At 40.9% G+C, this 57,671-nt stretch carries 49 protein-coding genes and 1 pseudogene (2 of these 50 running past the window's edge); 36 read left to right on the top strand and 14 right to left on the bottom strand.

Annotation, left to right across the window (positions count from 1 at the left end):
* Positions 1-670: the 3' portion of a PKD domain-containing protein gene (locus tag ABJH64_RS00530; protein ID WP_348275873.1), read on the top strand. It extends 29 nt beyond the left edge of the window; only the last 670 of its 699 coding nucleotides appear in the window; the start codon falls outside the window, past its left edge; its stop codon occupies positions 668-670.
* A 75-nt stretch (positions 671-745) separates the two neighbouring features.
* On the opposite strand, the gene ABJH64_RS00535 is transcribed toward ABJH64_RS00530, so the two are convergent.
* From ABJH64_RS00535 to ABJH64_RS00545, 3 genes are all read right to left on the bottom strand, one after another.
* Positions 746-1,309: a hypothetical protein gene (locus ABJH64_RS00535; protein ID WP_348275872.1), complete on the bottom strand. Its 564-nt coding sequence runs from the start codon at positions 1,307-1,309 to the stop codon at positions 746-748.
* Positions 1,310-1,400: 91 nt separating this feature from the next.
* Positions 1,401-4,223 carry a prolyl oligopeptidase family serine peptidase gene (locus ABJH64_RS00540; RefSeq protein WP_348275871.1) on the bottom strand — a complete coding sequence of 941 codons (2,823 nt, stop codon included), beginning with the start codon at positions 4,221-4,223 and terminating at the stop codon, positions 1,401-1,403.
* Between the two features lie 135 nt (positions 4,224-4,358).
* Positions 4,359-4,886, bottom strand: coding sequence for a hypothetical protein (locus tag ABJH64_RS00545; protein ID WP_348275870.1), 528 nt, complete (start codon positions 4,884-4,886; stop codon positions 4,359-4,361).
* A 384-nt stretch (positions 4,887-5,270) separates the two neighbouring features.
* Here ABJH64_RS00545 and ABJH64_RS00550 point away from each other — a divergent pair, with 384 nt between their 5' ends.
* From ABJH64_RS00550 to ABJH64_RS00600, 11 genes and pseudogenes are all read left to right on the top strand, one after another.
* The gene (locus ABJH64_RS00550; protein ID WP_348275869.1) at positions 5,271-5,744 is read left to right on the top strand and encodes an Lrp/AsnC ligand binding domain-containing protein; all 474 of its coding nucleotides are present in this window, start codon (positions 5,271-5,273) and stop codon (positions 5,742-5,744) included.
* Between the two features lie 230 nt (positions 5,745-5,974).
* Entirely contained in the window at positions 5,975-7,420 is a 1,446-nt protein-coding gene (sufB, locus tag ABJH64_RS00555; RefSeq protein ID WP_348275868.1) for a Fe-S cluster assembly protein SufB, read from the top strand.
* Between the two features lie 35 nt (positions 7,421-7,455).
* Positions 7,456-7,806 (top strand): annotated as a pseudogene (locus ABJH64_RS00560) (four helix bundle protein).
* Positions 7,807-7,895: 89 nt separating this feature from the next.
* Positions 7,896-8,660 (top strand): Fe-S cluster assembly ATPase SufC, encoded by a 765-nt coding sequence (sufC, locus tag ABJH64_RS00565; RefSeq protein ID WP_348275867.1) that lies wholly within the window; start codon positions 7,896-7,898, stop codon positions 8,658-8,660.
* Between the two features lie 22 nt (positions 8,661-8,682).
* Complete coding sequence (gene sufD, locus ABJH64_RS00570; protein ID WP_348275866.1) at positions 8,683-9,951, top strand: Fe-S cluster assembly protein SufD; 1,269 nt, start codon at positions 8,683-8,685, stop codon at positions 9,949-9,951.
* Between the two features lie 3 nt (positions 9,952-9,954).
* On the top strand, positions 9,955-11,178 hold the full coding sequence (locus ABJH64_RS00575) for a cysteine desulfurase (protein WP_348275865.1): 1,224 nt from the start codon (positions 9,955-9,957) through the stop codon (positions 11,176-11,178).
* Entirely contained in the window at positions 11,175-11,609 is a 435-nt protein-coding gene (locus ABJH64_RS00580) for a SufE family protein (RefSeq protein ID WP_348275864.1), read from the top strand. Before ABJH64_RS00575 ends, ABJH64_RS00580 begins: the two co-directional genes overlap by 4 nt.
* A gap of 1 nt (position 11,610) precedes the next feature.
* Positions 11,611-11,955: an iron-sulfur cluster assembly protein gene (locus ABJH64_RS00585; RefSeq protein ID WP_348275863.1), complete on the top strand. Its 345-nt coding sequence runs from the start codon at positions 11,611-11,613 to the stop codon at positions 11,953-11,955.
* A gap of 27 nt (positions 11,956-11,982) precedes the next feature.
* Positions 11,983-12,405, top strand: a complete 423-nt coding sequence (locus tag ABJH64_RS00590; RefSeq protein ID WP_348299314.1) for a BrxA/BrxB family bacilliredoxin — start codon at positions 11,983-11,985, stop codon at positions 12,403-12,405.
* Between the two features lie 239 nt (positions 12,406-12,644).
* On the top strand, positions 12,645-13,931 hold the full coding sequence (locus ABJH64_RS00595) for a citrate synthase (RefSeq protein ID WP_348275426.1): 1,287 nt from the start codon (positions 12,645-12,647) through the stop codon (positions 13,929-13,931).
* A gap of 116 nt (positions 13,932-14,047) precedes the next feature.
* Positions 14,048-14,308: an acyl-CoA-binding protein gene (locus tag ABJH64_RS00600; RefSeq protein ID WP_348275427.1), complete on the top strand. Its 261-nt coding sequence runs from the start codon at positions 14,048-14,050 to the stop codon at positions 14,306-14,308.
* Positions 14,309-14,581: 273 nt separating this feature from the next.
* Here ABJH64_RS00600 and ABJH64_RS00605 read toward each other — a convergent pair whose 3' ends face one another.
* The gene (locus ABJH64_RS00605; RefSeq protein ID WP_348275428.1) at positions 14,582-15,571 is read right to left on the bottom strand and encodes a bile acid:sodium symporter family protein; all 990 of its coding nucleotides are present in this window, start codon (positions 15,569-15,571) and stop codon (positions 14,582-14,584) included.
* A complete protein-coding gene (locus ABJH64_RS00610) occupies positions 15,568-16,317 on the bottom strand; it encodes an RNA methyltransferase (protein WP_348275448.1) in 750 nt (249 codons plus the stop codon). Before ABJH64_RS00610 ends, ABJH64_RS00605 begins: the two co-directional genes overlap by 4 nt.
* A 79-nt stretch (positions 16,318-16,396) precedes the next feature.
* On the opposite strand from ABJH64_RS00610, the gene ABJH64_RS00615 reads away from it, so the two are divergent.
* The 15 genes from ABJH64_RS00615 to ABJH64_RS00685 all read left to right on the top strand — a co-directional run bounded on the left by ABJH64_RS00615 (position 16,397) and on the right by ABJH64_RS00685 (position 32,671).
* Positions 16,397-18,760 carry a BamA/TamA family outer membrane protein gene (locus ABJH64_RS00615; RefSeq protein ID WP_348299316.1) on the top strand — a complete coding sequence of 788 codons (2,364 nt, stop codon included), beginning with the start codon at positions 16,397-16,399 and terminating at the stop codon, positions 18,758-18,760.
* Positions 18,761-18,770: 10 nt separating this feature from the next.
* Complete coding sequence (gene hemF, locus ABJH64_RS00620; RefSeq protein ID WP_348275430.1) at positions 18,771-19,679, top strand: oxygen-dependent coproporphyrinogen oxidase; 909 nt, start codon at positions 18,771-18,773, stop codon at positions 19,677-19,679.
* The gene (locus tag ABJH64_RS00625) at positions 19,679-20,254 is read left to right on the top strand and encodes a phosphatase PAP2 family protein (RefSeq protein ID WP_348275431.1); all 576 of its coding nucleotides are present in this window, start codon (positions 19,679-19,681) and stop codon (positions 20,252-20,254) included. The genes hemF and ABJH64_RS00625 overlap by 1 nt, the downstream gene beginning before the upstream one ends.
* 22 nt (positions 20,255-20,276) lie before the next feature.
* The gene (locus tag ABJH64_RS00630; protein WP_348275432.1) at positions 20,277-21,035 is read left to right on the top strand and encodes a DUF2490 domain-containing protein; all 759 of its coding nucleotides are present in this window, start codon (positions 20,277-20,279) and stop codon (positions 21,033-21,035) included.
* Positions 21,036-21,091: 56 nt separating this feature from the next.
* Positions 21,092-22,573 (top strand): hypothetical protein, encoded by a 1,482-nt coding sequence (locus ABJH64_RS00635; protein WP_348275433.1) that lies wholly within the window; start codon positions 21,092-21,094, stop codon positions 22,571-22,573.
* A gap of 6 nt (positions 22,574-22,579) precedes the next feature.
* Positions 22,580-23,746 (top strand): hypothetical protein, encoded by a 1,167-nt coding sequence (locus tag ABJH64_RS00640; RefSeq protein WP_348275434.1) that lies wholly within the window; start codon positions 22,580-22,582, stop codon positions 23,744-23,746.
* 4 nt (positions 23,747-23,750) lie between these two features.
* Entirely contained in the window at positions 23,751-26,129 is a 2,379-nt protein-coding gene (locus tag ABJH64_RS00645) for an OmpA family protein (protein WP_348275435.1), read from the top strand.
* A gap of 37 nt (positions 26,130-26,166) precedes the next feature.
* Positions 26,167-26,832 carry an outer membrane beta-barrel protein gene (locus ABJH64_RS00650; RefSeq protein ID WP_348275436.1) on the top strand — a complete coding sequence of 222 codons (666 nt, stop codon included), beginning with the start codon at positions 26,167-26,169 and terminating at the stop codon, positions 26,830-26,832.
* A 113-nt stretch (positions 26,833-26,945) separates the two neighbouring features.
* Positions 26,946-28,169: a porin gene (locus ABJH64_RS00655; protein ID WP_348275437.1), complete on the top strand. Its 1,224-nt coding sequence runs from the start codon at positions 26,946-26,948 to the stop codon at positions 28,167-28,169.
* Complete coding sequence (locus ABJH64_RS00660) at positions 28,169-29,365, top strand: BamA/TamA family outer membrane protein (RefSeq protein WP_348275438.1); 1,197 nt, start codon at positions 28,169-28,171, stop codon at positions 29,363-29,365. Before ABJH64_RS00655 ends, ABJH64_RS00660 begins: the two co-directional genes overlap by 1 nt.
* 118 nt (positions 29,366-29,483) lie before the next feature.
* Entirely contained in the window at positions 29,484-29,957 is a 474-nt protein-coding gene (locus ABJH64_RS00665; RefSeq protein ID WP_348275439.1) for a hypothetical protein, read from the top strand.
* 20 nt (positions 29,958-29,977) lie between these two features.
* Positions 29,978-30,628 carry a DUF4136 domain-containing protein gene (locus ABJH64_RS00670; RefSeq protein ID WP_348275440.1) on the top strand — a complete coding sequence of 217 codons (651 nt, stop codon included), beginning with the start codon at positions 29,978-29,980 and terminating at the stop codon, positions 30,626-30,628.
* Between the two features lie 2 nt (positions 30,629-30,630).
* Complete coding sequence (locus ABJH64_RS00675; protein WP_348275441.1) at positions 30,631-31,224, top strand: outer membrane beta-barrel protein; 594 nt, start codon at positions 30,631-30,633, stop codon at positions 31,222-31,224.
* A gap of 255 nt (positions 31,225-31,479) precedes the next feature.
* Entirely contained in the window at positions 31,480-32,025 is a 546-nt protein-coding gene (locus tag ABJH64_RS00680) for a DUF4136 domain-containing protein (protein ID WP_348275442.1), read from the top strand.
* Between the two features lie 4 nt (positions 32,026-32,029).
* Complete coding sequence (locus tag ABJH64_RS00685) at positions 32,030-32,671, top strand: hypothetical protein (protein WP_348275443.1); 642 nt, start codon at positions 32,030-32,032, stop codon at positions 32,669-32,671.
* Between the two features lie 79 nt (positions 32,672-32,750).
* On the opposite strand, the gene ABJH64_RS00690 is transcribed toward ABJH64_RS00685, so the two are convergent.
* Together ABJH64_RS00690 and ABJH64_RS00695 are read right to left on the bottom strand one after the other, a co-directional pair.
* A complete protein-coding gene (locus ABJH64_RS00690; protein ID WP_348275444.1) occupies positions 32,751-32,930 on the bottom strand; it encodes a histone H1 in 180 nt (59 codons plus the stop codon).
* Between the two features lie 246 nt (positions 32,931-33,176).
* Positions 33,177-34,277: a Gfo/Idh/MocA family oxidoreductase gene (locus ABJH64_RS00695; RefSeq protein WP_348275445.1), complete on the bottom strand. Its 1,101-nt coding sequence runs from the start codon at positions 34,275-34,277 to the stop codon at positions 33,177-33,179.
* 108 nt (positions 34,278-34,385) lie between these two features.
* On the opposite strand from ABJH64_RS00695, the gene ABJH64_RS00700 reads away from it, so the two are divergent.
* Positions 34,386-34,844 carry a heme-binding protein gene (locus ABJH64_RS00700; protein WP_348275446.1) on the top strand — a complete coding sequence of 153 codons (459 nt, stop codon included), beginning with the start codon at positions 34,386-34,388 and terminating at the stop codon, positions 34,842-34,844.
* A gap of 149 nt (positions 34,845-34,993) precedes the next feature.
* Here ABJH64_RS00700 and ABJH64_RS00705 read toward each other — a convergent pair whose 3' ends face one another.
* The 3 genes from ABJH64_RS00705 to ABJH64_RS00715 form a co-directional block, all read right to left on the bottom strand.
* Positions 34,994-35,236: a hypothetical protein gene (locus tag ABJH64_RS00705; protein WP_348275447.1), complete on the bottom strand. Its 243-nt coding sequence runs from the start codon at positions 35,234-35,236 to the stop codon at positions 34,994-34,996.
* A 117-nt stretch (positions 35,237-35,353) separates the two neighbouring features.
* A complete protein-coding gene (locus ABJH64_RS00710; protein ID WP_348299222.1) occupies positions 35,354-35,749 on the bottom strand; it encodes a DUF4174 domain-containing protein in 396 nt (131 codons plus the stop codon).
* Positions 35,750-35,794: 45 nt separating this feature from the next.
* Positions 35,795-36,088 (bottom strand): hypothetical protein, encoded by a 294-nt coding sequence (locus tag ABJH64_RS00715; protein ID WP_348276277.1) that lies wholly within the window; start codon positions 36,086-36,088, stop codon positions 35,795-35,797.
* A 135-nt stretch (positions 36,089-36,223) separates the two neighbouring features.
* Between ABJH64_RS00715 and ABJH64_RS00720 the strand changes: the two genes are divergently transcribed.
* Entirely contained in the window at positions 36,224-37,144 is a 921-nt protein-coding gene (locus ABJH64_RS00720) for a serine hydrolase (protein WP_348276276.1), read from the top strand.
* 21 nt (positions 37,145-37,165) lie between these two features.
* Here the strand turns inward: ABJH64_RS00720 and ABJH64_RS00725 are convergent, their stop codons facing one another.
* Positions 37,166-37,777, bottom strand: coding sequence for an HD domain-containing protein (locus ABJH64_RS00725; RefSeq protein ID WP_348276275.1), 612 nt, complete (start codon positions 37,775-37,777; stop codon positions 37,166-37,168).
* 383 nt (positions 37,778-38,160) lie between these two features.
* Between ABJH64_RS00725 and ABJH64_RS00730 the strand changes: the two genes are divergently transcribed.
* The 5 genes from ABJH64_RS00730 (at position 38,161) to ABJH64_RS00750 (ending at position 48,837) form a co-directional block, all read left to right on the top strand.
* The gene (locus ABJH64_RS00730; protein ID WP_348299224.1) at positions 38,161-40,401 is read left to right on the top strand and encodes a sodium-translocating pyrophosphatase; all 2,241 of its coding nucleotides are present in this window, start codon (positions 38,161-38,163) and stop codon (positions 40,399-40,401) included.
* Positions 40,402-40,851: 450 nt separating this feature from the next.
* Positions 40,852-43,938: a SusC/RagA family TonB-linked outer membrane protein gene (locus ABJH64_RS00735; RefSeq protein WP_348275180.1), complete on the top strand. Its 3,087-nt coding sequence runs from the start codon at positions 40,852-40,854 to the stop codon at positions 43,936-43,938.
* Between the two features lie 19 nt (positions 43,939-43,957).
* Complete coding sequence (locus tag ABJH64_RS00740) at positions 43,958-45,370, top strand: SusD/RagB family nutrient-binding outer membrane lipoprotein (RefSeq protein WP_348275179.1); 1,413 nt, start codon at positions 43,958-43,960, stop codon at positions 45,368-45,370.
* Between the two features lie 76 nt (positions 45,371-45,446).
* Positions 45,447-46,751, top strand: coding sequence for a D-alanyl-D-alanine carboxypeptidase (locus ABJH64_RS00745; protein ID WP_348275178.1), 1,305 nt, complete (start codon positions 45,447-45,449; stop codon positions 46,749-46,751).
* A 4-nt stretch (positions 46,752-46,755) separates the two neighbouring features.
* Positions 46,756-48,837, top strand: coding sequence for a prolyl oligopeptidase family serine peptidase (locus ABJH64_RS00750; RefSeq protein ID WP_348275177.1), 2,082 nt, complete (start codon positions 46,756-46,758; stop codon positions 48,835-48,837).
* Positions 48,838-49,034: 197 nt separating this feature from the next.
* Here the strand turns inward: ABJH64_RS00750 and ABJH64_RS00755 are convergent, their stop codons facing one another.
* The 3 genes from ABJH64_RS00755 to ABJH64_RS00765 all read right to left on the bottom strand — a co-directional run bounded on the left by ABJH64_RS00755 (position 49,035) and on the right by ABJH64_RS00765 (position 56,564).
* Positions 49,035-50,528 (bottom strand): RagB/SusD family nutrient uptake outer membrane protein, encoded by a 1,494-nt coding sequence (locus ABJH64_RS00755; protein ID WP_348275176.1) that lies wholly within the window; start codon positions 50,526-50,528, stop codon positions 49,035-49,037.
* 13 nt (positions 50,529-50,541) lie between these two features.
* Positions 50,542-53,676, bottom strand: coding sequence for a TonB-dependent receptor (locus ABJH64_RS00760; protein ID WP_348275175.1), 3,135 nt, complete (start codon positions 53,674-53,676; stop codon positions 50,542-50,544).
* A gap of 452 nt (positions 53,677-54,128) precedes the next feature.
* Positions 54,129-56,564, bottom strand: a complete 2,436-nt coding sequence (locus tag ABJH64_RS00765; RefSeq protein WP_348275174.1) for a prolyl oligopeptidase family serine peptidase — start codon at positions 56,562-56,564, stop codon at positions 54,129-54,131.
* Between the two features lie 384 nt (positions 56,565-56,948).
* On the opposite strand from ABJH64_RS00765, the gene ABJH64_RS00770 reads away from it, so the two are divergent.
* Both ABJH64_RS00770 and ABJH64_RS00775 read left to right on the top strand, forming a co-directional pair.
* The gene (locus ABJH64_RS00770; protein ID WP_348275173.1) at positions 56,949-57,365 is read left to right on the top strand and encodes a DUF1801 domain-containing protein; all 417 of its coding nucleotides are present in this window, start codon (positions 56,949-56,951) and stop codon (positions 57,363-57,365) included.
* A 1-nt stretch (position 57,366) separates the two neighbouring features.
* Positions 57,367-57,671, top strand: partial view of a DUF1835 domain-containing protein gene (locus ABJH64_RS00775; RefSeq protein WP_348275172.1) — the beginning only. The gene runs 445 nt beyond the window's last position; the window shows 305 of its 750 coding nt (coding positions 1-305); it begins with the start codon at positions 57,367-57,369; its stop codon lies off the right edge, out of view.

Consider the following 57,671-nt stretch of genomic DNA (forward strand, 5'->3'; position numbering starts at 1 on the left):
AATTTTTTTGGCAATCTTCAGTTGTTCCTCTGAAGATGAATACCCAGTAATTGAAGCAGATTTTGAAGTACAATCCGAAAAAACTTTAGCCTTGGTACCTGTGCAATTTGAATCGGTTGTAGATGGTGCTTATGCTTATTTCTGGGATTTCGGCAATGGCACCACCTCCAATGAGAAAATTGTATCTCCAATTTATGAAGAGCCAGGAACCTACACAGTAAGCTTAACTACTACCTCGCTCAATAAAGTAAAAAACACGGTACGCAAGGAGGTGAAAATCGGAGCTTATTTCATTAATAAAATAACTGCAATTCCAAGAGATGGGTATTCTAATGGAGATTTGTATTTTGGAATCCAACAAGACAAACCATCTGGCTGGATCAGTGTCTATGAGAATAAAATCCCTTATGAGCTTAGTTCCTCAGGGGAGCCTTTTCAGATCTCCACTCCAAAAATTGCATTTGGAGGAAATAGCTTTGATTATGGCCTTCCTATAATTGTCCTAGTTGACAACACTAGTAATACAGAACCTGCCAACTCATTCATACAGAGTGGTTCAGCAAAAATGGAGTTCTATGAAGAAGGGACTACAGGTAAGGTATTCCTCAACTTAAGATCTGCAGCTAAATATGATTTTGAACTAGAATTCAGCTATGAATTCGTAGATTAACAGCTACTACAACGTATAGAAAAGCCCTGAATCGACGCGATTCAGGGCTTTTTCTGTTACTTCTATCCCAAGTAATCAAATAGCTGCAAGACAAGTTTCAAACTCTTCCTGATGATTCCAGATAAAACATTGGGAATGCCCAAACATATCTACAACTGCTGAATAATTTCCATCGGTGATATGATGCAAACTCGTTTCTGCCGAAGGTTTTACCAAATTATATTTAGAAAAAAGTTCGGCTTCAATTTTTCGGAAATCACTCCCATAATCATACAGCCTAGAAAAAAGTCCAAAAATCTTATCGTCTGCACTCAAGGTATAAAGGCTCAAAGGTGACTTATTCTGTTTGGTCACGAACCTCGAAATTTTAAACTGTTTGCCAGAAATATTAAATTTTGAAATAGAGGAAGCACGAATACCTTTCAGTACTTCTAATCTACCATTCCAACATCCTTCAAATCCCACCGTCATTGGAACTGCCGTGGGATGGTGTCTTAGTTTGACTTTCAGTTCTTCCAGTATAGCTACTGGACTAGAAGAAGGCGCTTTGCCTTTGTATTGAGTCTCCACTTTTACGCCGTGGATGAGCACTTTTTTAATCTTGTACCCGGTGATGGTACTTTTAAATTTACTAAACATAACTAAGTTGTTGAAAAATCACGAAACAATTAGTGAATATATAAAAAAAAGGCCTCAACTTAACAATTGAGGCCTTTTTAGTAAAAATTAATTATTGCTCTAACTCATACTTAAGTGTCTTTCCTTTCTGTACAGCAGGCAAACCCTCTGACATCCATAGTGGTGCAGGAGCCCCTTTGAGGTAATGATCGAAAAATTGACTTAAACGGACGGACAAATCTTTTCTGTTTTTACGCTGTACCAAATTGTGATCTTCACCATTATATTGAAGCAACCAAGCTGGCTGATTCAGTCGCTTCAATGCCATAAACATCTCAATCCCTTGATACCACGGAACTGATCCATCTTCGTCATTGTGCATGATGAGTACTGGTGTTTTGACACGATCCATGAAAAACAACGGTGAATTCTCTATGTAATAAACTGGCTTTTCCCAAAGAGTCCCTCCAATTCTAGATTGCGTTTGCTCATATTGGAACATTCTGCTCATGCCAGTTCCCCATCTGATTCCACCATAAGCTGAAGTCATATTCACAACCGGCGCACCAGCTCCTGCGGCTTTGAACATATTCGTCTGGGTGATCAAATACGCCACTTGGTATCCACCCCAACTTTGGCCTTGGATCGCCATATTATCAGCATCCACATATCCTCGGGCAATCAAAGACTGGACTCCTGGAATGATGCAATTGTAAGCACTCGGACCTGGAAGCCCTAGATCATACTTGATATCTGGTACAAAAACTAGGTAATCGTTACTCACAAAGTAGGGTATATTGATGGTAGAAGCACTCGGTGCAGGTGATCTATAGTTGTGCAAGCCATCGCTATTCCGCTCATAGAAATACACCATCATCGGGTATTTTTTGGAAGCGTCAAAATTCTCCGGCTTGAAGAGTAAGCCTTGAAGAGGCTCACCATCATTGGTCAAATAATCCACTAATTCCACTGATCCCCAATTCACCCCGGCTTGCTGTGGGTTTAGATTGGATACTTTCTTGAGGTTTTTGAAAGTCAGGTCTGCCAAATACAAGTCTGGACTCTCCGCATAAGTTGACTTATTGAGAATAACTTCAGTGCTCTCCTCAGCTTTGGTCAGTCCAAAATATCTATGAGCTGACATAATTAGTTGCTTAGGTGTTGACTTTCCGTCAAATGACCCCATGAAATAACCTGCATCTTTGGTTTGCTCGTTAAAGGCGGTGAGCAGTAATTGACTTTTTGGGTCTATACTTCTTTCTTCTCTGTCTAGGTCTTGTCTTCTGAATACTGTATTAGTCTTTCTTCCAGCACCTTGGGTCAGATTCACTGCTGCAGCAGGACTTTTGGGATCTATTTTCCAAATATCAAATCGGTCATATACCAAAAATGCTTCATCGCCAGCTAGCCAACCCGCACTACCATAGCTTCCTGGTAAAGAAGGTGAGTCGTGAAGTTCTTCATAGAAAGCAAACGGTAAGTCTTTAGTCAGATTGATTTTGGACTTCTGAGCTAAATTATAAGCTACCCAACTGCTATCTCGCGAATCATACCAATACAGGTATTTTCCTTCAGGGGAAATGGAAGGAAATCCAGAAACATCTTTCTCAATGAGGGTTTTTGAGCCAGTTTTGAAATCCACCAAATACAAATCACGTCCAATCTGTACATCCCAGCTGTAGTTAATTCTATAAGGAGCATCCGTCCAGGCAATCCCGAACTCACGCTCAATTTTCGATTCTAAACTCACATTCTTCACCTCTAGATCAGCAAGTTGAGTGATTTTATCAGTAGCCAAATCTATAGTAGCCAAATAGGAAAACTTCTCCTCTCTACTCTTATTTTTCAGCTGCATAGGCTGAATCTCCGAATCTTGCCATCCCCAGATATCTAGACTAACTCGATCTTCATCCAAAATGGTCGTGTCGTTCTCGTATCCATAGTCAACATAGTCAGGCGACACGCCAAAAAACAAGCGAGTTTCATCTTCTGAGAACCGGATGTTTCCATCAGCACTAACTATTCCATTTGCCATGAGTCCTTCTGACCCTTTAGTTACCAACTCTTCTACTTCTCCCCCTTTACTCTCAGTTATAAAAAGCGAGTAATATGGCTTTTTGGCTTTGGTGGAATCGTCTGTAGAAACGTAGGCTAGGTATTTAGCTTGCGGAGAAAAAGTGACATCTGAATAAGAAGTCATTCCTTCAGATATCAACCTGCTTTCGCCGCTGGCCAGGTTTAGGATATAAATAGCTGCGTTGTCAAGCGTGTCTTCCTCCGCTAATTGGTACTGCAAAAATTCACCGTTTTTAGAGAAACCATAGGATTTGACCCGTTCGAAATCATAGCTCACCGAGCCATCCAATTTTCTAACCCGAAGTAGGGTTCCATCCGTTTTCTTCTGCTTTTCCACTTTTTTTGTGGAGTCAGTTTCGGTCTCTTTAGATGTTTTTTCCTTTTTTTCCTTTTCAAAATGAATCGCCACCCAACTTCCAGCTTCTTCAGGTGTTGCAAAGGACTTCACTCTTGGAAGTTTCTCTAGCTTATTTTCTGCCAAATTATAAATGAAAAGACTATCCGCAGGCAAATCGTCCTTCTTGGTTTTCTTTAGCTTCAATGCATAAAGTGTGTCTTTTTCAACTCCGATTTTGCCAACAGCAAACTTATCATCTGGGGTAAACAGATAGGATTGACCTCTAGGTATTAGTTGACGCTGATTTGGATTCTTGAAGGAAAATATTTCAATCCTCCCATCTCCATCCTGAGGATTCACCTGAAAACCAACCCATTGGCCGTTTTTAGAGATTTTTTGTGATCCCAAACTTTCCCATTGATCGTAATCTTGATGGGTAAGGGGACGCTTTTGCTGTGCAAAAAGGGTCTGAGAAAATAAGAGCAGTACTAACAGAGAGACTGCAAACCTTTCGATTTTCATTAGAATATGGATTTTAATTTTAACTCATCTGCGCTTGATAGAATCAAATACTATGAAGTATTCGATAAAGCACTACAGAAAAGTTAAAAATAAAAGCCTAAGCTCAGCAATCCCCAACCGCTTAAAAAAAATGACTTATTGTTTTTTAATAACTAATTCAAAAGTTTGCGTACCATAAGTTGAGTGACCAGGAATAGGTTTACAATCCGGCAACTTTCTTAAAACGTAGTCCAAACGCTCCTGAAGACCTTTGTCCACCTTTCCCAATACCTTGACTCCATTAAGTCGTCCACTGGAATTAACCTGCAATAGCACTTTCACTTCTTCATTTTTTGCGGATTTCTTGGTTCGGAAGATGAAAGGCGAATAGCTATTAATTTGTTCCAGAGTAGTTTCAGACCAAATCCAATGAGAATTAAGCTCCTTAGCTAAATTATCTTCTAGGGGAGTTAGCGGAAAAAAAATCAAATCAGAAGGCGTAGAAACTTTAGAAGTAGCAGACACATTTTCGACGGTCCTAAGTCGGAGATTATTGTACACCACGAAATTTTCATCCGCCACAGTGACTCCATTCGGAACCTGAGCAACAACATTCTCCCTTACTAAGGGTGTCAAAAAAAGAAGTGCGACAACAAAATAATTTAGGAATTTGGGTGAAATCATGGAATTAAAGAATTGGAAGATGATTAAGCAAAAATACACTAATTAAATTTTCAAATACAATTTTTTGCATTATAAGTTCAAAAAAGAGAAATAAAAAAGTCTCGCCATAAGCAAGACCCTTTTCAGAATATAAACCCAAATATAACTTTAGAGATTAAAAGTTTCTGTTGAGAATGAATTAAAATTTGGTGATGGAAATCATCGCAAATTAAAATTCGACTTTTTACTCCATGAACAAAATATTCAATTGAACATTTTTATCAAGTCCAAAGTAAGCAGATTTTGGTTTTAATTACAAATTGAAAAAAATATTTTGGTATATTTTGAACTATCTGTAATTTACAGGCAGATTCATTAACAATCATCCAAAATCACGCGATAAAAATGGACAAAATTTTAGATATCGATAACATTGACTTGAAGATTATTTCGCTTCTGAACGAGGACGCGAAGACACCTTACACCGAAATCGCCAAAAAAGTCTTTGTTTCTTCAGGTACTGTTCATGTAAGAATGAAAAAGTTGGAGGATATGGGGATTGTAAAAAGTGCCACCTTAAATATAGATTTCTCCAAACTCGGCTATGATATTTCTGCCTTCCTGGGGATTTATCTAGAAAAGAGCTCTCTTTATGACACTGTTATCGAGAAGTTGAAAACGATTTCTGAAGTAGTTAGCGCCTATTACACTACTGGAAACTATTCGATATTCGCAAAAATTATTTGCAGAGACACCAACCATCTAAGGCATGTACTGGATAATATCCAGAAAGTAGATGGGATCGATAGAACAGAAACGTTAATCGTGCTAGAAGAATCAATCAACCGTCCAATTCAGTTTTTCGACAAAGAAAAATAACATAATTAAGATCAAATCTAAACAAAGGATATATTCTGTCAGTTAATTAATCAAAGTATTGAACCTTCAATACTTTTTTTTTGTAAAGACGGTATAGAATAGGTAAAAAGGGCATTTCTGAAGGATTTTTGTATGAGCAATAGAATTATCCAATAGATCCAAATGCAATGTTTTCATTATATCTTATACCTTTGCAGTTAAAATGTAATTAGTCTAAATAACTCACAACCATGAGCAAAGACAACCAAATTTTAGAAGAACTAACGTCGAAAGAATACGAGCACGGATGGTCGGTCAATTATGAGGCCGATGAGGCTCCAGTAGGTTTGACTGAAGATACTATTCGCTGGATTTCTGCCAAAAAAGACGAGCCTAAATGGCTGTTAGACTGGAGATTAAAGGCTTTCAAAACATGGGAAACCATGTCGGAACCAAAGTGGGCCAATGTCCACTATCCTAAAATAGACTTGCAGTCCCTAAAATATTACTCTGCTCCAAAGCAGGCTAATAAACCGAAGAATCTCGATGAAGTAGATCCAGAGCTGCTCGATATATATAAGCGTCTGGGGATAAATCTGAACGAGCAAAAAAGACTTCAGGGAATTGCTGTTGATGCAGTGCTTGATTCTGTTTCAGTAGCGACCACTTTCAAAGGCACGCTTTCTAAGCTTGGGATAATCTTCTGTTCCTTCAGCGAAGCGGTCAAAGAGCATCCAGAGTTGGTGAAGAAATATCTTGGATCGGTGGTACCCATGACAGACAATTATTATGCGGCTTTGAACTCGGCAGTTTTCTCTGACGGCTCCTTTTGCTTTATTCCAAAAGGCGTTCGTTGTCCTATGGAGCTTTCTACCTACTTCCGAATCAATGCTGCTAACACCGGACAATTTGAAAGAACTCTCATTGTAGCAGAAGATGAATCATATTGTAGCTATCTGGAAGGGTGTACAGCTCCTCAGCGAGATGAGAATCAACTTCACGCTGCTGTAGTAGAGATTTACGCTGGTGCTCATGCAGAAGTAAAATATTCAACTGTACAGAACTGGTTTCCAGGCGATAAAGAAGGAAAAGGCGGGATTTATAACTTTGTGACAAAAAGAGGAATTTGTGCTGGAGACTTCTCCAAAATCTCTTGGACTCAAGTAGAAACAGGATCTGCGGTGACCTGGAAATATCCTTCTTGTATTCTTAAAGGAGACAATTCCATTGGTGAGTTTTACTCAGTAGCCGTCACTAATAATTATCAGCAGGCTGATACCGGAACAAAAATGATTCACATTGGTAAAAACACCAAATCAAGAATCGTATCCAAGGGTATTTCCGCAGGTAAATCTCAGAATTCCTATCGAGGTCAGGTTCAAGTGATGAAGCGTGCCACAAACGCGCGTAACTTCTCCCAATGTGACTCTTTATTAATGGGTGATCGCTGCGGAGCACATACCTTCCCATACATTGATATCAATAATTCTACTGCAAAGGTGGAGCATGAAGCTACTACTTCGAAAATCGGAGAAGATCAGCTTTTCTATTGCAACCAACGAGGAATATCCACTGAGGACGCAGTAGCCTTGATCGTTAATGGCTATGCAAAAGAGGTATTGAACCAGCTTCCTATGGAATTTGCGGTCGAAGCCCAGAAGCTTTTGGCTTTGACACTAGAGGGATCGGTGGGTTAAAAGAATTTGAGATTTGAAATTTCTGATTTGAAATTATGGCAACCATCACTCACTTTGAAGATTTAGAAATCTGGAAAAAGGCGAGAGAATATTGCAGAATCATCTCAAACCTAACTCAACAAGAAGGTTTTAGGAATGATTTCAGTCTGAAAAATCAAATTAATTCTTCTTCAGGATCAATTATGGATAATATAGCTGAATGTTTTGAGCGATAAGGAAAAAAAGAATTTATTCAATTCTTAAGTATTCCTAAAGCTTCAGCAGGCGAGTCAAGGTCTCAGTTATATAGAGCTTTTGACAGAAATTACATAACTGAAGAAACACTTCATGTGACTAGTGAAAAGAGTCTAGAAATTAGTCAGTCAATTTCCGGATTTATAAAATAATTAAAAGATAGTGAGATTAAAGGAAACAAGTTTAAAAGCTTAGAATAAGGTTTCCTGAATTTCAAATATCAAATGTCAAATTTAAGATTATGTTAACAATAAAGAATTTGCACGCTTCTATCGAAGGAACTCCAATCCTCAGAGGCATCAACCTAGAAGTGAAAGCTGGAGAAGTTCATGCGATCATGGGACCTAACGGCTCTGGTAAATCTACCCTTGCCTCGGTTTTAGCTGGCAGAGAGGAATATGAGGTCACAGAAGGTGAGGTGATATTCCAGAACAAAGATTTATTGGAACTGTCTCCTGAAGATAGAGCCAGAGAGGGTGTTTTTCTTGCCTTCCAATATCCTGTAGAAATTCCAGGAGTAAGCTCAACAAACTTCTTGAGAACTGCGGTGAATCAAGTAAGAGAGTATCGTGGGGAAGAAGCTTTGGACGCTGTGAAATTCCTGACCATGATGAAGGAGAAAATGAAATTGGTTGAGATGGATCAGAAACTTTTGAGTCGCTCCTTAAATGAAGGTTTCTCAGGTGGAGAAAAGAAAAGAAACGAGATCTTCCAAATGGCGATGCTCGCTCCTACCCTTTCTATCCTAGATGAAACGGATTCTGGCTTGGATATCGATGCACTTAGAATTGTATCTAATGGTGTCAATCAGCTGAAATCAAAAGACAATGCTACCATTGTAGTCACTCACTACCAGCGATTGTTGGATTATATTGTTCCTGACTACGTTCATGTTTTGTACAACGGACGAATCGTAAAATCAGGCACTAAAGAGCTTGCACTAGAGCTAGAAGAAAAAGGATACGATTGGATCAAAGAAGAAGTTGATTCCAAAGCTACCGTTTGATTTTCATCCTAAAACATCACTCATGAGTACGCTTATCAAACAAGACTTACTTGGAGAATTACTGGCAACTACTGGTACTGGCTTCACAACTGTACGAGCAGCTGGAAAGGAAGCTTTCCAAGCCCAAGGATTCCCTACCAATAAATCGGAAGAGTACAAGTTCACAGCTATCACTAAAAAGATTGAGCAAAGCATCCAAAACTTTGCGCCAGCCGCAGCTTTTGAGCTTACCGCTGAGCAAGTGAAGGATAATGTATTTGAAGGTTTTGAGGGAGACGTATTGGTTTTTGCCAACGGACATTTCCAACCAGCTCTTTCTTCCAAGATCAATGAGGTAGAAGTTTCTATCCTTACAGAAAAAACTGACTTAGCCGTTGGGAGTATAGCAAAACCTGAAAAGGATCCATTTTGTGCATTGAATCAAAATTCTTTTGAAGGAGGAATCTTCATTTCCGTCCCTAAAAAAGCACAGGTTCAAAAGCCGATTTTGTTTCTGAATTTCTACAAAGCTAATGCAGGACAAGTGATCCAACCAAGAGTTTGGATCGAAGCTGGTGATTTTGCAGAAGTGACTTTCATCAATCACAGTGTCAACTTGAGTGACTCTCCATATTTTGTCAACAAAGTAGTGGAAGTGAAAGGTGGCCTAAATTCTCAGATTCGCTTTTACAAGCTTCAAAATGAAGGTAAAAATGCTATCGAAGTAAGTAACATCGAAACAGACATACAGAAAGACGGGAGATTCACTTCGGTGAATATTTCACTTTCAGGAGAAATGGTCAGAAATAACCTGAGTCTAAATATCCTTGGGAGCAATTCTGAAGGAAATATGTACGGACTATACCTGTTGAATGGAAAGTCCCACGTCGATAATCACACCAATGTAGATCACACCGTTCCTCATTGTGAATCAAATGAACTGTATAAAGGAATACTTACAGACAGTTCTAGAGGGGTTTTCAACGGAAAGATTTTCGTAAGACAAGACGCTCAAAAAACTAACGCCTTCCAGCAAAACAACAATATTCTTCTTTCCGAAGATGCTGTAGTAAACACCAAGCCTCAATTAGAAATCTGGGCAGACGACGTGAAATGTTCCCATGGCTGCACTACTGGTCAGCTAGACGAGGAGGCCCTATTCTATCTACAGGCTAGAGGAATTGGCAAGCTTCAGGCGAAGGGTTTGTTACTTTATGCAGTGGCAGGTGAGGTATTAGAACATATTACTGACGAAAGCTTCCGCGAATATTGCATCGCTAAAGTTCAAGAGCGCTTAGGATCTAACTTCTAAGGCATGGCACTAGACATATCAAAAATCAGAAGTTTGTTTCCGGTACTTCATCAAGAAGTTCACGGCAAGCCTTTGGTGTATTTTGACAATGCTGCTACCACACAAAAGCCTCAGTCTGTTCTAGATTCGTTGACCAACTATTACGAAAAGGACAATTCCAATATCCACCGAGGAGCTCATGCCTTGGCAGATCGGGCCACGCGCTATTTCGAAGAAACGCGTGAAGCAGTTCAGCATTTCATCAACGCGCGTGAAGCTGCAGAGGTGATTTTCACCAAAGGTACTACCGAAGGAATTAACTTAGTTTCTTCTACTTTTGGAAGAAAAAATATTGGAAAAAATGACGAGATCATCATTTCCACACTTGAGCACCATTCGAATATAGTGCCTTGGCAAATGCTCTGTGAAGAAAAAGGTGCTAGTTTAAAAATAATCCCTATCAACGATGCTGGTGAGATTCTTTTCGAAGAATTTGAAAAGCTCTTGTCCTCAAAAACCAAATTAGTAAGCATAGTTCATGCTTCTAATGCGCTTGGCACTATAAATCCCGTCAAGAAACTAATTGACGCGGCACATGCAGTTGGTGCGAAGGTAATCCTAGATGGAGCTCAAAGCGCTAGCCACCTGCCTATTGATGTGCAAGAGTTAGACTGTGACTTCTTCGTGTTTTCTGCACATAAACTCTACGGCCCAACTGGTCTAGGTTGCTTATATGGAAAAAGGGAAGTTTTTGAATCTATGCCTCCATACCAAGGTGGCGGAGAGATGATCAAAGAGGTGACGTTTGAAAAGACCACCTATAATGACATTCCTTTCAAATTCGAGGCTGGAACACCAAATATAGGGGACGTAATCGCATTCAAAGCAGCACTTGACTTCATAAATGAACAGGGTAAGAATTCTATCCGAGCGCATGAAGATCAATTGCTAACTTATGCCAACGAACAGTTGCATCAAATCAAGGGTTTTGTTCCGGTAGGAATCGCCCAGGAAAAAGTATCCGTACTCTCTTTCAATATTCAAGCAATGCATCCGTACGATGTCGGCATGATGCTGGATGCAAATGGAATTGCGGTACGCACTGGTCATCATTGCACGCAACCTTTAATGAAAAGATTGGGATTAGAAGGAACCGTTAGAGCCTCCTTTGCAGTTTATAATACCAAATCAGAAATAGACAAACTGGTGGAAGGCGTAAGCCGAATCGCCCGAATTAAAAACAAATGAGTAGTATTCAGGAAGTTCAAGATGAGATTGTTTCGGATTTTGAAATCCTCGGGGATGATAAAGAATCCACCATATATTACATCATGGAAATAGGTGGAAGCCTGGAAGAATTTCCTGATTCAGAAAGAATTGAGGAGAACACAATCAAGGGCTGTCAATCCAAAGTTTGGCTAATCGCCAAGGAAAAAGATGGCAAAATTCACTTTCAAGCGGATTCCAATACAGATATTACCAAAGGTTTGATTACCCTTTTGCTGAGAGTATTGAACTATCGCAGCCCAGAAGAGATTATTAACGCAGAGCTTGATTTCGTAGAAAGAATAGGGATGGGCTCTATCATTGGTAGCCAACGATCCAATGGTTTTGCCTCGATGATCAAGCAAATCAAACTTTACGCTTTAGCTATTCAAAGCCAGCAAAACGTCTCATAGAATGTCAACAGAAAGCAAAACAGAAACATCAGTAGGACAAGTAGAAAACCTCAAGGAGAAGGTAATTTCAGCGATTAAGTTGGTTTACGACCCTGAGATTCCTGTGGATGTGTACGATTTGGGTTTGATCTACGAGATCACTGTTTATCCTGTAAATAATGTCTATGTCCTCATGACCTTGACATCTCCTAATTGTCCTTCGGCGGAATTCATTCCCTCAGAGATTAAGGACAAAATCCAGCAGATTCAGGGCATCAATAATGTGGAGATTGAATTGACTTTTGACCCACCCTATTCACAGGACATGATGTCAGAAGCCGCCAAGCTTGAGTTGGGTTTCCTATAATAAAGAACTATATAAACTAGTATCACTATGTATCCAGAAGAATTGATCGCTCCGATGAGAGCGGAACTTTCCAATGTAGGGTTTGAAGAATTCAGAACAGCAGAACAAGTTGCATCGCATTTAGGATCCGAGCACAAAGGAACCACGCTAATCGTGGTAAATTCCGTCTGTGGCTGTGCAGCAGGTGCAGCTAGACCAGGAGTGGCCTTTGCAGTAGAAAATGCAAAAATAAAACCTACTACACTAGCCACTGTCTTTGCCGGCAATGATAGAGAAGCTGTAGAAAAAGTAAGAGAACTATGCCTTCCTTATCCCCCATCTTCTCCAGCTATGGCGCTTTTCAAGGATGGAGAATTGGTGCATTTTATCGAGCGTCACCATATTGAAGGAAGAAATGCTAAAATGATCGGCGACCACTTAGTGGAAGTATTCGAGCATTTCTGTGCCTAAAACTAGCCCCTCGGGGCTTTTTTTATTAGTTAAGTCAAACTTTCAAAGGCAATGAGCTAGACTTATTTTGCATATCGAATAAAATTTCAAAATGATATGCTTTAATTCGTCAAACAATTTACGCTCTATACGATTATTATTCCATTAGACACATTCTAAAGCCGAAAAACAGCCTGATTTTATTATCTTAAGGCCTTCTTATTAGGTTTTTTCAAATACGCAATCCAAACAAAAATTATATGTCTGAATCAGCTAAGCTTTCTTTCAAAGGACAAGACTATGAATTTCCAGTAATCACTGGAACAGAAAATGAATCAGCGATAGATATCGCAAAACTAAGAGCAGCCTCGGGATTGATCACCCTTGACCCGGGATACAAAAACACTGGCGCTACTACTAGTGCAATTACATTTTTAGATGGAGAAGAAGGCATTCTTCGCTACAGAGGATACAGAATTGAAGACTTGGCTGAGAAGTCCACCTTCCTGGAAGTATCTTATTTATTGATTTACGGTGAACTTCCTACTCAGGCGGAGTATGAAAATTTCTCCAAAGAGATCACGCATCACACCTTAGTTCATGAGGATATCAAAAAGATATTGGAAGGCTTCCCTTCAAATGCGCACCCTATGGGCGTTCTTTCTTCTTTGATCTGTGCATTGACAGCTTTCTATCCAGATTCTTTGAATCCGAATAGAAACAAGGACGAGGTGAACCTGAGCATAGTACGTTTGATCGCTAAAATGCCAACTTTCGCTGCTTGGGCATACAAAAATGAAATGGGCCACCCGGTCAACTATCCAGACAATTCTCTGGATTACTGCTCAAACTTCTTGAAAATGATGTTTGCCCTGCCAGCAGAAAAATATGACGTAGATCCAGTAGTCTCTTCTGCCCTCGACAAGCTATTGATTCTTCATGCAGATCACGAGCAAAACTGCTCTACCTCTACTGTAAGAATTGTTGGTTCATCACAAGCAAGTATCTATGCTTCCATCTCTGCGGGGATAAACGCCCTTTGGGGACCACTTCATGGAGGAGCCAATCAGTCAGTGATAGAAATGCTCGAAGCAATCAAAGCTGATGGTGGAGACGCTAAAAAGTATTTGGATAAAGCAAAAGACAAAAACGATCCATTCAGACTGATGGGCTTTGGACATAGAGTTTATAAAAACTTCGATCCTAGAGCAAAAATCATCAAAAAAGCAGCAGACGATGTGCTAGAGAAATTAGGCGTAAACGATCCTGTACTGGAAATCGCCAAAGAACTAGAGCATGCTGCGCTCAACGACCAATACTTCATCGATCGTCAATTATATCCAAACGTAGATTTCTACTCTGGAATCATCTACAGAGCACTAGGAATCCCTACTGATATGTTCACAGTGATGTTTGCGCTTGGAAGACTTCCAGGCTGGATTGCACAGTGGAAAGAAATGCGTGAAAACGGAGAGCCAATCGGCAGACCAAGACAAGTATATACTGGTGCGAATGAACGCGACTATGTATCTATGAATAAAAGATAGGTAATACAAATACCCGATTAGAAAATAACCAGCTCATTCGGCTGGTTATTTTTTATGGAAAAAATCACCCCAAGAAAACAATTTACCGTTATCACCCCTAAACCAACCTAAACCAAATGTCACCCCAAACATTAGAAGAAGCAGTAACGCTTACCAAAAAATTCACTGAGAAACCGACCAACGAGGAATTACTCAAACTTTATGGATTGTATAAGCAAGCCACAGAAGGTGATAATGAAACAGAACGTCCTGGAGGTTTTGACTTCAAAGCCGCAGCCAAATACAATGCCTGGTTAAACATCAAAGGAACATCCAAAGAAGACGCCGAAACTCAATATGTCAACTTAGTGAAAGAACTGGCTGTCAAGTACATTTAATTAAATGATTATCCGCTTTTGTACCAGTATGCAGTCAAAAAAGAATATGTTAAACTTAAGAATTGAGGCCGCCTCGGTGATCGGTATTCCAACTAGATAAGCAAAGAAGCTGGGGTGACTGGCGTCTTTGCGGATAATTAGATTTAATAGTCAAAAATAGTTGGCAAACCACCTTATAACAACCTGATATTTAGATTATTAGAAAACCTTTATTGAACGTGGTTTCAATAAAGGTTTTTTTGATTCCAAAAACTTCAGAAAACAATAGTCACCTCACTCTCCCTTTTTGGCCATGCTCGATGCAATGATGCTTCCAGCGATCAACTGCTGAATGTGGTAAAGCATCACTGGTAACAGCACGATCCCAAATAACGCCGGGTCAGGAAATATCACCTTTCCAATGACTACACCTTGCACGAGAGACTTTTTCGATCCACAAAACAGCGCAGTGATCCTATCTTCCCAAGAAAAGCCCAATGCCTTGCAGGTAATAGAAATAAGCAACCACACCAAAAAGAATAATGCTAACATCGTCGCTCCTACTTCCAGCAGCACTGATCCTTCGTAAGGAGAAAATACATTTTGCGAAAAAGACTGAGCAAACGTGGTAAAAACGATGATCATGATGACCGTTTGATCTATGTATTTCAAATAAGAAATATGCTTGGCTATTCTGGGATACAACCAATTATGAGACATAACCCCAAGAATAACAGGCAGTAAAACTTTAAGAGAAAGCTCACCCAGGGTAGGCAGATAATCCATTTGAATATCTGCAGAACCTGCCAAAAATCCCATCCAGGCAGGAGTAATCACAATCCCTATCAGGCTAGAAATACTGGCATTGAATATTGCACCGGGAATATTTCCTCCTGCTATTGAGACCATCACCACTGATGCACTTACTGTAGAAGGAAGGACCGACAAATAGGTAATTCCAATTTTAAAATCCTTATCTATCCACGGCATGTACGACGAGATAAGCATCACGAGCAGCGGAAACAGCAAAAAAGTAGAAACCTGAATGAGGACGTGAAGTCGCCAGTTGGACAAGCCGGATTTAAGTTCTTTGGGGTTGAGTTTGACACCATAGAAAAAGAAAACCAATCCAATTCCTACATTAATGATGGGTTTCCATGGTACTGGAGATTCACTCGAGCCTGCGAATGGAAAAAGCCAGGCAAAGAAAATCGCCGCAAGCAACCCCACTAAAAACCCATTGATCCCGACTTTGCTGAGCGTCCTGGCTAATTTCTCAATCATCCTAAAGTCAGGCGTTTGAAATTATCACATAAAATAGCAGTAGCGATGGCGACGTTCAGTGATTCTGCCTCGCCAAAACCTGGAATAGTGACTTTGTTTGTCACAGATTTTTCTAATGCCTGAGAAATCCCATTTGACTCATTGCCCATCAAAATCACTCCAGGAGAAATATGATTGAGTTCGTGTACGTTTTTCCCATCTAAAAATGCTCCATACACGGGTACATTCCAATTTTTGAAAACTGAGTCAAGATCCGCATAAAAAAAACTCACCCGAGTGAAAGAGCCCATGCTTGACTGAATTACTTTTGGATTATAGAAATCAGCTGTTTGAGCAGAGAAAACCAAGTTTTTGATCCCGTACCAATCCGCAATTCTAATGATAGTCCCTAGATTCCCAGGATCTCGGACATCATCCAATGCGATCACGAAGCCGTCTGCGGGAAATTCAAAAGGATGATTAGCCTTCATGTCCACTACAGCCAAGGCACTATCATTGCTTTGATATTGACCTAGCGATTCCAGTTGGTGTTGAGTGGCAAGAATCAGTTGGGCATTGGAGCGGGAAATTAATGTAGTATTCTTTTCAGCAAAAGCTTCAGTAGCCACTACTAAAGATATCCTAAAGTCAGCGTTCAAAACTTCTAAAACACTCTTTTCACCTTCTACAAAGAACTTCTGCTCCTGATTTCGGAATTTCTTTTGATGTAAGGATTTAATAAACTTAACTGTATTTTTGCTAAGCATTCGGATCGACTCTGCCATTTTGAAATTCACCAAATATATACTTTTTATCTGTGTCCTCTGGGCTATACATGCGTGCTCATTGAGTAAAAATCTGCCTGACGGAAAATATGTACTCAATGCCAATGAACTCGAAGGAGTAGAAAAGTCGGACCGCCTGGAAATAGAGAGCTTGTATTTTCAGGAGCCAAACACCAAAATCCCCCTTACCAATTCCTCGCTAGGAGTCAGTATTTACCGCTTTGGCCAAGCTTTTTATGATAGCGCCAAAGTCAATGATAAACTGGAAGCAAAGACCTCTGAGCTCTTGGCAATACGCGAACAGCTAGAACAAACTCCAGACGATAGGAAACTTGTGAAAAAGCGAGATAAGATTCAAACTAAAATCCAGGACTTAGAAAAACTGCAGGAATATGGAAATTTCCTCATGCGTACCGGCAATCCAGTGACTATTCTAGATAGTACTCAGACTGAAAAAACTGTCGCTGAAATTGGCAATTACCTGTACAATAAGGGATTTTTGGATTCGGAGGTATCTTTTGCTGTTGAGACTAAAAAGAAAAAAGCGAACGTCACTTACCTCATCGACGAGCGAGAACCTTACCTACTCGATTCTATCTACACGAATTCTGTTAATGAGGGATTGCTCCAACTAATTCAAGCTACTCAAAAAGAGTCGTTTATAGAAAAAGGTGACAATTACGATCAAAGTAACTTCACCAAAGAAAGGGAACGATTGGAGGAGCTCTTCAGAAACAACGGATACTTCATGTTTACCAAGAGCTTTATAGACTATAACCTCTACTATGATACTGCATCAAAAAAAATCAATGTAGAACAACGAATTCTTAAGCCTTCATTTGCCCAGAAGCACGAAGTTTACAGCATAGATTCTATCACATTCAAAGTCAGTCCACCCAGTGATGAATTCATTGATCAAAAGAAACAAGCTGAGTATAGAGACATCAATTTCACTTATTATATCGATCGATTTTCCGCCAAGCTTCTTAGCTCCAGAATACTATTTGATGAGGGTCAAAAGTATAAAAGAATCGATATCGTGGAAACTCAAAAACAGCTCAGTAACCTAGACCTTTTTCGTTATATCAACATTTCTTTTGACACGGTAGGCACAAGTCTTACTGCAAAGATTATCACTCAGCCAAATCAAAAATACCAATTGACTAATCAGCTCGGACTGACTATTACCGAGCAATTGCCTGGACCTTTCTTTAGCATGGTGTTGAGGAATAGAAATTTCTTTAGAGCCGGAGAAATCCTGGAATTCAACACTAGAATCGGCTATGAAGGGGTAGCTTCTGCCACCGATCAAGGGGTTTACCAAAGTAGTGAGTTTGGTGTGTCTGCTTCTGTAATTTTCCCAAGATTCCTTATCCCATTTTACAGTGGTAGTCTTCAGAAATATGGGCGATACAATCCCAATACGCGTACACAAATAGGATATAATTATACGAATCGACCTGAATACACGAGGTCTGGTCTGAATGCTAAACTTGCCTATACCTGGGCTACTAGAGAAAATAGAACCCAATTCACGATTAATGCGGCAGATATTAATTATGTGCGAACCCCCCAAATTTCTGATGATTTTGCTCAGGTATTAATCGATCTTGAAAATCAAGGAAACAACCTTATCTGGTCCTTCCTGCCTTCTTTTATCAGCAGTATTTCAGGGCAATCAATTATCAATTTTAATAATTATGGCAACTATAGCTCATCAAACAAAGCCAGTTTACTCAAACTTTTTGCTGAAAGTGGTGGTACCACGTTGAATTTTCTCACGACCTCCACGAATAATGAAGCCACTGATTTTGCCAGATTTCAGTGGCTTAAACTCCAAGCTGACTACAGAAGGTATCACCCACTCAATCAAAAATCCACCCTGGCCTATCGTGCAAACTTTGGAATAGCTCATCCCTATGGGGTAAGTAATGGTATTTTGCCTTACGAAAAATACTTCTTTGCAGGAGGTGGTACCAGCATCAGAGCCTGGCAAGCAAGACGACTTGGCCCTGGAAGCTATACGCCGCAAATAGGTGAAGGCGGTCGGTATGATTATGCTTTTGAGCAACCGGCCGAGATGATCGTAGAAACGATGCTCGAATACCGAAGAAACCTAGTGGGCTATTTTGACATGGCCGTATTCGTAGATGCAGGAAATGCCTGGGTGATAGGAGTTGATAATTCCCGCCCTGGTGCTGACTTTAGATTTGATAGATTTTACAAAGAAATAGCGATAGGCACCGGTTTGGGATTGAGAATGGACTTCAACTTCTTAGTCGTTCGGCTGGATTTAGCTACCAAAGCCGTTGATCCTTCTATGCCAGAAGGTCAGAGATGGGTACTAGACAATATCTCATTCAACAATATTTTTGGCCTAAAAGGCCAGACAGTCCTTAACTTTGGAATTGGATATCCATTCTAACCAAGAAAAAATGTCACGTAAGAGTAAAGAAGAAATAGCCGAAATCTATAAGAAAATGCAGGATCACATCTGCAGAGAGTTAGAGATAGCCGATGGCACAGGATTATTTACAGAAGATCAGTGGGAAAGGCCGGCTGGCGGAGGTGGAAGAACGAGAATTTTCAAGGGAGGAAATATCCTTGAAAAAGGTGGTGTAGCTTTCTCTGCCGTACATGGACCTACTCCAGACAAAATCCTCAACAAACTTAAACTTGAAAAGGCTGATTTTTTCGCTACAGGAGTATCCATCGTCCTGCACCCGAAAAGCCCTATGGTGCCTATCATTCACATGAATATCCGATATTTTGAAATGGATAATGGTGTTCATTGGTTTGGTGGAGGAATAGATCTCACGCCACATTATATCGATGGTGCTGACGCAAAACACTTTCACCAAGAAGTGAAAAAAGTCTGCGATCAATACGACTCCACTTACTATTCAAAATTCAAAGATTGGGCTGATGAGTACTTTTACATCAAACACAGAAACGAAACGCGAGGTGTAGGAGGTATCTTCTATGACCAGCTTACAGCAAAGGACGATGCAGAATTTGGAAAAATACTAGAATTCAGCCTTTCCTTAGCACGCTTATTCCCAAAGGTTTATGGCTTTTTCATGAATAAAAACTCTCAAATTCCTTATGGAGAAAACGAAAAATCCTGGCAACGTCTAAGAAGGGGGCGGTATGTGGAATTTAACCTGGTTTGGGATGCTGGGACCAAGTTTGGGCTAGACACTAATGGCCGTACGGAAAGCATCTTGATGAGTATGCCACCGCAGGCTGATTGGGAATACATGCATGAGGTAGCACCAGGGTCTGCAGAAGAATTCACCCAAAACCACCTGAAAAAAGGGATTGACTGGTTATCTTTTGACTAATGATCGAAAAAATAAAGCTTTGGGATGAGGAATTATTCCTCCGGCTAAACTCCTTTCATACCGATTGGCTGGATGTTGTTTTTTTCCAACTAACAGAAACCGTCACTTGGATACCATTCTATATCCTGCTATTTTATTTCATCTATAAAGTGAATCCAGCCAATAGCTGGTGGGTTCTAGGCGGAATAGCAATGACTATATTGATCGCAGACCAAACGACCTCAGCATGGATGAAGCCTTTTTTTGAAAGACTCCGACCCTGCCACGAGGAGCGATGGGAAGGAATAATTCATAACTATGGAAGATGTGGGGGGCTATTTGGGTTTGCATCCTCTCATGCTGCCAACACCTTCGGTTTAGCAGTTTTTCTTAATTTGAAAATGAAGGGAAAACTTCGATTTTTACCTTTACTATTTTTGTGGGCTGCTGTGATTTCCTATACGCGAATTTATCTGGGAGTACATTATCCCATGGATATTATTGTAGGTGCTTTCGTAGGTGGATTGGCTGGTCTTATTTCATGGATTGTAGTCGTCTTCATTAGAAGAGAGGTATTGAAATTATTTCTTAAATAGAACTTTAAGTAGTGGATCAGTGATGAAAAGAATAAGTCTAGCACTAATTATCCTACTAGTCATTGCAAAATCCCAACTTGCTTTGGCACAAGGTGATTCTACTCAACTTACCCCGCAGCAAGAAGTGTGGCCAGAGCTAGATATATACTATCATTTCAATGACAACTTCCGCCTCTACTCAGTAGTATCAGGAACCAAATATGATCAGTCCAGCTACAGTGAAGGTGCCTTTTCTTTATTTCTAGATTATTTCGGATTCAAAGCTCCCATCTCAAGATTATACTTTGTCAATAGGGAAGAGCGATTTAGGTTTAGGCTGAGAATAGGATACTTGTATTCGACTACCCCTCCTACCGATGAAGACCAAATCAAGTCAAGTACTTTTCGTATTCAAACTTCCAATACCTTCTCCCTAAGTGCCAAAATGAGAGCTTATTATATTGGCAGATTAGATGTAGTATTTTCTGACGACGGCGTCAATGCCAGGTATGTACCTAGGCTTAGACTAGAAAGAGATTTTAAAACAGAATACCTTACTTTTTCGGGTTATACGTTTGCAGAACGTTATTTAGACTTTCAGGGAAAAGATTTGGATAGGACAAGAATTACACTGGGAGCTATTTTGAAAGTGAGTAAGAATGTCGATTTCGAGACCTATTATTTATACCAATTCAGCAATCCAGACAATGTTCCCGCTGTGAAGGCTATCGGTGCAAAGCTTAAGCTTTATTTTTACTCACATGAAAAAAAGACCACTGAAACAAGTTCAGCACCGCATTAAACTGTTATATTCAGTTTAATTCCACGGATAATAAATTTAAATAACTGATTTTTACCATGAGTTTTTTATATCAGAACTGGAGCCAGAATAAGTTTATATCAAATCTTTACCTAGGATTTGGAGTTATACTCCTACTTGTATGTAATGCCATTCAGGTTAAGGCGCAAGACACACATCATTGGGGAAATCAATTCGGAACAAGAGCAGCATTGTTAGGTGGGGCAGTTCTTACAGACACAGTGGATAATGCCGGAGTTTTTTACAACCCAGGAAACCTGGGCTATTTAGACACCACTTCCCTCACGATCAACGCCAATCTTTATGGCTTAGAAAATATCAAAATAGAAAATGCGCTCGGACAACGAGCTGATTTCAAAGGGCTTCGATTCAACACCGTACCACTCCTGATCAGTGGTTCAATACAGACCAAATCAAGCTGGAATCTGAGTTATGGATTATTGACTCCGGTGAGTTTTAATTTTAATGGTGTAGCAAGAATCGAGGGCAACTTCGAAATAGCACCAGAAAATATCAGCCCTGGAAAGGAAGAAGTAGTGTCTGAATCTGGAATAAACACCAAACTTCAAGAGACTACACTTGCAGTAGGATTTGGTAAAAAGCTGAGCCCCAACCTTGGATTTGGCCTAAGCCTACTCAATACTATCCGAACGGTAGATTATTCTTACCGTTTTTCTGCCAAAACATTAACCAATAGCCAAGATTACTATCTAATCTCCCGTACCCAAAATGAATTCATCAATTACTTCGCCCTCCGTACAGCATTGAAGGTGGGCTTAAATTTCCAAAAGGAAAGCTATGGATTGGGAATTGCAGTGACTACGCCGAGTTTAGACTGGTTGGGTAATGGCACGGTGGCAGAAGATCTTACGTTGACAAATCTTCCTGTTCAAGGAATAGCTAGACCGGTAAATGCTTATGCCTCAGATCGCCAGGAAAAATTAAAAACAACCTATAAGTCACCTTTTGAAATCGCCTTTGGAGCGCACAAGGCTTTTAATAGATCTATTTTGAGTTTGAATGTGACACATTTTGGAGGATTTGATAAATATAGAATCATCGATGCAGAACCTGGGGTGCTGGTTCGACCTGAAGAGGTAGATCAGGCTTTTGACAATGAAGATTTTTTAAATGTAGAAACAGCCATGAAGCCAGTCACGAATGTGGCTATAGGATATGAAAATCAGTTGAAGGAAACCCTCACACTACTCGCTAGTTTTCGAACAGATTTTTCGTATTTTGATGATAAAGCATTGGAAACATCCCAAATGGAAACGGAGATTACTCAATGGGATATATTTCACCTATCCTTAGGCACAGAAATAAAAAAATCAAGGAGTAGCTTAACACTTGGCTTGATCTATAGTTTTGGATCTACCCAAGACTATTTACAACGAGGTAGTTTTAATAATGTGGAAGCAGATCAAATTTTAGAGGGAGCATTGGTGATAACTAAAGCTTCCTATTCTAATTTTGGTTTGCTAATAGGGTATTCATTCAATTTCAAGAAATTCAATTAACAAGCTATGAAGAAAATTTTACTCTTAGTATTAGCTTTTACAGTGATGACTCCCTTGCTAAAGGCTCAGGTGACCACTATAAATCTAGACTTGATCACCAGCAAGATTAACGGAGGATTGCCTTTGCCAGCTGAGCAAGAATTCTATATCAGAGGAGCTATTCCTGAGAAAATAGAAATGGTAAAATTACTCATCTATCCATCCAACAAGTCAGACAAAGCTGCTTCAACTTACTTCTGGAAGGCTCCGTTTGGCTATCAAGATCTCTCCTACCAAATCCTCATGGCTGAACCTCTTCGTTCCAATACCGATTACCATTTGGAATTTGGATACTATCAAAAAGCAGGACCAGAGCAGGTAGATGAAGTCAGAGAACTCATTCATCAAAACATCAAAACTTACTTGAGTACGGTCACCACCATCAAAAGAAGTGGAATCAAGTTTTCAGAATCTGACGAGGTCTTGATGAGTAACCTTTCTAAAATTGTAGAACAAGGAGCGCTATATTTTGAGTTGCCAAATGGTGAGAAATTCCCAGGATTCAGTGACATCACCAGAGCCAAACTCGAGCAGCGAGGCAAATTGAACATGGGAAAAGCAAAATACAATGCTACCGGGCTGACAGAGGCTGATAATGCTCGCGCCGTGTACGCTAACAACTACCTTGCTGAATTAGAGAATATTTTATTTTCGGAAGTCAGTCAGTACCTCAGCCCAAACATGCTAGTCAGAGTAAATGAGACAGTTTTTGAAAATTACGCTACTGAAAAAACTGCCAATTCCTTACCGATCAACATCGGGTACGGAGCTATTTCTCTCAGTCAAGGTCTGCCAGACCAAGAGTTCGTGATGAGTCCTTATGCAGGAATTTCTTTCCCACTTGGCAACAGAACTTTCGCGAAATTCATGAATAACATGTCCATCTCTACTGGTTTCTTTTTGTCCTCAAAGATGGAGAATCAACAAGGAGAAAATATTTCAGGTCCAGTGTTAGACCGTCCTATTTATGTAGGATTAGGATATAACTTCTTTCGCTTCATCAGATTGAACGCTGGAGGTACATTTATCACTACCGAGCAACTGAGCGGTACAAATAAAAACAGCTTTCAACCCTTCGTGGGAGTGAGTGCTGAGTTCAATATTTGGTTAGGTATCGGAAGCAAAAAAAGATAAGGATATGAAAAAGCTAAGTTTATTATTTCTCGCTTTTGCCTTCGCTTTTACTGCTCAGGCACAGCTTCACGGCTACAAATGGAGATTCGGAGCCAGCACGGGTATCACTAATTACTTTGGTGATATTCGACCTATTCGAGTGGATAATTTTCAGAATTTCACGAAGTATTACAAACGCTATGACACCTATTCTGACCAATTATCCTATCAACTTTCAATTGAGTACGCATTAGGCAATTCCGTAGGCTTGATGCTCACGGGCGGGAGTTACCAGTTCGGCTCTAGTGATCGATTGATTCAGAATGACGGCACTTTATTGACCGATAGCCCTAATTTTGATCGTGCGCTGAATTTTCAGACTGACGCCTATGATGTAGGTTTGTCCTTCGTTTTCAAACCGGATAATAATTGGTTGCTTTCTGGCAAATCGTTCTTTGCCCCCTACTTTACCCTGGGAGTAGGCGCGGTAACCTATAAAGTTTTTGGAGACCTACTGGATGCCAATGGAAATCAATACAATTACAGCAATGTAAATCTTATTCCCGACGGCACCTTTGAAACAGAGCTTACCAACCTGGGGACTGAGCGAACTGATGATTATAACACAACTGCCTTTTATGCAAATTTGGGACTTGGAGTTCGGTTTAGAATTACCAAAACCCTGGAGATTTTTGCACAGTCAGATTTCAAAAGAACAAATACAGATTACCTGGACGACGTATCGGGAGAGTACCGAAACTCTTACGATAACGCTTTCCAACGCTACGCGGCAAAACCTGGAACCAATATAGTCACAGCGGAAGATCCCTATAGAGGCATGGAAAATGGAAGACCTGATTGGTACATCTACCATGGTGTTGGAATCAAGTTCAGTTTGGGAGCAAACAAGAAATCCTTCAACCCTCCAGTGATTACCCAACGCTATACCTATGTACCAACGGAACTTTCACAGGCTCAAATGGCGAAAAAGGATACTATTAATAGAAAACAAGTACCGCTAGCCCCTACTACGACTAACTATTTTACTGTCATCCAGTTGCCTGCTAATGGAGTTTCTCAAGTAACCGACAAAAACAAACCAACACTTGATTCTGCGTCTAGGGCAAACATAACTACAATGCTTGACTCATTAAAAGCAAGCCAAAGTGATATTTCGAATGAAATAGCTGCTACTGAGGCCGATTTGGCTGCGGTCAATCAAACGATAGCCTTGGCTGAGCAGGATACCAGTGTTTCTTCTGAGATCACGCAGGTACGACTTCAAAACCTTGAAGGTGAAAAGTCTATAGCGCAAGGAAAACTGACCAGCCTAAATGTTGCTTCCTTAGAAACTAGATTTAAAATTGACTCGCTGAATAGCTACACTTCAGATAGTGTGACCACCACGTCAACTCCTGTGGATGCTATGGGAACGATGAATGAATTGATCATCTATCCGGGACAGGTGAGTAGAATATTGTACTCTACCAGTCCTGCAGTCCTCTCTCTAGATCCGGCTACACAATCTTTCACTGCTGCAGCGCAGGCCGCACCTGTGGCTAAGGATACAGTAGAGACCTTTACCAGAGAGCAATTTGATGAGGAAATATCCAAATTCAGACAGGATATGCTTGCTGCTCAAGCTACCCGAGATTCAGCTATGATGATGGCTTTCGCCTCCAAAACTCCAGCCAGCGTCTCCGCAGAGAAAGATGCCGAAGAGGATGAAGTAGATACTCAACAGATCATTCTAAGTCCAGAATCTACAAAAGAGGAGAAAAAGGCAGCTAAAAAACTCGAGAAAAACCGCAAAAAACAAGAAGAACTAAACGAGAAAAACAACGAACTTCTCAAAGACGCCCTGCTCGTAGGTGGAACTGCGGCGACTACCGCGGCGATCAGTAATAGTGGAGATAAGAAAAGAGCAGCAGCCAACGCAGCCAATGACTCCACCCTCCGCGCCAGAATAGCCATGGATTCTATTCTCATAGACAGTCTATCTAATATTCCTCGAATGGTGGACACAGTCACCGTCACTGAAGTCCAAGAAAAAACCATTCAAACTTTACTTCATGAGAGCAAAATAGAAGTGTATTTCGGTATCAATGAATCTACCCTGACTGAAGAGCAACGGCAAAAACTAATCCCGGCAGTAGAGTTTCTACAAAAAAACCCTGAAGTCAGTATTGAACTTGTTGGTTTTGCAGATAATACTGGCTCAGTGGCTTATAATATTGCCCTCACAGAAAAACGGGTGGCAGCAGTAACCCAAGCGCTTACTGATGAATTCAAGATCGCTCCAGATCGGATCTCTGTAAGTAATGGAGGTTTGATTGTGAGGGGAAGGTCTAAAGGATCTGTTGAGGAAGATCGCAAGGTTGAACTTCGGGTAATTAAAAAATAAGTGATCCAAACATACTAGTAATCTTAACTTTAAAAAAATGAAAAAGGCATTATCAACCCTCTTTTTGTTAGCTGCACTAGCCGCAGCATCGAATGCACAAGAAATCCGAATTAATACCTATGCGGGGTATATATTCAAGGATAAAGTAGATTCCTACTACAGTAGTAGCTCTTATTACAATGGGCAAATCCAAGATGGATTGCGATGGGGTGGCGGTATAGAATATCATATTCCGAATAGAGGAGCAATTGAACTACAATATTTGAGACAAGACACAAATGCCCCAACGGTATATCAGGACGGAGGAATTTTCGGTGGAGTAGTTCAAAACACTGACTTTGATCTAGCTATCAATTGGCTGATGTTGAATGGAACGAGGTACTTCCCAGTAAGTGAAGTAGTCGAACCATTCGCAGGAGCAGGTATAGGGATGGGCATATTCAATGTAGGGAATCCAGACAATGGCAGAGAAAACTCGGCTACCAAATTCGCGTGGAATATTCGTGGTGGGTCTAATTTCTGGGTGTCACCAAACGTAGCCCTGCGGGTTCAAGCATCGCTATACTCTGCCACGCAGGCTATCGGTGGTGGGCTATATTTCGGTACTGGAGGTGCTAGCGCAGGACTTTCCAGTTATTCCACAATGTATCAATTTGGATTTGAAGGTGGATTAGTTTTCAGGATACCACAGCCCACCAAGTAGTACCAAGCTAGGAGATCAGACGAAAAGCATCGGGAAATTCCAAGAATTCCCGATGCTTTTTGCGTTATTTGTGCTTCAAAATTTCACTCATCTCAAAAAAATTCCCCCCTCAGGTGTACCACAGAATTTCCGCGATAATTGTATTACTGAGCTTATTTATTTTTATAGGAGTCAGCCCCTCTATTGCGCAGGAGCTAGACAGTATTCAAAGCAAAACTGAGAAAAAGGAATCTTTCTTAAACCATACTTCCAAAGGGTTTGTACTAAAAACCGAAGATGGTAAATACGAAATGCAAATTGCTGCACGCTTACAGCTCAGATTTGCAGTGCCAGACGATCAAGATCCCATCACTTTTGCGGACTTCACCAATCAAGACCAACGAGTATTTAAGATAAACAGGGCGAGATTAAAAGTAGGTGGGCATGCCTATCAGCCATGGCTCAAATACTATTTCGAATATGAGCTTTCTCGAAGTTTACTCTTAGACTACAGAGTAATGATAGAAAAGTGGCCTTGGCTCAACTTTAAAGCAGGACAATGGAAGATAGAGTTCACCCGAGAGCGATTCATTAGTAGTGGCGAGCAGCAAATGGTAGATCGCTCACTATTAAATAGAAAATTCACCGTTGATAGACAGCAGGGTGTAGAAGTGTATGGGAATTTGGATGCAGGTGGAATTGCCAACTTCAACTATTGGGCAGCTGTATTGACAGGTATGGGACGTGGCGCTACGCAAAATGATGACTCGAAGATGATGTATTTTGGTAGGTTCCAATGGAACTTCCTGGGCAGAGAGGTTCCTTTTTCTGGAGGTGATTTGAAAATTTCCCAAAAACCAGCTGGAATCATAGCCATAGCCGCTGTCAGTAACACAAGTCCATACACTAGATTTTCTACCTCTGGAGGTGGTAATCTAGCTGGATATGAAGGAACAAACGACTCTCAATACACGGTCAATCAGTATCAAATAGAAACAGCATTTAATTACAAAGGCTTTTCTTGGGCGAGTGAACTCCATCACAAAAGCATCCTAGACAACTTCGATGAAGTAAAAACTGAATTGGGAGGATTTTACTTTACGGCAGGTTATTTTGCTCACCAAACTCTAGAATTTTGGCCGGAGCCATTAGAAATTGCATTCAGATTTGCTGAGGTTCGGCCAGACCTATCTATCTCTAATAATACCCAAAGAGAAACTGCGGTCGCATTCAACTGGTTTTTTGCTGGACACAAAAATAAACTGACTACAGAAATCACTAGGTTTAAATTCCAAGATCAGGAACTTGCTCAAGATGATGAGTTAAGGTTTAGATTACAGCTTGACATCTCTTTCTAATGACTAGAATCGCAATTTGCCTCATTTTCTTTTGGGCTAGCTTACCGCTCCTAGCTCAGGATACAGCCGTATATAAGCCAAATCAGATTCGAGATTTTAAGTTAGTTCCTTTGCCTGCCATTGCTTCCAATCCCGCAAATGGATGGCTCTTTGGTATAGCTCCTTCAGCCACTTGGAGGATGGGGAGTCCTGAAAACACTCACTTATCAAACATGGTGGGCAATCTCCTATACACCACCAAAAAACAATGGCTGATCAGCTCCAGAAGTACTATTTTCCTTGCAGAAGATAGCTGGATCTTAGTGGGCGACTGGCGCTTTTTTATCACCTCGCAGCCTACTTTTGGATTGGGTAGCACCACTCCCAATTCACCTGAAGAGAACCCAAATCAACTGGGAGTTTGGTGGGGAGAGCAGCAAATGGACTACAATTGGATACGATTCTATGAAACTGTGCTTAAGAGAATCTCCAATTCTAAGTTCTACTTAGGAGTAGGCTACCATCTCGATGTGTATTCCAAGATTGAGAACTTCATGGAAGACGAAATTACCCAGGAGCTTATTTTCTCCAGTGATTTTTACAACCAAACTAAGGAATTTAGTTTAGATAAAAATACCGTTTCAGGAATTACCCTAAATGCGGTAATGGAAAATCGCGACATCGCTGTATCCCCTTATGAAACCAACTTTGCCTTAGTCTCTTATAAGATCAACCCAGAATTCTTAGGATCAAATCAATCTTCTTCCACTCTCCTAGTCGATTATCGCCACTATTTCCCATTAAGCGAAACCCGCAAGCGCCATTTGCTAGCCGTATGGGGCTATGGCAATTTTTTGGTATCTGGTGACCTTCCTTACATGGCGTTACCTTCTATCGGATACGATATGTTTGGCCGCTCTGGTAGAGGATATGCGCAGGGTAGATTCAGAGGTGAAAATATGGTGTATTCAGAAGCAGAATACCGTTTTCCTCTTCAAAAAAACAAAGAGACTTTTGGCGGGACAGTTTTTGTAAATGCTGCCAGTTTTGGAAGTAAACTAACGGGGGAAAATCTATTTGCAAAAATTAATCCTGGGTACGGTCTGGGATTTCGTGTGATAATCAACAAAGAAAATCGCACCACGATTTCCGCTGACTATGGCTTTGGCCAAAAGGGGAATTCAGGATTTTATCTAAACATCAACGAATCGTTCTAACATAGAATGGATCTTCTAAGCTCTAAATAAGAGTTTTGATGAAGAATTACCACACGTAATTCAGAATAAAGCCTAACTTTGTCTTTAAGTAAGTTCTCCCACTTCAAACATCTTTTTTATGAAAAAAATATTTTGCTTATCGGCTCTTGCCCTAGTACTCTCCGTACAAATTTGCCTAGCACAAAGCAAAGTTGATGACGAGATTACGCTGATCCAATCCGCATTTGGTATGGACAAAAAAATGATAATTGATGGATATATGGATCTGCCGGAGAGTGTAGCTCCTGGTTTCTGGACTATTTATCAGGCTTATGAAGATAATAGACAAGAATTATCACGAGAGCGTCTTAAGATTATAAACGATTTCTTGATTGAATTTGAGACTATTGGTAATGATGAGGCGGATGAATTGGCCAAAAGAACCTTAAAAAATGATATGGCTCTGGCAAAACTTCATTCTACCTATTACAAAAAATTCAAAAAAGCAACTTCCGCAGTTGATGCTGCCAAATTCATGCAAATTGACACCTACATTCATAATACTATTAGGAATGCTATGCAGCAGGAATTACCCTTTATAGATCAAAAGTAAATTAAACCTAACTAAATTTTATGCTAAAAAAACTGAAATTTCTAGCGCTGGGACTAGTCGGTTCTTTGGTGCTAGTATCTTGTACACCAGATGGAGCGGAGTACATAGATGAATTAGACATCGTCTATACCAACTATGATGTCAACTATGATTTCGGATCTAAAGGAACTTTCGCAGTACCTGATAAAATCATCAAAGTCGAAGGTCAATTCATCAATGGAAATGAAGGGGACTTCGAGCCGGAGTTTGTGTCACCGGTATATAGTACAGCAATCTTGGCTTCCATTAGAAATAACATGAGAAATGCTGGATACACAGAAGTAGATAAAAGTGCAAACCCAGATTTGATCATACTGCCATCTGTTGTCCAAACTGATCAGCTTTTCTTCTACTATGATTGGTGGTATTGGAACTGGTTCTATCCAGGATGGTATCCAGGCTGGGGATGGTATTATCCAGGCTATTTCCCTCCCCAAGTATCAAGGGTACGAACTGGCACTTTATTGATGCAAATGGTTGATCCTGAAGGAGTAGCTGAAACTGAAAAAATCCCTGTGGTATGGACCGGTGTAATCAACGGACTCTTAGAGGGAAACACTTCATCAATCAATAACCGAATCAATGCTACCATTGATCAAGCATTCGAGCAATCACCTTACTTAGCTAACTAATCATGAAAAAGTCTATCAAAATACTGGCATTTCTGATCATGATTTTTGCCGGAACTGCACAAGCACAAACTTCTTTTTTCTCCATCAATTATTCTGTAAGTATTCCTACTGGCAATACAGCAGACTATATTGATCAAGTATCAGGAAGAGGAATCAAGCTGGAATATCAGAGATTTCTAAACAAAAATATTGCCTTAGGTGGCGAAATAGGAACCTACACGCTTTATAAGAGAGAACCTAACAAAACTTATACGGAAGGATCTGCTTCTTTATCTGGAGTGCAATATAGATATCAAAACACCTACCCTATCCTATTTACAGGGACATATTATGCCAACGAGACAGGTATGGTGAGACCGTATGTAGGCTTAGGAATGGGAACTATAGCACATGACAAAAGAATCGACATGGGGATTTTCACTTCTGAGGAAACACACTGGCAGTTTGCTTTAAGACCTGAATTAGGAGTAATGGTAAGACCGGAACAGAATATTGGATTCAAGTTTGGGGCAAAATACTATCAATCCTTCAGCAGTAGCAACCTAGATGGTCAATCTACTATTGGCTTGGACTTTGGTATCATTTTCATCCACTAAGAATCCTGATTTTCTTCCAAGATAAATTCATCCGACAATCCTAACAAAGAGTTACGTTTGTCGGATGCTTTGTTTTACGGTTAGCCAAGTTATTTATAAAAACCACTAGTTCTATGGTAGTGTATCTTTAAAGGGTTAGTACCTGTAGCTAGGCAAAGCTTTTGAGAACCATAAGCAGATTCAGTATGTTAAAAATTGGGTTTTAATTGGCTTAAAACCTTTAGTTAATTAGTTTCATCTAATCAATTCTATCTAATGAGAAAATTAAATTACATCTGGCTCGCATTAATCCTTGGATTCATGTCTTGCACCACTACAAATGTGATTGTAGAACCTGGAGTTTATGATGATTTCAACATCGCTGATTACAAAACCTATTCATTTCTAGAAGTTGATCAAAGTAATACAGAGGTCCCCGCATTCTCTCAATCTGTAGTCTATCTAAAGAAGGAAATTGCCAAACAATTGGCCGCTAGAGGGCTATCCGAAGATCCCTCATCACCTGAATTGAAGATCAATCTGGGTATAGTCATAGAAAACAAAGAACAAACTCGCGAAACTAACTTGGCCACTGACCCCTTCATGTACACTGGTCAAAGGAATTACACTTGGTCTAGCCAGGAAATTGTAGTTAATAATTACAAGGAAGGAACTCTTACAGTTCACCTAGTAGATTCAGAGACGAATCAGGCCGCATGGGCTGGAGTAGTGTCCGAAATCATCCCCAACAAACAAGCAAAAAAACAGGAAGCTATAGAAAAAGCAGTTCAGGAAATATTTGAATCAATTGACAACAACTAATCTAATGACAAAATTAAATTCAATCGTAGCTCTAGTGCTACTAGCGGCCGTAGCAGCTTGCTCTCCGAGTACAAAAATAACAGGCTCGTGGAAAGCTCCTCAAGCCAAAGAAGGTGGATACAGTAACATTTTCGTCACTGCATTGACAGAAAATCTCGTTTCTAGACAAACTATCGAGAATGACATCGATGAGTTACTAGAGAAAGATGGAATCGCCGCTAATAGCAGCTTCGATATTATTCCTCCAGGCTTCAAAGCTACGGCAGAAAACAAAGACAAAACGTTGAAAGCCATTCAGGATGCTGGTCACGATGCTATTTTGACAATCGCACTTCTAGATCAAACTTCCGAAACTAGGTATGTACCTGGGACTACTATGTATTCTCCTATGGGTTATGGAGGATATTATGGAAGATTCTATGGATACTATTCTTATTACAATCCCGTGATGTACGACCCCGGCTATTATACTACTGATAAGAATTATTACATAGAAATGAACCTATACGATGCCCAGACAGAAGAACTGGTATGGTCTGCTCAGTCCGAAACAACCAATCCTTCCTCAATTGAGACTTTCTCAAAAGCATTTGCCCAGGCGGTAGAATATCAATTGATTAAAGACAAAGTCATAGCTACTAAATAAGCTCACGCCAGAAAATCCCATAAAAAAAGCCCCGATAGGAAATCCTATCGGGGCTTTTCTTGTAAAAGGCTAAATGGAATTATTTACCTTCATTTTTCTTGGCTGTTACTTCAGCTCTGATTTCTTGTGCAAGATTCTTAATAGCTTGCATACCTGTTCTTACTCTAGTGCCAGCTGCTTTGTTGCCATTTTCGTAGAACTTAGCAAAATCTGCTTCTAAAGAATCTACCAAATCCTTAACTTCTTGGTGTCTGCTCATAATCGTTTTTTGGTTGGTTATAAAATGTAATTGAATACAATAAACATCATTTATAGTGCCCTTAGAAGACTTTTGATGATTATTTTTAATTTTTAGTGCAGAAAAATGGTCTTTTCATCAAAACGCTCACTTTTTTCGATTTTTAGCAATTTTTCTGGCAAAAATTAGGATTTATTTATCATCAAAAATCGCTTCTACAATCCCCATATTGGCTTATTCATTACCCAATAGTGCTGTCCAAACTAACTAGATCACCACTTTCCTTCCCTGCTCAGCAGATTCAAGAATGGCTTCGACCACACGAATATCTCGAAGCCCTTCTTCGCCTGGAACAATCGGAGGCTTGCCTTCTATTATCGACTGGGCATCCGCTTCCATTTGCCATACTTGCTCCATAGGTATTTCAAAAGGAAAATTAATTTCACCAAGTGGGCTTGTACCTTTATTGCCTGCATAAGCTGAAAAAGGAGCCATCTGGATTTTCCCTTTTTCACAGCTAATGGTAAGATAGTTGACACCTTCAGCAAAGGACGTTTTGATCTTACCAATCACACCTCCCGGAAACTCGAGCTCTGCTTCTACTATTTCACCTAGTCCATCTTTATAAATTTCTGGGCGCTCCGTCCATACCCTAGCCGAATTAACTGCTATTGGCTCCATCGCAGTGCCAAGCCTCGCTCCTTGGATTGAATAAACTCCCATGTCGTAAATCACCCCTCCCCCCATCTCTGCCTTTTGTTTCCAGTGTTCTTTTCTATTTTCTCTATATCCAGCTGCACAGTCCACCCCCATCACCTTTCCTAAACTTCCTTCCTGTACAAGCTTCTGGTAAGCTTTGGTATTCGGCTCATGCTGGCATCTATAGCCTATGGATAAGGAGACACCTGCTTGCTTGCAAGCATCTATCATAGTTTGGCATTCTTCCACTGTCATAGCCATGGGCTTCTCGCACCACACATGCTTTCCTGCTTTTGCTGCACGCACCACATATTCCATATGCATGGAAGGAGGCAATACGATGTAAATCACATCGATGGATGGATTGCTGGCAATTGAATCAAAATTTTTATAATCATAAATATTTGCTTCAGGAATGGCGTATTTGGTCTTCCAAACGGCCGCTTTAGATGGAGTCCCGGTCACTATTCCTGCTAGGTAGCAATTCTTCGTTTTTTCCAAAGCAGGAGCCAACAAATCAGTACTATAATATCCCAAACCAACTAAAGCGACTCCCAATCGATCTTTAGTTGACTTCGTGGACGACCATACTAAAGAAGGTGAGATCAAACTTGCTCCCGCTCCTAAGGCGAGAGATTTCAATGTGGTTCTTCTCGAAATAAAACTCATAAGCCTTTAATTTAAAGTTGGATAACTACTTAAACTATCAAGATAATGATTTTGACTCTACCTCCAAAAAATCACTAAATTCACAATCACACTAAAAATCTGATTCCTATGAAAAAGTTAGCATTCATCCTTCTTCTATTAATGCCTATTATCTCTCAAGCTCAAAATTCCATGCAACCCTATCTGACCCTTGAAGATGCAACCCGGATATCGGCTGCTGCCGAAGCCAAATCAAAAGCTGAAAATTGGAATATGGTGATTGTAGTCCTAGACGCTGGCGGACATATTATTTCGCTTCGCAAAATGGACGGTGTACAAATCGGTAGTATTGATGTAGCCATCGGCAAAGCAAAAACTGCAGTCTATTTTAAGCGTTCAACAAAGGTATTTGAGGATGCGATGAAAACTGAAGGTGGTGGTAGAATTGCCACGTTACCCAATGCTGTGGCTATTGAAGGCGGCTTGCCGATTTTTAAAGATGGGATAATCATAGGTTCCATCGGAATATCAGGAGCCACCTCTGCTCAGGACGGAATAGTTGCAGCTGTAGGTTTAGAAGCCTACTAATTACATCTTTATCAGGTATAGTTTTCTAAATCCGCAATAGATATCGTAAAAAAAGCTGTCTCATAATGAGGCAGCTCTGATAAAGTATATAAGGGAGGGAAGTACAAACACTTCAACCGCCCTGCGAAGGAGAATCGTTAGGTGGCGTATCAGACGATATTTTTTCCACCTTTCAAAATAGAAATAATAGGTTGATCATGCGTGTTGCAACAATGCTTACATAGACCTACTTCAGTCTTCATAGTTTGGGCTTTTCTCAAAGCTTCATTTCCGGTGTTATATGGCCCTAGATAATCCCTGTCATAGGAGTCAGGGATAAGAACACAGTCGCGGTCGTGTACCTCATGCTGTCCGCTTTCATTTGGATTAGAAGAAAGGTAAAAGAATTTCATAGGTTGGAATAAGAGTTTTAACTCTCCAAAAATACCCTTCTCAACTTTACGAAAACATACCCTATACAGGGTATTTTTAGCCACTTTAGTCTTAAATTTACCTATCCTCCGGACTTTTTAATTGATTTCAGATTGCCGCATAGGCATTTGATCAATTAGCGTGGTTATTTTCGAAAGACTAAAATCAAGTTGTTTACCTGAAGCTTTTACACCACCATCCAATCCAATCAATACCCATTCAGCAGATGAGTCGGTTTTTGAAAGTATATTCAAAAATTGCTTCGATTCTATTTCTGCTGAATCACTTGCGCTTTGAAACTTGCCATCATGAAAGCTGATGAATACTAATTTCCTATCCAAGAGACTTTGCTCATTACCTTTCAAAAGTGAATCCAATTTTAGGTTATCAAAATCTGTGATGACTAGTCGGTTTTTCCATCGGTAGTCTGCCAATGTCTTGGACGGTTCAGGAATCATAAAAACAAGAATATAAAGCAAGAGGTAGAATTTCATAAAAGTACAACTACCACTATACCATTTGGTTATAAAAACTCTGATTTACTTATAAAATCTAATAAATAGCATAGCCCACTCATCCTCCAGGCTTAGGGTACACCTAGCTTCATCTGCTCTTCCATACCAATAATCTGCATTCCATAGATCTCCCTCCTTTCGGTGTAGGTAGGCATGAACCCTTGCTGCATCTTTCACCTCCAAACCATCCACCTCAGCATGTGCTTTAGACCAATCTCCATTTCCATCAAACCAAAGTGCCCTCAGAATAGGACTATAGCTTTTGACCTTATCCTTATTGCTTAAAAAATCTGCCTTTATTTTATCTGCTGAATCCATATACTTCTATTTTTGAAACTTAAAGAAAAGAAGGTCTAGTCGAAATCTTGTAATATTATCGCTCAAAAGGTAAAACTATATCTTACGATTTAATCTTCAACTCATCTTATTCTAGCCTATCTAACCCATTCAGCTATGTCCATTCAGCGACTTTTACTGTCATTTTATCTCTATCTAGCTCTAACCAACTATTTATCTGCGCAGACTGTAACGGATCCTATTTTAGAAAAATCAATTAAAGGCTTAACGGATTCTTTTCAAGGAGATGTTGGAATTTATATTGAAAATCTAGCCACTGGCGCAAGCGTAGAAATTAATGCTGACAGCATTTTCCCCTCGGCTAGTATTGTGAAAGTGCCAATTCTACTCGGGATTTTTGATAGAATAGAGAAAGGTGAATTACAGTACAGACAGCCGCTGATCTATAGAGATTCGATCAAATATGGAGGTTCGGGGATTATGCAGTTTTTCAAAGACTCAACACAGACAGACCTTAGTACGCTGATTGCGCTCATGCTTAGCTACTCTGACAATACCACCTCCCTTTGGAACCAAGCGCTAGCCGGAGGAGGAGCGGATATCAACGAGCTGATGGATAGATTGGGATACGAACATACCAGAGTCAATAGCCGAACACCAGGAAGAGACAAAATATGGGAGAAGTACGGCTGGGGCCAAACTACACCAAAAGAAATGGCTGATATTTTTGTCCGATTAAATAATAGGGAGCTGTTTAGCCCAGCTGCTTCAGAATTGATGTACCGCTTGCTTTCCAACACGTTCTACACTGAATATGCTATTTGGGGAATTCCGGCTGGAGTAAATGTCGCTAGCAAACAAGGGATGGTCAATGCGTCCAGGTCGGAGGTTTTTCTGGTAAACTCCCCCTCCGGTGATTACGTTTGCTCTATTTTCACTAAAAACAACTCAGATGTAAGCTGGGAGAATGGAAATGAAGCTTGGGTTTTAGCTAGAAAAATTTCAAATCTGGTCTGGAATTATTTCAACCCAAGCCAACCCTACACTAATCCTGAGGGTGCCGAAAAGTTTTTGTAAATGATAGAACTCCTTAACTAATCATATTGCTTCTTTAGCCAATTCTGAAATTTTATTCCGCAGGTAGTTCAGATTCTCTTCTTTTCCCGGAGCAAAAAACTGAAGCGCGTAGTCAGTATGGTAATGATGACCCATCATGAATCTCTCCGAATTTTTCAACCAATCCAGGAGATCCACCTTCTTGTCATTTAGCTGTTCGAATTCTCTCTTCAACAGTAATGTCTGTAGGTAGCATTGGTCCGAGCTCAAATGATATAAATCTGCATCACCAATAATTTTTTCCAACAAAGTCTTGGGTTGTTGAGGTACTTTAGTAGAGAGAATTGCCTGACAGATTCGCTCGATTCTACCCTCATTCAACCCATAATCAACCAAAAAATTCCGAGCGAAAGCCGCCCCTCTTTCTTCGTGATCCAAGGCCACTCCGTTCCAATAGCCTACATCGTGCAGCCATCCTGCAAAAAACAAATCCTCCATCTCAGCTCGGTCTAATTGGTAATATAGACCAATCTCCCGAACCTTCTCAACTATGGACAAGGTGTGGGCTAGATTATGATAGCAGACATTAGGATTCAGCCGCTCTGCAAACATTTTTCTAATAACTACTTCAAAATTTTCTAACTGTTGTTCCACAGGCTTGCAGGGGCATTGATAAGATATAGAAAACTAATTTACTATTTATATTGAATTAGCAAGATTTAAGCGATTGAATTTTAACCAATTAAAATTCAATGGCCTCCATACAGACCTTTCTTCCCTTCGGCCTGCCTATGAAGATTTCCGGCTAGGGCTGTTGAATATTGGAAGAGAGTAGATTTAGTAGAATTGTCAAATCATTGAAGAAAGGAGCATTTTATCTCAATTAATGAATCCAAAAGCTGATCCAGACAATTTATTCACAATAAAACTCTTTAAAAAAAGCGATTTAGGCAATTTCATTCTTCAATTGGCCAATAATTGAGAAGTTCTATATTTGCTCAATTAACAAATTCAAAATAAACAGTACGACTTACTTTATGGAACAAGCTTTAATTTATGCAGTCCCTGCGTTGGGACTGGTAGGCCTGATCGTGATGGCCATTAAATCTGCCTGGGTGACCAAGCAGCAAACAGGTGATAAAAACATGGTGGAGCTTGCAGGCTATATAGCGGATGGCGCCATGGCATTTTTGAAAGCAGAATGGAAAGTGCTTTCCTATTTTGCTGTCATCGCAGTAATTCTTTTGGCTTGGTCAGGAATGTCAGTGGAGACATCTAGTCCAGTGATTGCCATATCCTTCCTTATCGGTGCTGTATTTTCAGCTTTCGCAGGCTACATAGGAATGAACATCGCAACCAAAGCAAATGTGAGAACTACTCAAGCTGCCAGAACTAGCCTAAAACATGCGCTCAAAGTATCTTTCACTGGGGGATCAGTAATGGGACTTGGAGTAGCCGGACTTGCAGTGCTAGGACTTGGTTCTCTATTCATCGTCTTCTATCACATGTATGTACAAAGTGTAGGTGCTGGAGTGAATGGGTTGGAAATGGAAAAAGCGCTAGAGGTACTTGCAGGTTTCTCTCTTGGAGCTGAATCAATTGCACTTTTTGCCCGAGTGGGTGGCGGTATTTATACCAAAGCTGCTGACGTAGGAGCAGATTTAGTCGGAAAAGTAGAAGCGGGAATCCCCGAAGATGATGTAAGAAACCCTGCAACTATAGCTGACAACGTAGGTGACAACGTAGGTGATGTGGCTGGAATGGGAGCTGACTTATTTGGTTCGTACGTGGCCACGATTCTTGCTACGATGGTTTTAGGTCGTGAGATTGTGTCTGTTGATAATTTTGGAGGTATTGCCCCTATCCTATTGCCAATGGTGCTGGCAGGTCTAGGAATTGTATTTTCCATCTTAGGAATGTTCTTCGTCACTATTAAAAATGATAAAGGAGATGTGCAACACGCGTTGAATATGGGCAACTGGTCATCTATTGTTTTCACTGGAATTGCTTCCTTTTTCGTCGTTAACTACATGCTTCCAGAGACGCTTTCGATCAGAGGATATGATTTCACCAATATGGATGTGTTTTATGCGATTATTTTGGGGCTGATAGTTGGTACGTTGATGAGTATTATCACAGAATATTACACCGCCATGGGTAAGCGTCCGGTAAAATCCATCATCGATCAATCCGCAACCGGACATGCTACAAACATCATCGCTGGACTAGCGGTAGGTATGGAATCTACGGTTCTTCCAATCCTGGTATTGGCTGGTGGTATCATGGGTTCCTATGCTTTTGCTGGCCTGTATGGAGTAGCAATTGCGGCAGCAGGCATGATGGCTACTACAGCTATGCAATTAGCAATTGATGCATTTGGGCCGATTGCTGACAACGCTGGAGGTATTGCAGAGATGAGTCAGCTTCCTGAAGAAGTAAGAGAACGTACTGATATTTTGGACGCTGTGGGTAATACCACTGCAGCTTCTGGAAAAGGTTTTGCCATAGCTTCGGCGGCATTGACTTCATTGGCCTTGTTCGCGGCGTTTGTGGGTGTGGCAGGAATAGATGCTATTGATATTTTCAAAGCACCTGTGCTGGCAGCACTTTTTGTAGGAGGAATGATTCCCTTTATTTTCTCCTCTCTGGCCATCGCCGCTGTAGGACGTGCGGCTATGGATATGGTGAATGAAGTGAGACGTCAGTTCAGAGAAATCCCTGGTATCATGGAATACAAGGCAAAGCCAGAATACGAAAAATGTGTTGAAATCTCTACCAAAGCCTCACTACGTGAAATGCTACTTCCTGGTGCTATTGCTTTGATCACTCCTATTTTAATAGGCTTTGGTTTCCAAGGAGTATTTGAGCAAGTTTCATCTGCAGAGATGCTTGGTGGACTTCTAGCAGGTGTTACCGTTTCTGGAGTTTTGATGGGTATGTTCCAATCAAATGCAGGCGGTGCATGGGATAATGCAAAGAAATCATTTGAAAAAGGGGTAGAAATCGATGGTCAGATGTATTACAAAAAATCTGAACCTCACAAGGCTTCTGTTACTGGCGATACCGTTGGAGATCCATTTAAGGATACTTCTGGCCCTTCCATGAACATACTGATCAAACTGATGTCCATTGTAGCTTTGGTAATCGCGCCACATATCAGCCAAAAACCTCATTCTACTACGTTGACTGAAAAGATTGAGATCAAAAAAGAAATCAACTATGAAGACGGCAAAAAAGTAGTGACTGAAACGGTCACTGAAATAAAGACGGTGAATTAACATCAGCCAAAAAGCATACTATCGAGAGACTGCCTTACTCAGGGCAGTCTTTTTTTATGCTCATTCACAGATAGATAGCTATTACTTGCATGTATTCAAAATTAAATACGGCATAAACCAGCAACAGCAAATAATATTTGAGTAAAAAATCTAAATTATGAAATTGACAAAAATCAGTTGAAGGAATTGTAAATAAGTGATCATTAATTCCTAATTTATGAATCAATGGCGTCAAATAGAAAGAATGGTTAAGGGTTTATCTTCAATTTTAGAAATAATAAAGTGTAACCACAGCACCTATCTCTACTAATTTAAGCCATTCTAATTCAATCTATTAACTAGAAAACAGTCTAACCAAAACGCAGCTTGATGGATTTTACAAATTCACAAATCATGCAAGTAATTGCAACAAACAATTAAAAAACTAATTCTCATCTAAAAAACAAACACATGAAGAAAAACTACGCAATGACCTTGCTTTTTCTTTTAGGGTTTCTGGCAAGCATACCTCTCTATGCCCAGCAAACTGTCAAAGGAAAAGTAATAGCTAAGGAAGATGGAGAGCCACTTCCAGGGGCTAGTATTTTGATCCAGGGTACCAGCACGGGTGCAGTGACAGATATTGATGGCTTTTATAGTATCGATGTCCCAAATGCCAACACCGTCTTGGTTTTCTCTTTTATAGGATTTGATTCCAAAAGTATCACCGTTGGCTCTGCCACAACTCTTGATGTAGTTTTGGCTAGCTCAGCATCGGATTTAGATGAATTTATCGTAACGGCCTTTGGTATTTCTCAAGAGAAAAAATCACTGGGATATGCAGCTCAAAGTATTAATTCGGATGCAATCTTGGAAAGCAAACAAGTGAATGTGGTGAATGCCCTACAAGGACAAGTCGCCGGAGTTCAAGTAACTAATTCCGGAGGAGCTCCGGGACAATCTGCTAGAATAATTATTCGTGGAATCAACTCGCTCGATCCAAACGCTGATAACCAGCCCTTATTCGTAGTGGATGGTGTCCCAGTGGATAATTCAACAGTAGAATCCGCAGGCACGCCCCGAGGCATGAGTAACAGAATAGCAGATATCAACCCAAATGACATAGAAAATATGTCTGTACTAAAAGGTGCGGCGGCGACAGCCCTTTATGGGGTACGTGCCGCCAATGGTGCCGTTATCATAACTACCAAAAAAGGTAAATCAGGACAGGTACAGGTAAATTTCTCTAGCTCTTTTGGAGTGGATGAGCTTGTCAAAAAGCCTAAACTTCAGGATGAATACGGACAAGGGTTCAGCGGAGTGCGTGATGACTCAAGCTTTTGGCCATCTTGGGGAGCCAGTTTCGCTGAAGAAAACGATCCAAACTACGTCTATCAGGACAATTGGAATAAAGCTTTCGATACTGGGATGACATTCGACAATAACCTAAGTGTTTCAGGTGGAAATGACAAAGCCACTTTTTATGGTTCATTTGGCAGACTAGATCAAGAGGGAATTATTCCTTTTTCAGACTGGGAAAGAACCACCGCTAAACTGTCTGGCACCATTACGGCAAGCGAGAAATTCAATTTCTCAGGGTCTATTAACTTCAGTAATTCTGGAGGAAATAGAGTTCCACACGATAGATTCCTTGAGCGAATGATGTATTGGTCTGAATCCACTGATGTCTCCGACTACATCAATGATGACGGCACCATGAAGACTTACGGAAATACGAATCCGATCTACGATGCAAGATTTGCTACCTATGAAGATGATGTAAATAGAGTAATCGGAAACATTAACTTCAACTACAGTCCTACAGATTGGTTGATGTTCTCTTATAGATTAGGTACAGATTTCTACAGTGATAGCCGCACGGAGATCACACCTGGCCCTATGGGCATAGATGGTGAAGTTGCCTTGAGTTCTACAGGTTTTATCGAAGAAACCAGAATTAACAGCAAAGACATTAATTCCAACTTCTACATCACCTTAAAAAAACAATGGAATGAAACCTGGAATACACAGTTAAGATTAGGTAATGATGTCTTCGAAAGACAGTTTGACAGAGTCACTGCTACGGGATCAAACTTCGTAATCCCAGGTTTTTATAACCTAAGCAATACCACTCAGATCTTTGCTAGTCAGGGAAAAAGCATCCGACGACTTGTCGGCTTCTACGGTGACCTGATGGTGGATTACAAAAACTTTTTATTCTTGAACGTAACTGGAAGAAATGACATTTCCTCTACGCTTCCTAAGGAAAACAATTCCTTCTTTTACCCATCGGTAAGTTTAGGATATGTATTCACCGAGAATTTTGATGTGCCATCTTGGTTTACTTTTGGTAAACTAAGAGCTTCATGGGCACAGGTAGGTAAGGACACGAACCCGCACATCTTGGGAGCCACTTTCGTCTCTCCATCTGTTTTCCCTCTGAATGGACAAGTAGGATTCTCTAAAAACTCCACCTTCGGGGATCCTGCCCTGAAGCCAGAGAGAACCACTTCAATTGAATTCGGTACCCAACTAGCTTTCTTCAACAACAAGCTTAATTTGGACGTGACCTACTATAAATCAAACTCTGTTGATCAGATCATTCCTGTCCCTATATCAGATGCGACTGGATTCTCTTCCTATATCACCAACGCAGGTGAGATAGAAAACAAAGGGTTTGAATTTGTATTAGGTGGTACTCCAGTAGAAAAAGGTGACTTCCGTTGGGATGTAACAGCGAATTTGACAACCAACAAAAATGAGGTTAAGGGAATTCGTGAAGGTATTGACCAGATAGTAGTTGGATCTCAGTTTGGATACGTGGGATCAACGGTAACAATGATCCTCAAAGAAGGCGAAGCCTATGGCAACATCTACGGAAGCCACTATACTAGACCGGGATTAGCCGAAGGAGCAGAGTTCCTAGATAGAGACCTTCCTCAACTAATCGGAGCAAATGGATTCCCAGTTCGTAACGGTACTCAGCTTGTGCTGGGAAATGCAGTTCCAAAATTATTTGGAGGATTAAAGAATCAATTCTTTTACAAAGGTCTTGAATTCTCCTTCTTAATTGATTTTCGATCAGGCCTAGAGCAATATAACCAGTTCGGCAACTTCCTTTCTGCCTTTGGAAAACAAGAGGATTCTGAAAGAAGAAATGAAACAGTAGTATTCCCTGGAGTACTTGCGGATGGATCTCAAAATACGAAAGAGGTTTGGCTAGGACAAGGCATTGGTCCTGATGGGGTAAACTACGGAGCTGGTTACTGGAGAAATAGCGTTAGAGGTGTTTCTGAAAACTTCGTAAATGATGCAAGCTTTATCAAACTTAGAAATATAACGCTTGCCTATAACTTACAACCAGAACTTCTTGAAAGGACGCCATTCAGAACTGCAAGAGTAGCTTTGGCAGCAAATAACATTATCCTATCCACCCCTTGGGATGGGTTTGACCCAGAGTCCTTCTCTGCAGGCGCAGGTGGAAACGCAGTTGGATTTACTGGCTTGGGATTCCCTGGAGTTCAGAGCTATTTCGTGACGTTGAACCTTGGATTCTAACCTCTTAAAGACTAGAAAAATGAAATTAAACTATAAAATAAAAGCGATTTTGGGTGCATCCTTGATTCTCTCGGCTTCTGCCTGTGAATCATTTCTGGATGTCAATGAAAATCCTAACAACCCTGAAGATGCACCTATCTCAGGCTTGATGACTAATATAACCTACGAAACTTCACTGAACGTCTTCAGGTCTGGTAGCGCTGTTAGTAACTACGTGCAATACCTGGCTTCGCCAAACCCTGACAGTGGATCAGATACGATGGAAGCGCTAGACTTCAGTGGAACTTGGTTCAGTCTATATAATGTGATGACTGATTTGAACGAGATGAATAAAAAGGCTGAGGAAGCAGGTTCCCTTCACTACCTAGGTGCGGGACAGGTCTTGATGGCTCTGAATCTAGCTATGACAGTAGATCTATTTGGAGATGTACCTTTTTCTGAAAGCTTCAACTTCACGACCGTAACTCCAGCTTATGACGATGACCAAGTGCTTTATGGAAATGTTATAAGTTTGCTAGACCAAGGTATCGCTAATTTAAATGGCACCACTTCCATCTCGATCGGAGATGACGACTTCATCTATGGCGGTGATGTGGCTACTTGGATCAAATTCGCTAATACCCTAAAAGCAAGATATTTGATCCATACAAAAAGCACCCAATCCTATAGCTCGGCTGCAGTACTTTCAGCTGTCAGTGCAGGCTTCACCTCAAACGCTGACAATGCTGAAGTGCTCTTCTTCGAACAACGTTTCAACCCTTGGGCACAAGTGGCTATCAATAATGAAAACTTACTCTTAGGTGGCTGGATTTCTGAGCAATTTGTAGAGGCTTTGGACGGTACTTCTTACCCAGCTGTTGACCCTAGATTACCATTGATGATCGGTACTACGGATGATGGTGAGTTTATAGGTACTGAGAACGGTGCAGGGAGAGGCGATGCTCCTGAGCAAGGGGCAAGATCTACACTGATCCCAGGCCAATATTACACTTCCACCCTTTCACCTATCTTGATTGCTACCTACTCTGAACTGAAATTCATAGAGGCAGAAGCCGCTTTTGACACTGATAAGGCACGTGCTTATCAAGCATACTTAGCAGGAATCAGCGCTCACATGGACATGCTTGGAGTATCCGCTTCTGATAAAGCAGCTTACCTAGCCGAACCAAGCGTAGCTGTAGGAGCAGCGGGATTAACCATGGATTTGATTTTCAAAGAAAAATGGGTAGCCCTGTTTTTACATCCAGAGACATGGAACGATGCGAGAAGATTTGACTATGCATATAAGAATTTCACTCCTCCTGCCAATGTCAACCCTAACTTGGGAGGTGACCTCATCAGACGTTTGGCCTATCCAGATAGCGAAATCAGCCGAAACGGTGCCAATGTCCCAAGTGTGACACTGACTGATAGAATCTGGTGGAATCAATAAGGGAATTTTAATTCCTAGAGTCTCCTGCCAATAGGTGGGAGACTTTTTTATTTTAATCGACTACTATAAATTCACTATGAGAACGCTCCTTTTAGCTTTCCTACTTGTTTTCAGCTCCTGCACTGTGCAGAAAATCAACAAATCCCTCACCAAGTCTGAGGTGTTTGACCAAGGACATTTGGGCTTTATGCTTCTAGATCCAGATAAAGATAAAATCCTCGTAGATATCAATACTGACAAGTACTTTATCCCCGCTTCCAACACCAAACTATTTACATTCTACACCTCCTACACCCTACTAGGCGATAGTTTAATTAACGGTTTGAACTACATCGAAAAAGGTGATTCATTAATCTTTTGGGGAACTGGTGATCCTAGCTTGCTTCATCCCGATTTGAAAAACACCGTCGCTCTAGATTTCCTGAAAAACCAAAGCAAGCAGCTCTACCTTCTTGATAACTTCGATCAAGTCTCCGCATTCGGTCCAGGCTGGGCTTGGGATTGGTACAATGCCTATTACGCCACCGAGCGTTCAGCCTTTCCTATTTATGGAAATATAGTCCGTTTTGAAAAGAAGGACGAGAAAACAAAATTTGAAATTATTCCCCGACAATTCACCAATCTAGTTCATTCAGAAAAACCAGCAGACTGGAAAGGCTATCGGTTCCAACGTGACCGAAATGCCAATATTTTCACCTATCAGCAACCGGACACTTGGGAAGGTACTTTTGAAACCGACATCCCTATGCTCACCTCGCCTGAATTGGCGGCGGCTTCTCTCTCCGAGCAATTAGGAAAGAAAGTAACCTTGATAAAAAATCAATCCTATCTCTCCGCCATTCCAACGAAACTTCAAACCGCATCTGCTGATAGCATCTATTCTCAGATGATGAAAATATCTGACAACTTTCTAGCAGAACAACTTTTACTCTTGGTCTCCGACCAACTGGAAAACAAGCTAAGTACTGCTGATGCGATTGCTTACGCCAAGGAAAACCTGCTGGCAGATCTACCGGATGAGCCTATTTGGGTGGATGGATCAGGACTTTCATCCAAAAACATGTTTACCCCTAGAAGTATCGTCGCACTACTTGGCAAAATCCGAGAACAAATTCCTCTGGAAAAAATCAAAGCCTATTTCCCAGCCGGTGGTGAATCTGGGACTATTCGCAACTGGTACCCATCTGATCCTGGTCAACCTCCGTACATCTATGCCAAAACCGGGACCCTCTCCATGAGCAATGCTCTGAGCGGATATCTACTAACCAAAAGTGGGAAGATCCTCCATTTCTCCTGCCTGATGAACAACTATCCTATCTCGGGCAATGAGCTAAAAACTGAACTCACCAAGGTGCTTTACTACATCCATGACAAGTATTAAACCCATGAAAAAATCAATCCTCTACGTCTTACTTCTTTCCATTTTCCTCTTACACCAAAATCTCTACTCCCAATCCTTCACCATGGAGCAAGTTGGGAAATTCAGCTTCCCTTCTGAACTCACCTCCTCTCCCTCTGGCGAAAAAATAGCCTGGGCAATGAATGAACAAGGAAAACGAAACATCTATATTGCCGAAGGGCCAAATTTCTCACCCCAAAAACTAACCGAATTCAATGAAGATGATGGGCAGGAAATCAGCAGTCTGCAATTTACACCCGACGGGAAATGGTTGGTCTTTGTACGAGGAGGAGATCATGGAGGTGGCAATGCTTCCTCCACCGTCAACGCCCTGAACTTACCAACGCTTCCCGATGTCCAGATTTGGAAAATCAACCTAACTGACGGAAAAGCTCAAGCGATCATTGAAGCTGACAACCCAGTGGTTGGTGCACCGAATCAACTAGCTTTCCTCAAAGGTGGTCAAGTATGGACAGCTAACCTGAACTCATCCGAAAAACCGGCTCAACTTTTTGAAGTCAAAGGGAATGTCGATTATGTCCAATATTCGCCAAGTGGAAAAAAACTTGCCTTCTCGGTCAATCGTTCCTCCCATTCTTTAGTCGGAATCTACGAAGACAGCAGTACTCCTATCCAATGGATGTCCCCATCTTTTCATAAGGACATCTTGCCCCAATGGTCACCCGATGGCAAGCAGCTCGCTTTTATACGGCTTCAAGGGGGCAAAGGCTCGGCATTTCCGGTGTTAGAACCTCGCCATATTCCGTGGGAAATATGGCTTGCAAATGTCCAAGATGGATCTGCCGAAAAACTTTGGAAAGCCCCAGAAACCCTAAGAGGCTCTTTTGCTTACCCCTTCTTTTCCTTTACCTCCGATGGAAATCTTGCTTTTCAATCCTACCAAGATGGCTGGCAACACCTCTATGCGCTGGACATTACTACGGGAAAAAGTACGCTGCTCACCCCTGGAGACTATATGGTAGAGCAGATTAAACTAAATCCGGATAAGTCAAAATTGATTTTTTCTGCAAACGCAGGTTCTGAGCCAGAAGATCTTGATCGCAGACACATCGGAACTGTCGCTATCACCACCAAAGAACTACAATGGATAACAGCTGGATCTGGCATAGAAGCCTATCCTGTGTGGATCGGTGGTCAGGGAAAAATTGCCTATTTCAGCGCTACGGCTCAGCGTTCACATTTGATCGCTGTAAATGATGGTGAGGAAACCAAACTTCTGCAGCAAACCATAATCCCTTCAGATTTCCCACAAGCCTCTCTAGTTGTTCCTACTCAAGTGAAATTCACTGCACCAGATGGAACAATTATCTATGGACAACTTTTCGAAAAAGAAGGCAGTTCCTCAAAGAAGCCAGGAGTGATATTCGCGCATGGGGGACCACAGCGACAAATGCTTTTGGGTTGGAGCTACATGGACTATTATTCTAATACCTATGCGATCAACCAGTATTTGGCAGAGCTGGGATTTGTCGTGCTTTCAGTAAACTACCGTTTGGGGATAGGCTATGGGTATGAGTTTCATCGACCAGCCAATGGCTATTATCAAGGGGCAGTAGAATACCAAGACATCAAAGCAGGCGGCAAATTCCTAGCTAACTTGCCTCAGGTCGATAAAGATAAAATAGGGATTTATGGAGGAAGCTACGGGGGATATTTGACAGCATTAGCCTTGGCTAGAGATTCTGATTTATTTAAAGTGGGGGTTGACATTCACGGCGTTCATGACCTAGATGGTCGATATGAGCTTCCTGAAACTTTTGAAGTTGCACCTGATTTAGACAAAGCAAAAAAAATCGCTTGGGAATCCTCCCCGATGGCAGATTTGGATACCTGGACTTCACCAGTGCTTTTTATTCACTCAGATGATGACCGAAATGTGGGTGTGTCCCAGACGGCTGATATCATCCGAAGGTTTGAGGAATTGGACAAACCCTATGAAGCCATCCTGATCCCTGGGGACACCCATCATTGGATGAAGTGGTCCAATATGATACGAGTAGATCAGGAGACAGCTGATTTCTTAAAAAAACATTTGATGGATAAATAAAAACCTGCCCGAAACGCTAACTAGGAGGCAGAACTTATCAAAGTTACATTCAACTCTATAGAAAGAGTTTGAGAACCTGAATTTGATAAGCAAGGAAAATATCAAAACTTGCTTCTGAAGGCTGCCACATTTTACTTAGAAAAAAGCCCGGGAAAATTTCCCGGGCTTGATAAGAATACAATCAAATTAAGTAGTGCTTAAGATGGATTTTGAATCATCAATTCATTAGCATTAATCTCATCGATTGGAATTTGCCACTGCCAGTTGATAGTGCCCGCAGGCTCTGTAAACTTACCAGCAACTACTTGATCTACGTGGTTTGAACCTGTTCTGTCAAGTGGAAGATTCAACCTTTTAAGGTCATAAAATCTAAATCCTTCACCCCAAAGTTCAATTCTCCTTTGTACCATAATTTCCTCGATTAGAGCAGCACCTGTATTGGTAGTGCCAGCGTATTGAGGATTTCTTTGCTTCGCGAATTGATCTAAGATCACTTTAGCTTGTGCATCATTTCCGCCTCTAGCCAGGGCTTCAGCCTCTAGTAGATACATCTCTGATGCTCTCATATACATTACATCTCCCACAGAAGATGCATTGCCCTGAGCTACAAACTTTCTGTTCATATAGTCTCTTTTCGCAAAGTTGCTCAAAGTAACCTCATCGATAAATGGATCTCTAAGCGCTGGTTTGGAAGCATTTGGATCCCAAAGGTTCTTTCTGATATCAGAATCAGGGATCTTGTTGAAAAGCAGCTTACTGATTGCTTTAGGATTTCCACGAATATTGGTAGAACTGAAGTTCACAGACATATACGCAAAGTAAGAAGCAAAGAAAGTCTGCTGATCGTCCACCTGACGACTTCCCCAGATCCACTCAGGGTTATCTACATTATTGAAACCAGCATACATATCTGCCTCACTCATTAGTGGATACCCTTCTCTGGCCAATTTGGCAGCAGCAGCAGCATCAGACCATCTACCTTGTGTTAAAGCAATTCTTGCCTTGATGCCATTAGCCACATTGATGTTGATATGAGACTTTGCATTTCTACCCTCATCCAAAAGCGCGATAGCAGCTTCGATGTCAGTATTGATTTGCGTATATACTTCTTCTACTGTATTTCTTGCTCCACCTTCAGTGATTGGCTCAGTAACAATAGGAACACCCAGTTGGCTATTATTTCCGCCAGCATTGTATCGCTCTGCGAAAAGCTGCACCAAGTTGAAATGAGCCCAAGCTCTATAGGCTAAGGCCTGACCTTTAATCTCATCCTTTTCAGCTTGAGGACCTGCTGCTTCATCGATGTTTGCAATAATCATGTTAGCATTTCCAATCACTCTGTAGTAGTATCTCCAGGCAAATCGCACATCACCGGCATTCTCATTTCGGTGAGTCAACCATCTGGTAGTACTTACAAACCAGTTATTAGCCAAGCCTGTCATCACGACATCTTCACTCATTACCTCTCTCATAATCATCATACCTCCCTCTCCAGGCTGTCCCTGAGAGTCCCAACGAATATAAAGTGATCTGTGAATCCCGTTGAGGGCAGAAAAGGCATTTTGCGTAGTAGTGAATACAAGACTTTCGGATACCGCATCTGTTGGAACAGTATCCAGGTAATCCTCTGCACATCCAAAACTCAAGACGAGTAGAAGTAGTAGTGTTAGTTTATTAAATATCTTTTTCATAGTCGTTTTCATATTAGAAGTTGACATTTATGCCCAAAGTAAACGTCCGCGCAGGAGTGAATGTGTTGGACGCAGTTCCTTGGAAACTTTCAGACACAAACATTCCTTTTCTCGACGAAAGCCAACCCAGGTTTTCACCTGCTAGATAGACAGTTGCACCTCTCAGTTTCAATCGCTGAAGAATATCTCTGTTAAGCGTGTAGCTCAAATTGACGCTTCGGAAGTTCAACCACGAGCCATCAGTCAACCATCTGTCAGATCCTACATTGGTATTATTCGAATTAATCACATCCATTCTAGGCACGTCGGTGATGTCACCTGGCTGCTGCCAACGATTCAAAATATCGGTATGCAATGCGCCTCCGTCAGGATCTGCAGACATTAATCCTGCATAGATTCCATCGTAGAAATCTCCACCTACTGAGAAAGAAACCAACGCACTCAAAGTAAATCCTTTGTAGCTGAAGCTGTTACTCCATCCACCAAAGAAATCAGGGATAGATCGACCAGCAAAGTGAAATCTTGCATTCTGGAAATTAGAAGTGAGGGTGTCAGATCCTACGATTCGATCTGCATCGCTATCTGGATCATATTCCTCAGCTCTATATAAGCCATCACCTGTTTCAGGATCTACGCCTACCCAGTCTCTAAGCCAGAAATCATAGATTGATCTACCTACTTCAAATTTCTTGGTTCCGTTGATCTGCTCTTCAAACGGAAGCTTTTTAAATTCATTATCAAAGGTGGAAACGTTCAGGCTCGAAACCCATGAGAAATCATTCGTCTTCACTAGCTCACCCTGAATAGCAAATTCAATTCCTGAGTTTGACATAGTACCAATGTTTTGGATACGGCTGCTCAGACCAGTAGTAAGAGAAAGTGGTACATCGAAAAGTAGATTTTGAGACTCTCTGTAGAAATATTCGATAGATCCTGAGAATCTTTTTCCAAAGGCAAAATCCAATCCTATGTCATACGTGTTGTTGGACTCCCATACTAGATCTCTGGCAGCCAAACTTGCCTGAAGGATACCCGGCTCAGTTGCATTGTTGAAACCCAAGTCATAAAGAGCTTGCCAAGGATAATAGCTACTCACGTTATTATTTCCTACCTCACCATATGAAGCTCTTAGCTTAAGCATATCGATGAACTCAGACTGGAAGAAATTCTCCTTGTCGATGTTCCATGCTCCACCAACAGACCAGAAAGTACCCCATCTTACATCTTCGAAGAATCGTGAAGATCCATCTCTTCTGATAGAAGCTGAGAAGGAATACTTATCATCATAAACATAATTCGCTCTAGAGAAATAGGACTCAATTCTATCCTTGTCAGTTCTACCGGTAGCAGAGTTGATTGTCACAAAATTGTCTGGCTCAATATTTCCAGACAAAATCTGATCTTGCTTGGAGATAAACTGCACAGTTCTGGTAAAATCATAATTCTCATGACCTGCAAGTAGATCTACAAAATGCTTCTCCTTAAACGTGTTGGTATAAGTCAAGATTTGATTGAAAGTCAAGCTATTGATTCGGATATTTTCTCTTCTCGTTCTTCCGGCTGGAGCTCCATCACCTACGATGGTGTTGTCATAACCCAGATTCAAAAGAGAAGTCATGTCTTGCGCTATGTTGGTTCTCAAAGTAAAATTCTTAAGGAAATAAACTTCCGCATATGCTCTTCCAGAGATCACATCTCTATCAAAAGAATCCACATTGAGAAGTGTTTCTTGCACTACATGACGACCAGGAAAAGATCCAGGACCACGAGTAGGTAAGCCCAAATTGATCAAATCACCCGTATCGTAGATTTTATTTCCAAATTCATCCAGAATAAAACCTCCAGTCTGCATGTTCTGCGCAAAAACAGGATAGATAGGTCCCATAGATCTCGCTGTGAAGAATGGATTGACAAAACTGTTGCTTCCACCATCTCTAGCATTGTTTCCTTCAGAAAGCGTAGCAGAAAGATTCAATCCTGTTTTCATCCATTTGGTAGGCTTGGTATTCATGTTCAGCCTTCCCGAAAATCTCTCAAAGTCTGAGTTAATGATAAAACCATCTTCCGTCAAATATCCAAATGATGCATAGTAGTCAGTATCTTCATTTGCTCCACTATAGGTCAAATTATATTCACCTCTATTGCCTGTTCGCTGAATCTCATCAAACCAATCCAATCCTTGGAAGTTATTCACAACACCCGGAGCTAACTGTCCATCAGTTCCTACCACTTGGTTGTTTGGAATATTGTAAACATTATATCCCAACAGCGGGATAAGGTTGTCAGTAGCATATTGATTTGCCACTGCTGGCTCTGCTCCCTGAGTCAATCTACCGTTTCGTAGAGATTCCCAAGTCAGCGGATAATACTGATCAGCGTTCACTCGATCGTATTCAGGAAGTGCACGACTAGCAATACCCTGCTGCACTTTTAAGTTGAAGGTAGGCTTGTTCTTTTTACCCTTCTTAGTAGTAATCATAATCACACCATTGGCAGCTCTAGAGCCGTACAATGCAGATGATGATGCATCCTTCAAAACCGTAATATCCTCGATATCTTCTGGGTTCAGGTTGCCAATAGCTGCATCATAAGGTACACCGTCCACTACATAAAGTGGAGAACTTGATGAGTTAACAGAACCAATACCTCTGATACGAACAGCCGGAGTGGATCCAGGCTGTCCACTTGCAGAAGTGGTGATGACACCTGCAGCCTGTCCTTCCAATGCATTGGCTACGTTGTTGATTGGTCTATTAGCAATCTGATCAGCTTTGATCGCTACTGCAGCTCCAGTGAAGTTACCTTTATCTGCAGTACCGTAAGCGGTGACAATCACCTCATCCAGGTTCTGAGTGTCAGGATTCATCGTTACATCGATCACACTTCTGTTACCAATCACCTCTTCCCTACTCTGATAACCAATGTAACTGAACACCAGTACATTGGACCCATTCGGAACATCTATTGAATAGGTTCCGTCCAAATCTGATACCACACCAATTGTGGTACCTTTCACCAAGACACTTACTCCAATGAGTCCATCCGGTTCTTCCTCCGAGACTAGCCTGCCAGTCACAGTTCTGCTCTGCGCATACACCGTCACCGACACTAGCAACCCTAGAAGTAAACTGAGTAATGTTTTTTTCATAAATGGTTTGTTAATTATTCACTTCACTTGCTGCACCTTGCAACAAGTATTATCACTAAAATAAATTTTAGTAGGTTAAAGTAGCGATTCAGCATTACTTCGGAAGTCAGGTTGACTTGAGCAAATCAGCTATTGAAGAAGGTAATCGCCACTCGTTATTTCATATTTTTAGTAAGTTCTAAACACCTGATTTGGGTAAAAAATCAAAAACCCTCCAAATCCAAATTTTGACAGAATTCTATCCAGATTTATTGATTTTTTAACCCAATTTAGAATTGCAACTCCTAATATTCAGTCAATTGATTCTAAAATCAAACGATTTTCTTTAAAAGAAAACAAAACACTCTTCATTAAACTTCTCTCATTCGTCCCATTTCTTAAGTAAATTTCACCCTAAAGAATTCTTTTAAGACACACATGTTCGAATGAGAGAAGTGTATTATTTGAACTATTTACTTACTGCTTTCTATCTCATTCTTATTCTTTACATATTTTTCCAACCAAGAGTCCATTTCCCAAAGCGTGTGATTTATAGATTCTTTGGCGGCATAGCCGTGACTTTCATTTGGCAAGAATACTAACCTTGCTGTAGCACCATGTCCTTTGAGGGCATTATAATATCGCTCTGATTGGATGGGGAAAGTACCTGAGTTGTTATCTGCCTGTCCGTGAATCAGCAAAATCGGAGTTTCTACTTTGTGCGCAAAAGAGAAAGGTGACATGTTAAAATACACTTCTGGAGCCTCCCAGTAGGTTCTCTGCTCATACTGAAATCCGAAAGGAGTAAGAGTTCTATTATATGCACCAGATCGTGCTATGCCTGCGGCAAATAAATTCGTGTGCGAAAGCAAATTAGCAGTCATAAACGCTCCATAGGAATGACCACCCACTGCGATTCTATCTCTATCTCCAATTCCCAACTCTACGATTTCGTCTATCGCAGCTTCAGCATTGGCTACTAGCTGATCGATGAAATAGTCATTCGGCTCCTTGTCCCCTTCGCCTACGATTGGCATCTCAGTTCTATCCATGATCGCATAGCCACGCGTAACCCAGAACAAAGGGGAACCTGAACTAACTCTCGTAAAAGCATACTGCGAGCCTCTTACCTGAGCGGCTACTTCCTTAGACTTGTATTCTCTAGGATAGGCCCACATCAACACTGGAAGAGGCGCATCTTTACCTGGTTCAAAACCCTCAGGAGTATAAATTACTGCAGAGAGATTCAATCCATCATTTCTCGTGTAGGTAACCAATTGCTTTTGAATCCCCTTGATTGACTCGTAGGGATTATCAAAGTTGGTTAATTGCCTTGGAGCTATTCTTTTCTTGGTATTCACTAACCAATAGTTAGGCTGAATATCCGTACTTTCTTTAATAGTGATAAATTCACTAGCATCATCATTCAGCACTACTGCTACTCGCTCGTAAAAGGGCGCTTGAGATCTCCAGAGAATTGTTTCCTCCTTAGTTTTGGTATTAAAGGTGGATAAATAAGGCATATCTCCTTCTGGCGAACCACCCGGGCTTCGCATATATAACAGATCACCTTTTCGCAGCAGCACATTTCTTCCAAACTCATTTTCTACCATCACCGGATCTCCTGGATCATTGTACAAATCATCTGAAGATCGATCTATAATTAGGTGTTTAGCCTGGCTTGGATTCGATGGATTGATGATTGAGCGCATGTCTCTACGGGTTCTGGACCAGCGTTCATTCAGTATTGCAAACGAATCATCCGACCAATCTATCCCGCCAAATCTGTAGGCAGACGTAGCCAGTATTTTCTTATCTCCGGAGAAAGGTGCCGCCAGCGTATAGATTATTTCACGCTCTTCCATCTCTACCCGAGCATCTCCTCCATCCTGAGCCTCTACCCAATAAACCACTGCTGGCTTATCTGCTCTCCAGTTGATATTTCTCGGGCCAGTCACTGTAGCGTCAAATCCTGTAGGGATATTTTCACCCAAAGGAATCTGGGCTAACGTTTTAACCTTCTTGCCATCACGTGACCAAATCTCTACGTCATAAGGAAATCTGCTAGCAGGCACTAAGTATGAAAATGGCCTCTGGATCAAATCAACCATGATGTAGTTGCCATCAGGAGAAAGGTCCATAGACTTGATCATTCCAGCTGGACCGATCGGTTTCTTATTTCCTTCCAAATCAATCTCCATCAGCTGAGAATCCATGAAATAGGCAAAAAGCTTTTCATCATACGGATTTTCTAGCAAGTCTTGGTAAGTTCTGCTTGGAGCAGCTTCTCCAGTAGTCTCTTGGATGATTGGTCCCGCAGGCGCTGAAGGTCTCACCGGAATAGCTCCACGTGTTGGATTTACTGCTTTCACCAGCATTTTATTGGCTGGAGTCCACAGTACTGAATTACCATATACATCATTGACAATTTTATCAGTCAATTTCTTGGCAGAATTTGTACTCAAATCTACCACCCAAAGGCTAATTCCATCTGCATCTGTCTGCGTGAAAGCCATGTATTTCTCATCCGCAGATACACTCATCCCACCCATATTTGGCTGAGCAGGCAAACCTGTTATCTGAATTTCCTCACCAGACAGTGTTTTCTTGATTTTAATATTTTCAATTCCAGTCTGACGGCTGGGTCCTGAGGTTGCAGGATTTATTCTCATTCCAGCTATTTTCAATTCCGGCTGAGATAGCATCTCTATACTTGGATTGTCAGATCTCTCCATTACCAGCATCCAATCGCCGTTTTTGCTAAAACGAACAGAAGGAGTGCTTGGAGCATTTACCAGATCAGCAATAGACTTGGGAGGAGTTTGGTAAGTATTCTGTGCAGAAACCTCTATCGAGGAAGCTGCTAAGAAGAATACAAGGGCAAAAACACTAGTAGCTCTTAATTTCATATGTTAAACTTGTTTTAGGGTCAGCTGGAATCTCGTAGGGCTTTTGATCACCCAGTGGTGTTACGATTTTCACTATGCTCAATTTCGTAAAAGATAGTTGTTGTTTTATTGCACTTTAGAATTACTTAGCTTTTGAAATCACCCTAATTTGTCACCTACTCAACAAGTGCGATTTCATTTTGTTATATTTTGGTTTAGGAAAATTGCCAGCGACAATTCAGAGAGATAGAGGGATTGAGACAGAAGGCTGGGAATTAGTTTGAGTCACAATTTATGGCAAGAAACTCGAAATATGCAGGCTTATTTTGAAAAGTATGCAAAAAAAAAGCATCATTTTAGACTTTTACCTCCCAGAATTACAAAATTTACACTAAACCAGTAAGCATGTCCGAACTTCAAACCATCCCAACCAACGCCTTTGTAGAAGACTTTCTCCAGACAATAGAACATCCGGTGCGAAAAGCAGATAGCTTGAACTTAGCAAAACTATTTGAAGAGGAATCTGGAGAAAAGCCCATGATGTGGGGGCCAAGCATAGTGGGATTTGGGATGTTCAGGTATTACTACCCTTCGGGAAAAGAGATGCAATGGTTTCCCGTAGGATTTTCTCCCAGAAAACAAGCACTTTCCATTTATATCATGCTTGAAAACATTCACCTACAACCATTTTTGGAAAAACTGGGTAAACATAAAAAAGCTAAAGGATGCCTTTACATTAATAAACTGGCAGATATTGATGAGACAATCCTTAGGGAAATGATCCGAACTTCCATAAATTTAATTCAAACCAAAAACCAATAATATGCTACACGTTTTGAATGGTGATTCGCTCCGCAATGCATTTCCATCCAGAATACTTGGGAACATCGCCGTCGTACGAGAATGTCTTGTAGATGGGCCAGTAGATGCCGATTCTATAGAAGAGCTGGCCGTCCTTCGTGCCAACTACCTAGCTAAAACCTATCCTAAAGCTACCGAAAAAGACTATATAACTGATGTGATACCTGAATTTGAAAAGATCCTCACTGCCACGTCAGCCACGCAAGTTTATTTGTGGTTTGAGCATGACCTTTTTTGCCAAGTCAACTTATGGTTTGTGACAAATCT

The sequence above is a fragment of the Algoriphagus sp. genome (assembly GCF_039969895.1).
Taxonomy (GTDB): Bacteria; Bacteroidota; Bacteroidia; order Cytophagales; family Cyclobacteriaceae; genus Algoriphagus.

What these genes read in the sequence shown, in the direction of transcription:
- ABJH64_RS00535 (WP_348275872.1), bottom strand. Translation starts at nt 1,309, where the DNA reads ATGTTTAGTAAATTTAAAAGTACCATCACCGGGTACAAGATTAAAAAA.
- ABJH64_RS00540 (WP_348275871.1), bottom strand. Translation starts at nt 4,223, where the DNA reads ATGAAAATCGAAAGGTTTGCAGTCTCTCTGTTAGTACTGCTCTTATTT.
- ABJH64_RS00545 (WP_348275870.1), bottom strand. Translation starts at nt 4,886, where the DNA reads ATGATTTCACCCAAATTCCTAAATTATTTTGTTGTCGCACTTCTTTTT.
- ABJH64_RS00550 (WP_348275869.1), top strand. Translation starts at nt 5,271, where the DNA reads ATGGACAAAATTTTAGATATCGATAACATTGACTTGAAGATTATTTCG.
- sufB (WP_348275868.1), top strand. Translation starts at nt 5,975, where the DNA reads ATGAGCAAAGACAACCAAATTTTAGAAGAACTAACGTCGAAAGAATAC.
- sufC (WP_348275867.1), top strand. Translation starts at nt 7,896, where the DNA reads ATGTTAACAATAAAGAATTTGCACGCTTCTATCGAAGGAACTCCAATC.
- sufD (WP_348275866.1), top strand. Translation starts at nt 8,683, where the DNA reads ATGAGTACGCTTATCAAACAAGACTTACTTGGAGAATTACTGGCAACT.
- ABJH64_RS00575 (WP_348275865.1), top strand. Translation starts at nt 9,955, where the DNA reads ATGGCACTAGACATATCAAAAATCAGAAGTTTGTTTCCGGTACTTCAT.
- ABJH64_RS00580 (WP_348275864.1), top strand. Translation starts at nt 11,175, where the DNA reads ATGAGTAGTATTCAGGAAGTTCAAGATGAGATTGTTTCGGATTTTGAA.
- ABJH64_RS00585 (WP_348275863.1), top strand. Translation starts at nt 11,611, where the DNA reads ATGTCAACAGAAAGCAAAACAGAAACATCAGTAGGACAAGTAGAAAAC.
- ABJH64_RS00590 (WP_348299314.1), top strand. Translation starts at nt 11,983, where the DNA reads ATGTATCCAGAAGAATTGATCGCTCCGATGAGAGCGGAACTTTCCAAT.
- ABJH64_RS00595 (WP_348275426.1), top strand. Translation starts at nt 12,645, where the DNA reads ATGTCTGAATCAGCTAAGCTTTCTTTCAAAGGACAAGACTATGAATTT.
- ABJH64_RS00600 (WP_348275427.1), top strand. Translation starts at nt 14,048, where the DNA reads ATGTCACCCCAAACATTAGAAGAAGCAGTAACGCTTACCAAAAAATTC.
- ABJH64_RS00605 (WP_348275428.1), bottom strand. Translation starts at nt 15,571, where the DNA reads ATGATTGAGAAATTAGCCAGGACGCTCAGCAAAGTCGGGATCAATGGG.
- ABJH64_RS00610 (WP_348275448.1), bottom strand. Translation starts at nt 16,317, where the DNA reads ATGCTTAGCAAAAATACAGTTAAGTTTATTAAATCCTTACATCAAAAG.
- hemF (WP_348275430.1), top strand. Translation starts at nt 18,771, where the DNA reads ATGTCACGTAAGAGTAAAGAAGAAATAGCCGAAATCTATAAGAAAATG.
- ABJH64_RS00625 (WP_348275431.1), top strand. Translation starts at nt 19,679, where the DNA reads ATGATCGAAAAAATAAAGCTTTGGGATGAGGAATTATTCCTCCGGCTA.
- ABJH64_RS00630 (WP_348275432.1), top strand. Translation starts at nt 20,277, where the DNA reads ATGAAAAGAATAAGTCTAGCACTAATTATCCTACTAGTCATTGCAAAA.
- ABJH64_RS00635 (WP_348275433.1), top strand. Translation starts at nt 21,092, where the DNA reads ATGAGTTTTTTATATCAGAACTGGAGCCAGAATAAGTTTATATCAAAT.
- ABJH64_RS00640 (WP_348275434.1), top strand. Translation starts at nt 22,580, where the DNA reads ATGAAGAAAATTTTACTCTTAGTATTAGCTTTTACAGTGATGACTCCC.
- ABJH64_RS00645 (WP_348275435.1), top strand. Translation starts at nt 23,751, where the DNA reads ATGAAAAAGCTAAGTTTATTATTTCTCGCTTTTGCCTTCGCTTTTACT.
- ABJH64_RS00650 (WP_348275436.1), top strand. Translation starts at nt 26,167, where the DNA reads ATGAAAAAGGCATTATCAACCCTCTTTTTGTTAGCTGCACTAGCCGCA.
- ABJH64_RS00660 (WP_348275438.1), top strand. Translation starts at nt 28,169, where the DNA reads ATGACTAGAATCGCAATTTGCCTCATTTTCTTTTGGGCTAGCTTACCG.
- ABJH64_RS00665 (WP_348275439.1), top strand. Translation starts at nt 29,484, where the DNA reads ATGAAAAAAATATTTTGCTTATCGGCTCTTGCCCTAGTACTCTCCGTA.
- ABJH64_RS00670 (WP_348275440.1), top strand. Translation starts at nt 29,978, where the DNA reads ATGCTAAAAAAACTGAAATTTCTAGCGCTGGGACTAGTCGGTTCTTTG.
- ABJH64_RS00675 (WP_348275441.1), top strand. Translation starts at nt 30,631, where the DNA reads ATGAAAAAGTCTATCAAAATACTGGCATTTCTGATCATGATTTTTGCC.
- ABJH64_RS00680 (WP_348275442.1), top strand. Translation starts at nt 31,480, where the DNA reads ATGAGAAAATTAAATTACATCTGGCTCGCATTAATCCTTGGATTCATG.
- ABJH64_RS00685 (WP_348275443.1), top strand. Translation starts at nt 32,030, where the DNA reads ATGACAAAATTAAATTCAATCGTAGCTCTAGTGCTACTAGCGGCCGTA.
- ABJH64_RS00690 (WP_348275444.1), bottom strand. Translation starts at nt 32,930, where the DNA reads ATGAGCAGACACCAAGAAGTTAAGGATTTGGTAGATTCTTTAGAAGCA.
- ABJH64_RS00695 (WP_348275445.1), bottom strand. Translation starts at nt 34,277, where the DNA reads ATGAGTTTTATTTCGAGAAGAACCACATTGAAATCTCTCGCCTTAGGA.
- ABJH64_RS00700 (WP_348275446.1), top strand. Translation starts at nt 34,386, where the DNA reads ATGAAAAAGTTAGCATTCATCCTTCTTCTATTAATGCCTATTATCTCT.
- ABJH64_RS00705 (WP_348275447.1), bottom strand. Translation starts at nt 35,236, where the DNA reads ATGAAATTCTTTTACCTTTCTTCTAATCCAAATGAAAGCGGACAGCAT.
- ABJH64_RS00710 (WP_348299222.1), bottom strand. Translation starts at nt 35,749, where the DNA reads ATGAAATTCTACCTCTTGCTTTATATTCTTGTTTTTATGATTCCTGAA.
- ABJH64_RS00715 (WP_348276277.1), bottom strand. Translation starts at nt 36,088, where the DNA reads ATGGATTCAGCAGATAAAATAAAGGCAGATTTTTTAAGCAATAAGGAT.
- ABJH64_RS00720 (WP_348276276.1), top strand. Translation starts at nt 36,224, where the DNA reads ATGTCCATTCAGCGACTTTTACTGTCATTTTATCTCTATCTAGCTCTA.
- ABJH64_RS00730 (WP_348299224.1), top strand. Translation starts at nt 38,161, where the DNA reads ATGGAACAAGCTTTAATTTATGCAGTCCCTGCGTTGGGACTGGTAGGC.
- ABJH64_RS00735 (WP_348275180.1), top strand. Translation starts at nt 40,852, where the DNA reads ATGAAGAAAAACTACGCAATGACCTTGCTTTTTCTTTTAGGGTTTCTG.
- ABJH64_RS00740 (WP_348275179.1), top strand. Translation starts at nt 43,958, where the DNA reads ATGAAATTAAACTATAAAATAAAAGCGATTTTGGGTGCATCCTTGATT.
- ABJH64_RS00745 (WP_348275178.1), top strand. Translation starts at nt 45,447, where the DNA reads ATGAGAACGCTCCTTTTAGCTTTCCTACTTGTTTTCAGCTCCTGCACT.
- ABJH64_RS00750 (WP_348275177.1), top strand. Translation starts at nt 46,756, where the DNA reads ATGAAAAAATCAATCCTCTACGTCTTACTTCTTTCCATTTTCCTCTTA.
- ABJH64_RS00755 (WP_348275176.1), bottom strand. Translation starts at nt 50,528, where the DNA reads ATGAAAAAGATATTTAATAAACTAACACTACTACTTCTACTCGTCTTG.
- ABJH64_RS00760 (WP_348275175.1), bottom strand. Translation starts at nt 53,676, where the DNA reads ATGAAAAAAACATTACTCAGTTTACTTCTAGGGTTGCTAGTGTCGGTG.
- ABJH64_RS00765 (WP_348275174.1), bottom strand. Translation starts at nt 56,564, where the DNA reads ATGAAATTAAGAGCTACTAGTGTTTTTGCCCTTGTATTCTTCTTAGCA.
- ABJH64_RS00770 (WP_348275173.1), top strand. Translation starts at nt 56,949, where the DNA reads ATGTCCGAACTTCAAACCATCCCAACCAACGCCTTTGTAGAAGACTTT.